The sequence below is a fragment of the Marinobacter alexandrii genome, assembly GCA_039984955.1.
Classification (GTDB): Bacteria; Bacteroidota; Bacteroidia; order Cytophagales; family Cyclobacteriaceae; genus Ekhidna.
Genome location: JBDWTN010000005.1, coordinates 807,402 through 865,072, shown reverse-complemented (window position 1 = coordinate 865,072; position 57,671 = coordinate 807,402). Strand labels below are relative to the sequence as shown.

Genomic DNA, 57,671 nt, shown 5'->3' with positions numbered 1-57,671 from the left:
AATGTAAATACTATCGACTTCTGATTCTAACAGTAAGCCCTCTGGGTTAAAGACTTCATAAGAGCTCCTTTTTATACCAATAAGAACACCTTTTCCAGAAATGAATTTTCTTTTGATGGATTCGTATTTAGGCTCTAATACCATTTGCCCTTTTTCATTTACAAGTCCTTTAAATTGTTTCCCATTTTGGCTTTTAGTAAACTCATATAAGTTTTGGCTGATACCATCAAAAGGAATTAGTAGGATGATTAGTAACATTAGGTTTTTTATCTTCATAGAGGTCTTTTTTTTAACATAACAATAATGTAACGCGCACTGTGCGCATTATTTCCCTTATGTATTTTTGGTGAGCTACTTTTATTTAACTATCTCATAATCAATAATAAAAACGACATTAGTCATTTAATAAACGTTTGTTGTCGTATATAGCACCCACTTTAGTAACAAAAAAGGATTCATCAAAAATACCTCTTCTGACTGTTTATTTTAAACAAACTAAAAGAAGTGCTTGAAGCTTTAACAAGCATACTACTCCAAAATCACCGCGGGTAATCTAACTCCCTGTACAGATCATTGAAAGCTTACAGTTCTTCCCTTGGATATATCAGACTCAGGCTAATTTTCAGAAATTAGAATCTCTCTTAGCAATGGATCAACGTTGCTTTCATTGAGCCCTATCCTCATATCAGGGTGATACAAAAGCTTAATTATATCTTCATCAATATCGGCGTAATCAGTCACTTTCGTAGAGAAAGATTGTTGGAAAATGCTATTTGAATACTTCTCAGAATCTCGAGCTAAGCCAGTTGCTTGAGTGAGTTCCTCTCTTAAAAGGTGAAGTTGCTCTTGTTGATTTGCACGGAAAATATCCACATACATATGACCATTTGTAAGTTGGTTAGCACCATTCCAGAAAATACTGAAGAGTCCCCAGTTGGAGCTTACTAAATTTGCACTCGATGGGTAGATATTTGCATATTCATCACCTGATCCAAAAAAGACAAAAAAATTGGATTGCGACTGATTTGAAACAATTTCCATTTGAAAACCACTTGTGGATAAACTGTTAAACTGACCAACAATTTTTTCTACCTCCGATGTTAGAGTTGAATTACTTTGACCACCAATGAATATCTTCATATTGGTCTCCCATCTTCTAGTAATTTGACTACTCGAACCAAACTCAAAACCCAATGCTATATTTTTGAAATAGTCAATCACTTCCAAGTCATAGTCACTGAGCTTACTGAGCTTGATGATTATTTCAGCTGTTGCTGAAAGGTCACCTGTAGTAACGAGTGCTTCAGCAGATATTTCAGAAATGATTTCAAAATCGAAAATACTTGCATCTGCTACTGTGATCTGTCCTGTTGTGGTATTGATAGCGAGCGCTCCATCATGACTTTGAGAGATGAGGTCGAAAACCAAATTTGGTTGATTTGTTGTGGTACCTAAAGTGCCTAGGATTTGTTGATCTCTGGGAACATCAGATAGAGTCGTGGTAAAATCACTGACGGAAAGAGTAGCTTCTATTTCAGTAGTGTCATCAGAACAAGCTGATAGGAAAACAATAAAAGCTAGAAGGATGGGTAAAAAACGATGGGTTCTTGTTCTATTGAAATAGATGTTCAGTTCTGAATACATATTTATTTTTATTGGGATACGATGCTGAGTATTTTTTCAAATTTAAATTTAGCTATCAATCTTTATTCTTTAAAGGTTACTGCAGGTAAATCAGCTGCTTGTACAGATCATTGACAAACATTCAATTCTACCTCGATTAATTGTTTTCTGAAACGCAAGGGGCTTAGATCATTTTTATGAGTGATACGAATCATTGTTCTAGAAGGACTCATTCATGACTTTCATTGTAAACAAATCAGGAAATGAAAAAATCAACTTTTTTATTAGCTGCAGGCGCACTTTTATTATTCTCCACATCATGTGGAGTGAGTGCGGCCTATTTGGTCAATCAGAATCAGAACTCTACGCAGGTTCATCTTTCGAGTAACAACTATGAGGTAATAGATAAGGTAGCTGGAAGTTCTGATGTCACATATGTACTTATATTCGGTGGGATGAAAAAAAGCGACTGTATGAAAATGCCTACGCAGATATGGTCAATAAGGCGGAGCTTACAGGCTCCAGAGCATTGGTCAATATTATGACCGAGGAGCATATCGGCGGAGTTCCTCCATTTTACTATAAAAGAACGATAAATGTAAGTGCACACGTGATTGAGTTTACGGAGTAATACTTAACTCTATGGTCTGTGAGTCACAGACCATAGAGTTAGTTCTTTTTTGTCGTTTTTAGAGATACCAATCTCTCTTTAGTATCTGTGTAAGATCACTTTTCTAAAATCACCGCTGGCAAATCCAGACTCTTGTATAGGTCATTAAAAGCCTTTAATTCTACATCAATCAGTTGCTTTCTGCTACTCGCATACGATTGCCACTCCGTTTGCAGGTCTTTAAATCTCGCCTTAGAGCTTTCAGTCACGCGTGGATCAGCTACATCTATGAAAGACTTCAGAGACATCAATTGTGTGTTGAGTTTATTTTCAAAGTTGATCACATCCTGAAAGGTCTTTTGTTTGGGTTGGATTAGGTTGTTTTCCCATGTTTCTATCTTCTGGACCAGTGCCTTGGCTGTATCCAATAAATCTTCCGCCTCTTCATTGCCTTTCAATCGTTTTTGATATCCATTGAGTTGTGCTTTAGCTGATCGCATCGTATTCACACTTTCATGCATATCCCTGATCATTTCTTCAATGGAAAGTAGCATTTGCTGCTGCTCATTCCAAACGGATTTTGAATATTTCATTTCTGGGATAGAAAGGATATTTACTGACCGAGTTGTTGAATCTTCCTCAACAACGATAAGTCGAATCTCATAGGTGCCCGGAGCTACACGAGACCCAGAATAATCACCAAATGCAAATACACCATCGACGGCTGGAAGCGTCTCACGCTTGAAATCCCAGGTAAAGCGATTAAGACCTTTTTTCACTGGAAGTAGGGCAGGAGAGGGCGGGCCTCCAGGCCATGTTTTAAAACCTTCATCTTTTTTGCTTGAATAGGTTCTGATCACTTTGTTATTCTCCAATATTTCTATGTTCAACTCGACGCTATCTGGTAGTTCTTTGGAAAAGAAGTAATCAAAAGTCACCCCGGAAGGAGGGTTCTTACCTGCTTCTACTGGAGCGGATCCTCCAAGAATTCGGTATTGATCTTTCGGCTTAAACATGCCTCCCAGGATTTTACCTTTTCCTGCTGATTGCTGGATGGGACTTAAGTCATCCAAAATCCAAAATGAACGGCCTGCTGTCGCAGCAACTAGGTCATTTTGCCTAATGGTTAGGTCATTGATAGGTACCAATGGAAGATTCAGTTGAAACTTACCCCAACTTGCTCCATCATTCTGAGAAATATACAGACCAGTCTCTGTCCCAGCATAGAGTAAGCCTTTGACTTTTGGGTCTTCTCTCACAACTCTCACAAACCCGTTAGGATCGTCGAATCCATTGGTAATCTTTGTCCATGTTGTTCCGTAATTATTGGTTTTGTACGCCAGAGGAGTTAGGTCATTGAACTTGTATCGCATCACAGCGATGTACGCAGTGGCTGGATCATGGGGAGAGACTTCAATGGAATTGACAATGCCTTCCTGAAGGCCGCTTGGAGTGACATTACTCCATGATTGGCCACCATCTTTGGTTAAATGAACAAGCCCGTCATCAGAACCAGCCCATAGTACGCCTTCTTCATGTGGTGATTCTACGAGATACATGAGCGTGTTGTAGTTTTCTCCACCGGCAGCTTCATTGGTAAATGGGCGACCGCCAGGCCCTTGCTGGGTCGTGTCATTTCTGGTCAGATCAGGGCTGATTGTTTTCCACGATTGACCTCCATCTATTGTTTTGAACACTACGTTTCCTGCATGATAGATAGTATTAGGATCATGTGGAGAAGCAATGATCGGTGCGTTCCAGTTGAAACGATGGCTGAAATCTTTCGGAATACCGCTAAGTCGCTGTTCAGGATATTGGGAAATAGGTTTTCCTTCGTTTGTTTCTTTCACCCAGCGTTCGATAATCCCTTGGTAGCAGCCACCAAAAACGACCTCTGGGTTTTCTGGATCAAAAGCGAGATAAGCACTCTCACATCCTGCCACTGAGTACCAGTCTTTCCATCCAATGCCCCATCCATTGGTTCGACTAGGAATTGCGATAGCGGAATTGTCCTGTTGTCCGCCATACACATGGTAGGGAACCTGATTGTCGGTAATCACTCGATAGAATTGTGCTGTAGCTTGATTTTGCTGTGTTGACCATGATTTTCCTCCATTGAGAGAAACATTGCTACCTCCGTCATTGGAATTGATCATGTAATCATTGTTAATAGGATTGATCCATAAGTGATGATTATCACCATGAGGAGTCGACATGTTTTGAAAAATTCGCCCTCCATCGATGGATTTCATAGCAGGGGCATTCAGTACATATACCTTGTTCTCATCTTGAGGATCTGCAAAAACTTCCATGTAGTACCACGATCGTGTGATGAGTACACGATCGCTATTGACCTGACTCCATTTTTTCCCAGCATCATCCGATCGATAAAGTCCCGATTTTTTGCCTTCTGCTTCTATGATAGCAAAAACACGATTGGGATTTGCTCTGGAAACAGAAATGCCTGCTTTACCCATTTCTTCGGGCAGTCCTTCTTCCATTTTTTCCCATGTTTCACCACCATCGACGGATTTATGTAGTCCTGAATTAGGTCCTCCTGAGGAAACTGTCCAAGGGAAACGCTGATGTTGCCACATGGCAGCATACAAAATTCTGGGATTGGTCATATCCATAGATAGGGAAGAGGCTCCTGTGTTTTCTGCTACAAATAATATATTCCTCCATGTCGTTCCTCCATCTGTGGATTTATAGATACCTCGCTCTTTGGATGGGCCATACAATGCTCCTTGTACAGAAACATACACCACATCGGGATTGCTCGGGTGAATGATCACATCAGATATGTGCATTGATTTATTCAGGCCAATATGCTTCCATGTTTTTCCAGCATCAGTACTTTTATATGCACCATCTCCACTAGAGGTCATCACGCCACGAACGGCGTGTTCTCCCATTCCTACATAGATAACATTAGGATCTGATTCTGATACAGCTATGGCACCTACGGTTCCTGTTTTTAGTTGACCATCAGAGATGTTTTTCCAGGTAATTCCCGCATCAGATGTTTTCCAGATACCACCACCTGTAGTTCCCATGTAGTAAGTCATGGGATCGGATAAGATACCTGTAGAGGCTACACTTCTTCCACCCCTTGTTGGACCAATATTTCGCCATTTCAGTCCTTCGTAAAGCGAAGCATCTAGTGTTGGAAGATCCTCAGATTTTTTCTTCTTTTTCTGTGCTTCTACTGATAGGACAGAACAGAAGGTCAGCAAAATGATCAATAATCTTGTCATGGTATTAAGGGTTAGGTTTTATGTTGATCTAAGGTGTAGGAGAAATGAATGACATCCATTTCATAGGTTGGTTTAGTTGAGCGGTAAAAGTCAATCGCATGATGATCTTCTTTTTCTGCCGGTACATAAGCTTCTTCAAATCCATGTTTCTGACAGTATTCATTAACTGCTAGAATGAGTTTTTTACCAATTCCTTGCCGTTGAAGTTGTGCTTCCACTGCCAGATCATAAATATAGGCTAGAGGCTTAGTAGAATAGTATTGCTCTTGAATGTAAACGGTGAGTCCACCTACCACTTTTCCATCAACTTGGGCACAGAACACCACAAAATCATCCTTTTTGAGGAGTTTTTCTAAATGAGCTGAATCTGGAATGGAGAAGTCTTCTCTTTCAAATACCTGTACAAAGAGCAGAATTAGATCTTTAAAAGATGTAAGATCATCTTTCTTCAACTCCGTGATTGTCAATGTATGTAATGGAGAACTCATGTTTTTAATTTGAAATTACTAGTACCTTAGAAAAAGTATACATCAACCTTGCATGTAGGCGGGCTGGGTTGAAAGTTTGGCGTGGGTGCGTTGGTATAGAGGGGAGGCAGCTTTCAAACTTTCTTGACTTTTTTGTTACTTTTTTCGTCAAGGAAAAAAGTAAGGAGAAAAAGACCAAGAATTGCTTGATGAATAAGGAGATGTGTTTTTGTATTGATACATAAAATCGTTCATTCTACTTGCTTGAAAGGAACCTGCCGAATTCATTTCACCATTTTTCCAATATTGGAAGTTCCCGGTACAAGACCGGGAATGATTGGGTATATTTCTAAGCAATTTGATAAAGTAGAACAAGTCAAAACCCTGGTAAAATCATAACAGCATTTTGCATCATTCGGGATGGGCCTAACCAAAACATTCGGTACTGAGTGTTATCAATGAGATAGACAATCTTACCTTGGCCCATATTAGCTACTCCAGCAAATGATTGACCTGCCAGATGATCCAAATTTTCCTTTGAAGCATATCCTGCAACTAGCATTTTGTTTGGATCTTTTTCGTAGTGGCCCACTGTTTGAAATTTACTAGATGGAATTAAACCATCATTCCCAAACTTCAATGTATAAAGACTTTCTTTGAGTCCAAAGGCTAACGGGTGGGTGATGTCGATTTTCGAATTCATGGCAGAGCCGGGAATTCTCCGTTTTCCAAAGTAATCTTCTCGATCAGCATACTTGAGGTAGTTCACGGCATCACTACTGTCTTTAGGAGATTTCTTCATTTCGACTTCAGTGATCTTAGAATTCTCTTTGGTGAAAAACCCCGCAGCACTTTCGGTAGCGACTAGTGTGCCGCCGTTTTGTATCCAAGCCTTAATTTGTTTTTGCTGGTCTTCTCCAAAAAGGGCTTTTAAAGTACTACCTCCACCAGGAAGAATTAGTACATCATAATCTTTAAGGTCTGCTCCACCAAATCGGAATCCTTGCTTTGGAAGGCTTGTTTGCTCTAAAGCTGTCGTTCTGATTCGTTCGATAGGAAGCTCTGTGATCCAATCAAACAAAAAGTAAATCTGACCTCCGGTATACGAACTGAATGGCGGATCGACCATCATAGCAATTCGAGGTTGTTTGATCGGTCGGTTTCCTGAATTAGCCAAATCCATCCCGGTTTGCATTCTACCTGAATTGAATCCAACGATTTTCACTCCAGCTTCCTTGGATATGGCCTGCATATCATTCGCTATGGAGGAGGCTTTTTCTCTATTTCTACCCTTTAGGACGATCAACGAGCCGGATGAAAAATTCATATTACCATCACTGAAAGGCTCCTCAGCAGCTCGCACATTATACTTTTTAGCCCACAGTTTGGCTAGTGCTTTAGGAGCATCTCTTTGCGTCCAGTCAATAACATAAGCATAGCCAGCATTCGGATTTACAACTTCACCTTTAGATGATAGCGGCTCCTCTATTTCTGTTATGCCTACTGAGTAAGATCCATTGGTAGACCATGCCTCCAGGTTGTAGGCAATAGGAGCGGACCAGGAGGCCATATCATACATAACCGAATCTTCAATGGACATATTTCGCTCCATAATACTGTTGATGAATAGTGCTCTGGATTGATCGGTAGGAACAATGAACGCTCCTTTGGCCAGTGATTTTTTTGTTACTGAACCCGTGCGATAGTTCTTTGCACTACTTATTTGGAAGTTGCTGTTAGCTTGATAGACTTTCACGCCATTTCTCATGAGTACATTAACCACCTCATTGGCATACATGTCTTTGTCTGAAAAGAAATAGGCTTTGGTGTTGGTCTTGCTATTGGATGGCTGCCATGCATCATAGCTGTATTTCAGGAGTTCTTTACGATTATCAGCTGATGCCTTAATGGTAGCTATAGAAGTAGTATAATGATCAAATACTCTCTGACGTAATGTTAAATGGTACCCGTCATTAGTTTCTACAATACGTCCACCTGCAGAGTGTCCACCTTGTTCGGTCAACATGCCAATGGCACCCATTACGCTTGGCCAGCTTGAACCATACCCAGGATAAAAGAAGTCAAAGGCATCTCTTGTGAAATAGTTGATTTGGTGTTTATCAAATTCAGCCACATTCGCGTCACCGAAAACCTTTGACCATGACTCATAAGAACTGGGAAGTAACTTGTTTCTTGGGGTGGTACCAGGCATGGTGAAATAATTAGAGTTGTATCCTTGCTCGTGATAGTCTACATGTACCTGCGGCATCCATTTTTGATATTCTCCAGTATGTCCTCTGGATTCGGGGTGTAATCCCCAGATCCAATCTCTGTTCAGATCAAACCAGTAGTGATTGGTTCTTCCTCCCGGCCATCCTTCGAAATGCTCTAAGTCTTTAGGTTCAAAACCTGGTCTTTTGATTCGTTTCATAGATTTATACCAATAGACATATCGGTCTCTGCCATCCGGATTGATGCAGATATACATGATGATTACTGAATTCTTCAATACTTCCTTCGTTTCATCATCAGTTGCAGCTGCCATTCTGTAGGCTACTTGCATTGCAGCTTCTGAAGAGGAAGCTTCATTTCCATGAATATTGTAGGAAAAAGAAGTGAATACTGGTTGGTTTTCGATAATCGATTGAGATTCTGAAGAGGAAGCATTCAATAACTTCATATGCGTCTCCTGCAGTTGATCAATATTTTGGATATTTTCTTCTGAGGAAATCACCAAATTAATCAAAGGTCTACCTTCATAAGTTTTTCCATATTCATTGTACAATACTCTTGATGATTGTTCTGCTAGTTCTTTGTAATAGGAAACGATATGTGCGTACCCAGTGAAATTCTCGCCTAGTTGATACCCTAAAAAGTCCTTAGGAGAGACAATTGATGAATTGGTAGATGAATTCGAGCCGAATTTGAACCTTTCGGAATCAACTACTTGAGGTTGAGCAATAACAACTGAGAGCACTCCTGAAAGTAGGAGTAAGGTGAGAGTCTTCTTCATGTTTTTAGGTTTAAAGGATGATGAAGATACAAATACCACCTGACTTACTTTTCAAGGTTGTCGGTGAGAAGCACTAAAATATGATGGACGGTTGACCGTTTATTTATCTAATACTACTCATCTCGTATCACTTCGGTCGGGTTGAGTTTGACCACTCGAAGCGATTGAATGCCGACTAGTATCAGAATGATAGCTGCTGTAAGAATTAGATTCAATGGAAACATTTCATAAGGTATTGTAATGCGATAAGCAAATCCAGAGAGCCAGTAATCTATCATCCATAAGCTAAGTGGCCATGCGATTATATTGGCAATCACAGCTATCCAAATAAACTCTTTTGAAAGCGTATGTACAATTTGGGAACCACTTGCACCAAAGATCTTCCTTAGTCCAATTTCCCGATACCTTCTTATAGTATTAAAAGTTGACAGCCCTAATATGCCAATCATGGCTATTATGATAGCAATGATCATTGCAAAAACAGATAAGTTACTAATGACCTGTTCTTCTTGATATAGTTGAGAATATTCCTCATCCAGAATCTTATATTTCATATTAAAGAAGGGTTCGAACTGATCATATTTTTCTTCAATGAAAGCTATGGATTCTGCTGTTCGTTTCTGATTGTAACGAATGTATATAGTGCCAGCATTCTGGGGACGTACTTGATAGATAATAGTTGGTATTAAAGATTCGTGCATGGATTCACTATTGAAGTCTTTAATGATTCCAACTACTTTATTTGTTTCGCCATAAATTTTAATGGTTTGTCCAATTGGATTACTGAGATTCATTCTCTTTAGCGCACTTTTTGTAAGAATGATCTGCTGAGTAGTATCTGATTGGTTGAATAATGCTCCTTCAAGTAAGTCTAATTCAAAAACTTCTAATAGTCCATTATCAACACCGATGGGTTTAAACTGAATTTTTTCAGATTGATCTTTCCCACTCCAGGATACTTCATCTGTTGAATAGGTAGCATTAATCATATTAGCGTTGCTTGAGCCCACATGACTAACCAAAGGATTTTGTTTTAACTCATCAGTGAATGCTTGATAGTCCTTGATGTGTCTGTAAGTTGGCTCCATTACTAATATGCCTTTTCGATCATAACCAGTGCTTATGTTTTGCATATAATTCAGCTGCATATAAAACACACTGGTGAGTAGGATGATGACCCCAGAAATGCTGATTTGGGTGATGGTTAACCATCTTCTTACATTCTTTTTGCCACCTCCCTTAAATGGTAAATTCTTTAAGACCCTGACAGGATTAAATCTTGATAGAACCAGTGCAGGATAGATCCCTGAAAGTACGGTTGTCAAAATAATGATAGATAAAATCTTGACTACAAAGCTGCCATTGATATTAAAATGAATTTCTTCATTTATCAGTTGATTTAGATATGGGAGAATCACATAAGCAAGAATCAATGCTAATGCAGAGGCAATGATTACTTTGAGAAGAGTTTCGATAAAAAATTGAAAATGTAATGATGATTTACTTGCTCCATTTACTTTTCTTACGCCAATTTCTTTGCCTCGCAACGAAGATTGAGCGGTAGTTAAGTTGATGAAATTCACCATGGACATGGTGAGGATAAAAATGGCAAATAGGCCTATGATTCGTACATATGAAACCAAACCTCCGGCAGCTTTTCCATTCTTGAAATTGTTGTACAAATGGACCTTGTTGAAAGGGTGAAGAAAGACGCTCAGGTTCTCATATTTTTCCAAAACAGATAAGGAATTGATTTGATTTTCAACAGAGAGCTTATCCTTGTTCTTGAGTGTTAGGTAAGTGATGAAGGAATATTGCTTCATGTTTTCTTCCTTTTGACCCCAAAGTGCATAAGCCAGTTTCAATGGTGCAATGAATTCAAATTGAAGAGAGGAAGTCGCAGGGACATCCTTAAATACCGCGGAAATGGTGACCTTGAAATGGTTGTCTACCAGATATTCTTTCCCCACTGGGTTTTCATCTCCATATAATTTTTTAGCTACAGATTCAGACAAAGCAATGCTCTTTGGATATGTAAGTGGGTTAGATGAACCACTTAGTATTTGAAAATCAAATACCTTGAAAAACGAGGAATCTGCAAAAATTCCTTTGCTGTAGATACAGGATTTATTCTGATCTATTTTGAAACACTGTTCTGAAGGCCATCTCCAATTAGAGATTACTCTGGTTACTTGATCAATATTGGGAATGCTTTGTTGTGCTTGTTGAGTAACCTCGAGAATAGCACCAGTTGAGGTCTGAGTTTCGCCACTGCTATAACGGTTTGTGAAGACTTTATATAGCTGATCATTTTTCTCATGAAATCGATCAAAGCTTCGGTGATAATCGATCCAAAATATTGCTAGAAATGCGACGATTAAACCAAAAGAGAGACCTAGGATATTAATCGAATGATGAAGTGGTTTTCTAATTAATTGTCTGGAAAAAGTTCGTAGTACGTTTTTCAGCATAGCGATGTGATTTGATGTGGTCGTATTTTTTTTCATTGCAAAAGGTCTTAAGAAATTGATTGTATTCATCCAATAGAGATAGCCAGATTTGAAGCGACTGTGCTTTTCTCTATCCACTTGATACTGTTCAAAAAGATCACCTCGTATGGGCTCCAGCCATTCTTCTTTGCAGAACCATTCTAAAAACCGATCAGCTGATTTAGGAGGATTGGAAGTGGGCTTATGACTATGTTTTTCTGTCATACATTTTTCCAGGCCAGCTCTGGGATTTGATTCCAAAGAGTATTTCTAAGTGATCGATTATACTCAACTGCTTGTTTTCCTGAAGCTGTAATCTCATATAGTTTTTTTCTTCGACCACCTCTCTCATGAGTGGCGTCTGCGAGGTGTGATTTTAAGAATCCTTTATCTTCTAGCCTACTGAGGGCAGAGTGTATAGCCCCAATGGCAGGAGATCTTTTGGTTTGATTGGCTATTTCTTGCTTTACAGCTAGGCCATAGGCACTGGGATATAGAACTCCTATGATTAATAGAACGAGTTCTTCAAATTCTCCTAAATGAGTTCCTTTCATGTGAATAGTTGGTTTTTAGCTGTCACATGGAATTCGCATTAATTATGCTCACCTATTTATTAGGAGATTTCAGCATTAATGCTCATTTCATTTTATCAATTTTCGTAAATGTAGAATAAATGCATTTACTACAAATACGAAAATTGATAAAATAAAGTTTTACTACTCGTCTTTTAGTGCTTGGGAAGGATTGGCAACAGCTGCCTTGTATGATTTGGCACTAACAACAACCCATGTCAATATGAGTATGATGATGATAGGTAAGATTAGCAAATACCATGTGATCTCAATGCGATTGGCATAGCCTTGAAGCCAATCATTCAACCAATAAAATGCAGCACCTATTCCTATGATACTTCCTAGGAGAACAAGCTTGGTGAAGTCTTTGATAATCATGTTAATAAGAGAGGTAACCGAAGCTCCCAACACTTTTCGCACAGCAATTTCTTTGAAACGCCTTTGGAGAACGAAAGTAGTAAGGGCGAATAACCCGAGCAATGCTATGAAAATAGCTATTCCTGAGAAAGTGGTAAAGGTCATTCCAAACCTTTTTTCCCCTTCAAATTGCTGCTGAAAGGTATCATCTAAAAATTTTGCTTCAAATGGATAACCCCCGGCCAGGTTTGACCATTGGTTCTCTACATCATCAAAAACCTTCATAAGATTTTGATTGGAAAATTGAACAAGGATATAGTTCTGATGATAAATACCAATTTCGTAGCTATCGAATCCATATCTAATGATTAGGGAGCCAACATCTCTTTTTAGTGAAGTAAAATTGAAATCTTTGACTAGCCCTATTACAGTATAAATTTTGTTATCACGTTCAAGTTTTCTGCCTATCGGATTTTCCCATCCAAGCTCTTTCGCTAGCGCTTGATTAACGATGACTGTGGCGGTATCAGGAATAAAATCTTCTTTAAAAAATCGCCCATCTATCAATTCCATATTGAAGATTTTCTCTGTACCAGGAGCCATAAAAGCATTATATGGGCTAAATGCCTGTCCAGCTTCATTGGGTACTGAATACCCATAGTCAGGAAATCCATAGAACGGAACATTACTGGTTTTACTTACCTGCTTGATATACGGTTTTTTCTCTAGCTCACTTTTTAAAACGTCATATTTATCCCCAAGCTCTGTACCGTTGCGGATGACTAATGTGTTATTTATATCAATACCTATATCCTGTGATTGTAGGTGTTCTACCTGAAAATAGATGACTAGCGTTATGGCAATCAAAAAGACGGAAGTCGCGAATTGAAATATGACGAGTATATTCCTCAAGGTTGATTTACCAGCTTTGGTAATTCCACCTTTTAGTGCCTGAATAGGATTAAATCTGGACATAACATAGGCTGGATACCCACCTGCAAGTGGACCGACTACAATTAATAAAGCAGCTAACACAAGAAGATTACTAGGAGTAAAAAGATCAGCATTGACAAAAGATCTCTGGGTGAGTTCATTAAAAAGATTAATAGACGAAACAGCTAGTATGCATGCGAAAATTAATGATAAGAATGTGATCAGCATAGATTCCGTGAGAAACTGAAGTATGATATTTTTCTTTTGAGAGCCGAGCGATTTTCTTATTCCTACTTCTTTGGATCTTAGAGCTGATCGGGCAGTAGATAAGTTGATGTAGTTAATGCATGCGATTATCAAAATGAATACGGCAATGAGGCTGAATATGAGAATGCTTTCTTCGTTCCCTTGAGAGCCTAAACTGAAATTAGATTTTTTAAGATGAATATCTAATACAGGAATAAGCGTAAATGCAAAGTTGCGATTGGGATATTCCTTTACGAGTGCTTCGAATGATTCATGCCCTGTATATTCTATGAAGTCTGGTCCTACTTTTTCTTCATATAGTTCAGCTAATAGGATTGAGACCTCTTGAGTAGTAGCACCTTTTTTAAGTTTGGTATAGGTGTATGTATTATTTCCACTCCAGTGGTATGTCTGATCTGGATCTATTGGATTAGCTACAATGTACTTATAGGGTATGTGAGTGTTTCTCGGAGGGTCAGCTACGATACCTACTACTTTGAATTGGTCTCCATCAATACTGATGACTTTGTCCATTGCAGAAATATCCTTGAAGTATTTATCTGCAAGTGTTTCTGTAAGAATCAAATGATCTGGTTGAGATAGTGCATATTCCAAACTCCCTTGCTTTAAGTCAATATCAAAGACTTTTAGAAAATTCTCGTCTACCCAAAGGCCTCCATCTTGTAGGATACCCTGATCATTCACTTCCAGGAAAGACTCTGATAAACCATTAATCTTTGTTGCAGCTTCTATTTGAGGTATTTCTGCCTGAATCGTTTGTGCGAGCAAGGAGGGAGTCCATCTTCCGTGATCTCCATTCGCTACTCTATACATCCTATCTGTCTCAGGAAAGAAGTTGTCATAGCTTTTTTCATGAAAGATATACATGGATATGAGGAGAGCGGACGCAATAGCAACTGCTAGCCCTGAGATATTAATAAACGTGTAGCTCTTTTGTCTCAAGAGTGTTCTAATAGCTACTTTTAAATAATTTTTGACCATTGCGAGTGTTGTTAATTGTTCAAAATCTTCAAGTCCTTTTAAATACCTCCATCGAAAGAAGCGAATGGTATTCCAGCCAAATTTGAATCTGGAATTATTACGTTCAAATAGCTCAAATAGATCTCCTTCAATTTGCTCCAAGTAGTGATCCTTGCAGTAAAATTTAAGAAATCTTAACGCCCATTTAGGTGGAATTTTTTTGTTCATTATTGATATCCAAGCATCGTCTTTGGAATTTGATTGTAAAGCTCATTTCGAGATTGATGTACAAATTCAATGGCATTGGAACCTTCAGCGGTTACTCTGAAAAGTCTTTTTCTTCTTCCACCACGTTCGGCACTTGCCCCTCCCATATACGAAGACACAAATCCTTTTTTTTCTAAGCGATCCAGTACTGTATGTATGGCGCTGATGTTCGTTTTCCGGTGAACTTGTTTTTCTATTTCGTCCATTACTTTTATTCCGTAAGCTTCCTCATTGAGAATGGCTACAATCATTAACACCAACTCTTCGAGTTCACCTAATTGATATGATTTCATCTTCATTATTGCGCTGATCGATGCTTGTTTATTTCATAATTGTAAATCAAATACGAATATAAGTCAGTTAGGTTTCTTTCATGATTGTAAACTAAATACAATCAAAAATGATAAAGGTTGCATAACCGAAACAATTTAAATTGGAATTTTGCTTTGTTAAACTCTACATTGTTTGGATTGGATTTGCAAGAGATCCGATGAAATGTAGTAGTATGAAGAGAGCCTACTTATCAGAAATAGGAAATAGCATTAACACTTTTTCTTAAATTCTTTTTTAACAATTCCATATTTTCGGAGAGGTAGAAAATGTAACTGGTTGCCTTGTCTTTCTTGTGAATACAAATAATGTGACAATACTTGTACTTGTTTGAAAAATCTGAATCTATTAGGACGGTGGCTGCTCCTGCCCAACTGGCATTGAATAAATCTTTCTGTATGTTGTTATATTCCTTAATAGGGAAATCTATTCCATTGCTTAGATTGAGGATGGTCATCATCAGAAACCATTTTATTTGACTGTTTTCCATTTCTAACCTCTCTAGATAGCCTGCCTCTTCTTCTTCGCTTGCATATTCTTTTAGCGTAATTGGCCTGATAGCAAACCGTACTTCACCATAGGCGCCTTCTATTGCATATTCATATTCCATTGCTTCATTTGGGATAATTTCAGATTCAACAAATCCGTTTGGCATAGTAAAATACATATCGACTTGTCTGAGAAGCTTCTTAAAGTCATCAATTTATTGGGCAAACGGTAGAAATGGAGAAAGTAAAAGGAGTAATGAAAGTAGTAGTTTCATTCTATATTTAGTATAACGTATTAGTGAAGATACTCAAATAACTAGAGCCTGTGGCAATGAAGGTTATTTTTTGAAAAAATGAAATTAAATCCCTCATCACGAGGGATTTGTTGATTTAGAATTGCTCGATAAAGTAATTGATGATATCTGTTGTAGTAATGATACCGACTAGTTTTTCATTCTTTACTACAGGAAGTGCATGAAACTCACGCTTGCTAAAAACCTCAGCAGCATCTTTAATGGTATCATCGGGACTTACTGTTTCAGGGCTATGCTTCATTACTTGATTAATGGATAGCATATCAAAAATTGCTTCATCTGATCCAGTTTGCTCTTCGCCAAATGTGTTTCCGAAGCTGATCCTCAAAATGTCTGTTTGACTCAGTATGCCAATTAATTTGTCCCCTGATACCACTGGGATATGCCGAATGTGGTACTTGTTAAACAGGTCATTAGCCTGTTTTAGTGAATTGGTAATATTTACGGTTTGAACGTCTTTGGTCATGACATTCTCTACTTTCTCTCTTTTTTTCATATATGTATTATTTTAAATCGGTTTAATCAGTACTTGCAGCTGAGCGATGAAACCTGCTAGCTATCTCGGGATCAGGATTTAATGAAATATTAGCTTGATCTTTTCCTTCGTAATTCAGATGATTCAAGACGTATCGAATAGTCTCTAGCCTTGCTTTCTTTTTATTGTTAGCCTCAATGATGATCCATGGGCTATATGACATATGAGTTCTTGAGAACATTTCTTTTTTATACTTGGTATAATCGTCCCAATGCTCTTGGGCTTTTTCATCTATGGGGCTGAGCTTCCACTGCTTCAATGGATCATCTTTGCGAGAATCAAATCGCTTCTTTTGTTCACTCTTGGAGATGGAGAGCCAGAATTTGATAATCTCAACGCCATCCTCGTATAGCATATGTTCAAACTCGGGAACCTGAAGTAGAAAAGTCCTGTATTCATCCTCCGTGCAAAACCCCATTACAGGTTCCACGACAGCTCTATTATACCAGCTCCTGTCATAAAAAGTGATTTCTCCAGGGTTAGGAAGGGTATTTACATATCTCTGAAAGTACCATTGTCCTTTTTCCACTTCAGTAGGCTTACTCAAAGCCACCACACGCATAGCCCTTGGATTGAGATGTTCTATAAACCTTCTGATATTCCCACCTTTTCCCGCTGCATCACGACCTTCAAAAATGATGGCCACCCTTCGATTGTTCATGTACACATCTCTTTGCAGTTTCACCAACTCTATTTGAAGTTGCTTAAGCTCGTGTTCATAGTTGAGCGAAAACATGAGTTTTTCTATGTCATGATTTTTTTCCTTTAGAATTCTTTTGATTCCATTTGCAGAATTTATCCTTTGAAGGTCTTCAGCAGTCAAGTCAAGTTTTTCCTCTAGTCCATTATTTTTCTCATCCATAGTATAAATCATCGATTTAATTGAATGACAAGTTATAGAGGGGCATTAGCGCAATAAAGGATAAATGTCATCCCTACTTTTGATTAATATCAATTGGAGTAAGGAAGGGTAAATGGAAGATTACATTTTTGCCCTAGGCCCCATTTCTACCACCTCTAGGTTTTTAATTTCTCCATTCTCCAAGTCAAATCGAAGGAGAGTTTTTATTTTATGAAAACCGTGCTTACCTGCCGCACCTGGATTCATAAAAAGCAAGTTGTTTTGCTTATCCGACATTACTTTTAGAATATGGGAGTGGCCACATATGAGAAGTTTTGGTTGATAGTGTCTTACATATTCTAAAACCTTCTGGTTATACTTAGGTGGTTTTCCTGCAATATGAGTGATTAAGATACGGACACCCTCTCTTTCGAAGATTTCACCTTCCTTACATTCCACCCGCAGTTTTCCTCCATCAATGTTTCCCCAAACAGCGATAGTGGGCTTAAAAGCTTTTAACTCATTCAGCACCTCAATTGTGCCAATATCTCCGGCATGCCAGACTTCATCTACTCCTTCGAAGTACTTGAAAACTTTGGGATCCAAATAGCCATGCGTGTCAGATAGAAGACCGATCTTCATTTGATTATCTTTGTGATGAAACTAAATCAGGGTGCAAACCCGTTTGATAGGCATGCGATCGCTAAAATATTTATTTGTTTCTGTAATCCTTTTAGGTCTTTCATCTTTTGATGTGACTGAGAAGGAAGAAGTAAAATGGTTGACCTTTGAGGAGGCTATTGCCTTGCACGAAGAAAATCCAAAGAAATTGTTGATAGACCTGTATACGGATTGGTGTGGATGGTGTAAGGTGATGGATAAGCAAACTTACAGTCAAAACGAAATAGCTTCTTTTATCAATGAAAACTTCTATCCAGTAAAGTTTAACGCTGAACAAAAGGAATCTGTAGAATTTAGAGGCCACACCTTCAATTACGTTGCTCAAGGCAGAAGAGGAGTTCATGAATTAGCGGCAGCATTAACTAGAAATCAGCTTAGTTACCCCACGACAGTTTTCATGGATGAAGAATTAAGAATTATCCAACCAATAGCTGGATTCCTTAAACCTGCCCAAATGGAGCCAATACTTCTTTTCATCGGAAACGATCATTTTAAGACGACCGAATGGGAAGATTTTAAGAAAAACAATAAAACTTCTTTGTAAGCCTGCAACCTTTCTGTTTTTTCATAATCTTTTACTTAGAAGACATTAATATTAAATGTGTCACCTAACTCTAAATAATTAAGACATGAAAAAATCATTTATAATAACCCTAATAGGAGTTCTGGTAGCGGGCGTGGCTCTGGCTCAATCGGAAGAAACGAGAAGTTTATCATCTTTCTCATCGGTTTCAGCAAATGAAGCTATCGATGTTTACCTAAAAGCGGGTGATAAGGAAGAAGCAAGAATTGTTTCAGAAAATGTAGATATAGAAGATGTGCTAACTGAAGTTAGTGGTGGTCGTCTGAAGATTCATTTGGATGGCAACAACTGGAGAAATGTGGATGTAGATGTCTATGTTACTTACAAATCAATCGATGCAATAAGTGCCTCTTCTGCAGCTTCTATCACATCTGAAGGAACGATTCAAGCCGACGGAGATTTTGACGTAAGAGTGAGTAGTGCTGGAGATATTGTTGCTTCTATTGAAGGAGCTGATGAGGTTTCTATTAATGCATCAAGTGCAGGAGATGCTCGTTTAAAAGTTGAAGCCAATGAAATTGATGCAGAAGTTTCGAGTGCTGGAGATATAGAGGTTTCAGGTATTGCTGAAAAGCAAGACATTGAAGCAAGTAGCTCTGGTGATTACCATGGATTTGATGTAGAGAGTGATGATGTGGAAGCGAGGGCGAGCAGCGGTGGATCCATCAAAGTAAATGTTAAGACCAAGCTTGATGCACGTGCTAGCAGTGGAGGGGCTGTTAGGTATAAGGGATCACCTACTTATTTGGATGCAAATTCAAGTAGTGGAGGATCCGTAAGGAAATCTTAAATAATCTCAAAATCTGATACAAGCCTGCATACATTTGTGCAGGCTTTTTTGTTATCAGAGAATGAGAAAAATATCGGCACTTATTTTACTGTCTTTTATTCTTTTTGGATGCGAATCTTCTGAGGAAAGAAGAGATCGTTTTTTTAACCTTGGAAATAAAGCCCTTCAGGAAGGAGCCTTTGATCAAGCGATAGAATATTACAATCAATCAATCAAAGAGGATGCTAACTATGCTGAGGCTCTAAACAATAGAGGTGTCGCCAGAATTGAATCAGATCATACATATGAAGCTATCCTAGATTACAATAAGGCAATACAACTCGATTCGGATTATTTAGATGCACTTTTTAATCGAGCATATGCTTATGAAGAAATAGGTCAATATGAAAATGCGCTAAGGGATGTAGAGTCAATTCAAGGCATTGTAACAGATTCAGCTTTTGTTGATTTTTACAAAGGGTTAGTCCTTACCAAATTGCGTCGATATGAAACTGCATTGAAGAGTTTCGAAGTAGCAAATAGCTTGAATCCAATGAACCCGGAGACCATTATTAATATGGCCACCATCTATTATTTCCAAGAATCATATGATACTGCTGTAACCTTAACAAATGATGCCTTAGCATTAAATGCCGAAGATGCGAATGCATTCAACCTTTTAAGTCTTATTGAACTTGAAAGAAAAAATTATCAAGGGGCACTCGCAGAGATTGATAGAGCATTAGATATTGTACCCAACGAGCCCTATTTCCTGAACAACAAAGGATATATCTACCTTCAAATGGATAGTTTAGATTTAGCGATTGACCACATAAATCGAAGTATTGTCCTGAATCCGAGAAATGGATGGGCTTATAGAAATAAAGGTATCTATATGCTAAAAACTGGTGATCCAATCCTGGCTTTAGACTTGCTTAATCGAGCCATTAGATCAACGGAATTTGTTGATGAATTGTACTATTATCTTGGCCTAGCACATTTGGAGCTTGGTGACTTAGAATCAGCTTGTAAGGCATGGCAAAAAGGAAGAGAGTTCAATGAAAAGCCAAGTGTTCGAATGCTCAATCAAAATTGTGATTGATCTTTCTTGAAAATAAGTTGCATCAACGAAACCAAGTGACTGAAAATAATGGCAGGCACTACGAATGTGGGTAATAATATGTAAGGGAAATAGAATACCCCAAGATTTGCAACCTGACCACCCGTTGGTGTAAAGAAGTACGGCATGAAACTCACTGCTATATTCACAACGTAAAACAATAATCCTAGAGCGATCAAATTCCAAATAATTGCTCCAATTCTACTTTTACTTCGAGCTCCTACCATAAACACTGCTGCAAAAGGAGCAGATATTCCAGAAATGATATCCATGTTACTTCCTTCAAAAGTCATATCAATAGGAATGGCTCTGGAAACAGCTAACCACCATAATACCATTTCTACAGGCACTCTAACTATATGAATATAGTGTAAGGTGGTAACAGGCATATTCATTAACAACGCCCGACTTCTGGGCCAAACTAAAAAGAATAAAATAGCGACTAAAGTGAAGCCTACAAACATAGGAAGTCGGGGAAATCCAGATAAGCTTGTGAAGTAACCATTAAATGTCTGTACACAAACAAAGAATATCCATCCGACTAAGAAAGTAATTGCTAAAGAGGAAGTAAGGTTTTTCTTTCCTGGGGTAGCTACACTAATAGCATAATACAAGAAGCTAAGCACGGCAATAACAATTGCTATGAAAGTTCCAGCTACATAACCAGGGATGTCTTCCATTAGTGGTGATTAGGGTGTACTTAGCAATATAAAATAAAAATGGAATGAATCAGTCATGCTTAATTTGCAATGAAATGAATTTCGATGAACTAACCAGATTCTTGGAGAAGCGTGTACAGCTACCCTTGCCAGGGAACTCTGCACATGAGCTGATGAAACCAAGATTACCCAATGGGGCACCCATTAAAATGAATCATGCATCCAACCCAAGGAAGGGAGGTGTTCTGATTCTTTTATACAGAGATGGAGAAAATACCTATTTTCCATTGATTCAACGACCGCATTATGAAGGTATACATAGTGGTCAGATGGCATTGCCAGGAGGTAGATTTGAAGAGTGGGATGGCAATCAATATGAAACTGCTCTGAGGGAGACCAGAGAAGAGATAGGCGTACAAGAAGGAAAAGTAGAAATAATTGGAAGCCTATCTGAGTTCTTTGTGGCGGCTAGCAATTACATGGTATTGCCTGTCATAGGAAAAATAGATCATAAACCTGGTTTTATCCCAGAACCAAGAGAGGTGGCTGACATTGTAACTCCCGCTGTGCAAGACTTAATAAACCCGACAAACTTGAAAGAAAAAGAAATCATTGTTCAAAGTGGTTTCAAAATGCAATGTCCATACTTTGAATTGCAAGGCAGGACAGTTTGGGGTGCTACAGCTATGATGTTAAGTGAATTGGTAGAAATACTTAAAGAATTCGGAGATTCATAATAAGAGGGTAACCAAAAGGTAATTCTCTTAATGTCAAACAGTCTGACTTCAATCTTACATTTGAAACATGGAAGCTTATGAAAGAGAATACCATGATTACTCGTCTAATTTTGATGATAGACTTGAAACAGAAGACACTTTCGCAGAGGAAGAAGAGGAAGAATTGACCTTCAAAAATGAGGAAGTTGAATTTTATCGTAATCTGGAGGAATACTAATCCTAAATAATCCTTATTTCCTACTGATCTATTTACTAATTTTGCATCGGCAAACGGGTGCGACTAGCTCCTGCTGAATCCCCCAGGACCTGACGGTAGCAAGGGTAGGTGGTCGTAGCAGTGCGACGCTTCGTTTGCCATTTTTTTGCTTAAATTCATCATTTTCTTCCTAACAAATGAAATGTCCGCTTTCAATAAATTTTTTGACAATGCGGAGTAAAAGATTACACATATCACCGGCAGTCACAATCTCCAAGACTTTACATCTGACAACTAAAAACTTACAATACACATGAAATTCTTCATTGATACAGCAAACCTTGACGAAATAAGAGAGGCTCAAGACTTGGGCGTGCTTGATGGTGTAACCACCAATCCTTCATTGATGGCCAAAGAGGGTATTACCGGAGAAGCAAACATTCTGAAGCATTACAAGGATATTTGCGATATAGTAGATGACAATGTTAGTGCTGAAGTAATTGCTACCGAATTTGATAAAATGGTTGCAGAAGGGAAGGAGCTTGCGAAGATCGATGATAAGATCGTCGTTAAGATTCCAATGATTAAGGATGGAGTTAAAGCGATCTCTGCACTTACGGCAGCAGGCATAAGAACAAACTGTACATTGATTTTTAATGCGGGCCAAGCCATTCTTGCTGCAAAGGCAGGCGCAAGCTATATCTCTCCATTCATAGGAAGATTAGATGACATTTGCACGGATGGGTTGGCATTAATAGAGCAGATTGTAGGAATTTTTGATAACTATGGTTTCGAGACTGAAGTGTTAGCTGCTTCCATCAGACATAACATGCATTTGATTCAATGTGCAGAAATAGGAGCAGATGTTGCTACTTGTCCGCTTAGCGTCATAACTGGATTACTAAAACATCCGTTAACCGATTCAGGGCTGGAAAAATTTCTGGCCGATTATCAGAAATCGAACAAATAAGTTAACCTGTAGTTAATGATGGAAGTACTAGATTTAGTTAATTTAGAAGAAATGTACATCATTAAGGTAAAGGGTAAAGCTAAGATTCCTGACTACATACAGATTCGTGATAAAGATTTCGTTTTGGTAGCATATTTCCGAACAGATCGCCCACTTAAGCGTATGGATAAGTTTGGACTTGCAGGAAAAGACCAAGAACTAAAAGACTTGATCAGCACACTTCCTTATGGTAAACTTCAAAAGCTAGAATTATAAATTAAATCATGCCTTTTTCTGAAGAACCGATTGTCAACGTTTCTAACGCTTCTATTTTCCAAGAAGACCATACAGTTCTTAGTGAAATTGACTTTCTTGTGGACAAAGGTGAGTTCGTTTACATCATCGGTAGAACAGGTAGTGGCAAGTCTTCTCTCTTAAAAACATTGTACGCTGATTTGCCTTTAAGATTGGGGCATGTTGAAGTTGTTGGATTCCCGATCAGTAGCATTAAGCCAAAGGATGTTCCTTATCTAAGAAGGAAAATTGGAATCATTTTTCAGGATTTCGAGCTGTTTTATGATCGTTCTGTGGCAGATAACCTAACCTTCGTAATGAAAGCAACCGGTTGGAAAGATCCTGCTAAAATGAAAAATAGAATTGCTGAAGTTCTAATGCGTGTAGGGCTTGGAGCAATTTCAGCAAAAATGCCGCATCAACTTTCGGGTGGAGAGCAACAACGCGTGGTAATAGCAAGAGCGATGGTCAATGAGCCTCAGATATTGTTTGCGGATGAACCTACTGGTAATCTAGATCCAGATGTAAGTGATGGGATATTAAAACTTTTTGAAGAAATCAATAATAGCGGAACAGCAGTTTTAATGGCCACTCACAATCACAAATTCATTGAAAAATTTCCTCATAGAGTTCTTAAATGTGAGAAAGGTAGAATTCTAGATTCCTCCAAAGAAAAATTTGAATTAAGCGGCTGGTATTAGCGTCCGTTCTTCTGCAAGATTTACCCAATAATTTAGCTGTACCTTTGCAATTCATGGAGATGGTTTTGACAAATTAGCCATTTCGTCAAATAAACTTTATGTCATTTAATTCATTGGGTTTATCCGAACCCCTGCTTAAAGCAATAAGTAAAAAAGGATATACTGAACCATCTCCTATTCAGTCAAAAGTCATCCCGGTAGTTTTAGAAGGAAAAGATGTACTTGCTTCGGCACAAACAGGCACGGGTAAGACTGCTGGATTCACACTTCCGATCCTTGAGTTGCTTTCTAGTGGACCAGAATATAGAAAAAAACCAGTCAGAGCACTGGTTTTGACACCTACAAGAGAACTTGCTGCTCAGGTTTACGATAATGTTCGTGCTTATTCTGCTTTTATGGATATGAGATCTGCCGTGATTTTCGGTGGAGTTAAGGCCAACCCTCAGATTGCTGCACTTCGAAATGGTGTTGATATTCTTATAGCTACACCTGGGCGATTACTTGACTTGCATAATCAACGAGCACTGTCTCTTCATAAGATAGAAGTATTAGTTCTGGATGAGGCAGACAGAATGTTAGATATGGGTTTTTTGAGAGATATCAATCGAATTCTCGAACTATTACCGCCTAAAAGACAGAACTTGCTTTTCTCTGCCACTTTCTCGAAGGAGATCAAGCGACTGGCTAATGGCTTCATGAATCATCCACAATATGTGGAAGCTACACCAGAAAATACAACAGTCGAGAAAATTAATCAACAAGTATATAGAGTAGATAAGAAGCGTAAAACAGACCTCATTCTCGACCTGATAGCAGGAGGGAAATGGCAGCAAGTGCTTGTCTTTACTCGTACAAAACACGGAGCAAACCGATTGACTGAGAAGATGGTGAAAGCAGATATCAGCGCAGCTGCTATTCATGGCAATAAAAGCCAAGGTGCTAGAACCAAAGCACTGGATGGATTTAAGAAAGGAAATGTAAGAGTTTTAGTTGCCACGGATATTGCGGCACGAGGTTTGGATATACCATTACTACCTCATGTAGTCAATTTTGAATTACCTAATATCCCCGAAGACTATGTGCATCGAATTGGAAGGACAGGCCGGGCAGGAGCTAGCGGTATCGCGCTATCTCTGGTAAGTTTGGATGAAATTGAATACCTAAGGGATATTGAAAAATTGATTAAAACAAAACTTCCTGTCGACGAAATAGAAGGATTCGAACCAACAGAAAAACAAAGCGATTTGCCACCATCCTCAAAAAAGAAGAACTTTAAACCCTCACGACCAAAATCTAACAAGAGGAACAACTTCCGCGGAAAATCAAAACCCAGACGAAACTGATGACGAATAATCTGCTCATATATGGTGCCTACGGTTATACCGGACGTTTGATTGTGGAAGAGTGTCTGGAGCAGGGCATAAAACCGATTATAGCAGGAAGAAGCGCAGATAAAGCAATGGCTTACGCTAACAAGCATGGTTTGGAGTACGATGTTTTTGAGATTTCAGAAAGAGCGAAACTGGAGAAATGGCTGAAAAGAGGAGACATAGTGGTTCATTGTGGAGGGCCATTTATTCATACAGCAAAAGAAATGGTGCAAGGATGCCTTGCTACCAATACGCACTACCTAGATATAACAGGAGAATTTCAAGTATTTGATTTGATTAAGGAATATGGAGAAAAAGCCAAAGAGAAAGGGCTCATGCTTCTACCCGGTGTTGGTTTTGATGTTGTGCCTTCAGATTGCCTTGCCAAACACTTACACAGTAAGTTACCTTCAGCTACAGATTTAAAATTGGCATTTGTCAGCAAAGGAGGTAAGCTCTCAAGAGGTACGGCTAAAACAATGATTGAGAACCTTGGAGAACCACAAACTCGGAGAAGAGATGGCGACTATGAAGGAGTTCCCATGGGCAAATCCGCCAGAGTCATAGATTATGGTGAGTTTAAGCAAATCTCTATGGGTATCTCTTGGGGAGATATTTCAACGGCACATCATAGTACACGTATTCCGAATATAGAAGTGTTTTCTGGAACCACAGAACAGCAGCTTGCCAAGGTGAAAAAGGCACTACGACTATCCTTTATGTTGAGATCAAAAACCATCAAAAACTTCCTGATGAAGCAGATGGATAAACGACCTGACGGGCCGAAAGAAAACCGTAGAAAAGAATCCAATATGTATTTATGGGGAGAAGTTACGGATGGCACTCAAAGCATAGAGGCGAGACTAAAGACCCCCAATGGCTATACATTGACAGCTTTGACTTCAGTCTTAATTGCGCAAAAGATATTTGCGGGAGAGATTAAGCCCGGATTCCAAACACCTTCATCCGCTTTTGGTGAAGACTTAATTCTTGAAATAGAAGGCTGTTCCTACTTATAGAAAGATTCGTTTTTTTAGTCGAGTAACCACCCTTTCTTCATCGAAAGAAATGGATCTTTCATTTCTAAAGGCGTAATTTCATCTCATGAGATTCACTCTTATCACCCTTGCCGTATTGATTTTCCAGACAGTTTCCGGTCAAACAGTTAACGTTTCAGGAATATGGATTGGTAGCTCTACCTTTCTTAAAGAACAGACGCAATTAAAATATGAACTGACTCAAAAAGGAGTGTTGGTTTCTGGATTCGTTTATGCCAATAACATGAAGAAAGACTCCCTCAAGGTCAGGGTGAAGGGAAAGATGAAAAATGGCAAAATCATTTTGGAAGGAGAGGAAATAATATATAAATCGGGCCTGGCATGTATGGCGAAAAATGAACTAACCTATGTCCTTAACAATGGTCAGGAGACGCTTACAGGAAGGTGGAAGGGAGATGTTAAATTAAATACTTGTCCACCTCTAACAGCAGGCAATGTCACACTCTTCCGAGAAGCTAAGTTGGTGCCATCATCCATAATAGCGCAAAACCCAACTGATCCGATAAAGAAAGTCTCTGATAAAGATGCAGTAGGTAAGGCATTGATGAATGAACTCGGTAAACGAAAGTATTATGCGTTGATTATAGGCGTTAATGAATACCAAGACAAAGAAATTCAAGATTTAGACAATCCAATAAACGATGCAGAGCAACTTGCGGGTGTTTTGACTTATCACTATTCATTTGATCAGGAGAATATCACAGTCCTTGAAAACCCTAAGAGAGAAGATATTATTATAGCTCTTGATCATCTCACGAAACTTGTAACCGAAAAAGACAACCTCCTAATTTTCTATGCCGGACATGGCATTTGGAATGCACAACTTAATCAAGGGTACTGGCTTCCTAGTGATGCGTCTATGGATTCCAAATCTTACTGGCTATCTAATAGTACTCTTAGAGATTACTTAGGTGGAATTAGATCCAAACATACACTACTGATTTCAGATGCTTGTTTTAGCGGAGGGATATTGAAAGAAAGAGCAGTATTTGAAAACAGCAGAGCAATTCTTGAAGTGTATAAGCTACCAAGCCGAAAAGCAATGACTAGCGGAACGTTAAAGACGGTTCCGGATGAAAGTGTCTTTATTGAATACTTACTAAAGAACCTAATCAATAATCAATCGCCTTTGATTTCAGCAGATCAACTATTTAGATCGTTCAAAACCGCCGTAATTAATAATAGCCCAAATGGGCAAGTACCTCAGTATGGACCTATTACGCAAGCTGGAGATGAGGGAGGAGATTTTATTTTTTTGAAAAGACAATAGCCAAAACAAACTAAATCAATATCGGTGCGCATGGTTTAGATCATGAAAGCATCTAAACCTTACACCGCAGCAAAATTCATTCTCGTGCAAAAATATTTTATTTATATAATAGCGTTTAGTACAATTATTAATGGTTGTGATTTTAGTGATATAGAGCTTGACAAAGTGCAAGGGCCAACCATTGACAACACATTTGCTGTCAATATTGGCAATATCAAGTACACTGTTGATGAACTGGTGGAGAGTCTAGAAGATGAAACACTTGAAGTTGTAGAAGGAGACGATCTCTTCCTGTCATTTGTTTACCGGGATACTTCTCTTTTTGATGATATAGATGAGTTTGTAAAAATTAGTGATGTATTTAATGAGGATAGTTTTGCTCCATTTGATACTGATATTCCACCCTCTGGTTCCGCAAGCATAGTCGCCATTCCAACGGAGAGTTTTGAATTTGAATTCAATCCAGACAAAGGAGAGCAGATAGATTCTACTTTTTTTAAAGGAGGAACACTTCAATATGTACTCACTTCAGATTTTGATGTTCAGATCGATTATGTATTTACCCTCAATGATATTAGGGAGCTAAATGACGATCCTATTGTATTTGTAAGAACTTTAGCAGCGGGAGCTTCATCGGATTCCCAATCACTTCCTCTGGATGGACTGAAGAATGTTTCAAGAAGGGTAGACTCAGTTAATATTTTTAATGTTACCCTTGACTTAGTCTTTCACATTCCTGCAGGAAAGTCAATCGGTGCTTCAGATGAAATCAAAATAGAACTTGAATTCCTAGAATCGGAATTTTCAGCAATTTTTGGAAACTTTGGAACTGATCCAGTCGAAGTTCAAAGAGACAGTATAGAAATCTCCGCCTTCGATGAATTTAACGAGGGAGGGCTCGTCTTTAATGATCCTTCAATAACGATTGATTTCGTGAATGCGTTTGGGGTAGAACTTGGAGTTTCATTGGATGGAATTAAATCAGTGGATTCAAATGAATCTGAAATTATTCTATCAGGAGAAGTCATTGATAACCTCCAGTTTGTTGAAGCCCCTGATGAAACTCAATTGGGTCAAACGATAGCCTCAACACTCACCATTGATAAATTGAATAGCAACGTAGATGAATTGCTGAATTCTACTCCGCAAAAGATAATTTTTGATGTTACGGCTACACCAAATCCTCCCGGCTCAGATAATTTGAATAACTACCTTTTTGATAGTAGCTATCTTGAGATAAGAACATCCATCGAGATTCCTCTCGATTTCAGAATGAATGGCTTTTCTAAAGATTTTGATCTTTCTATTGCAGGGTCTGATCTTGAAGATGCTGATTCTCTAACAATCAACATTCAGGTGCTCAATGAGATACCATTTGATGGGGTTCTGGACTTATCCTTTAAAGATTCAGAAGGAAATGAACTCTACAGACTCGCAGAAATTGGATTGATTGAATCACCGGAGACTTTTTCAGGAGATCGAATAGCAGAACCAATGATGAGTACTTCAGCAATCAAATTGGATAGCGAAGGCATAGAAGCATTTCTGCTGACATCAGACATTGTGGCAACCATGAATATTTTCACAATTGGCAATGAAAGTGGAGATTTTGTGAAAATTTTCTCAGACTACAAATTAGAAATCTTTTTGACTGCTGAAGGTAAAGTAAGCGTTGATTTATGAAAAGAATAATTATCCTACTATCCTTTATGACCCTTCTGGCAAACGTATCGAATGGTCAATCAGATCTTACGTTTTATCACATGGGGGCATTGACACCTCAATCGAGCATGAACAATGCATCATTCTTTCCTGATGCAGAGTTTTTTATATCCTTTCCAGGAATTTCAGGCTTGAATATTAAAATGGATAGTGAGATTAGCTACAACCAATTCATGGTACCGGTAGAAGGAACTGATTCTGTTAAGGTAGACATATATCGGGCATTGGATAACTTAAAGGAAGGGGATAATGTACGATTTAAGGGCGATGTTTCTCTCTTCCAATTTGGAATAAGAAGCGGAAATAAAACTTTTAGTTTGTTTGCTAATATGCGATACAGTGGTGGATTTAATTATCCAGTGAATTTTCTCAACTACTTCGCTTACGGAAATGGAAATTTTATTGGGGAAGAAGTAGACGAAAGACAAATTAAGGGAGGAGGAATTGCATATCATGAAATTGGACTTGGGTATACACAAGACTTGGTTATTCTAGAAGATAAGACACTCCGAATCGGCGGGAGATTGAAATACTTGACAGGCCTAGCTCACCTAAGTTCTTCTAAAGATGCCTCCGTAAGTATGTTTACAGACCCAGCAACATACGACCTTACTATCCAATTCAACGATGCAATGATCCGTACTGCTGGTTTAAACGAGCTTCAAGGGGATGATCCTGTAGGATACATACTAGGTTTTGGATCAAATGACAATCGAGGATTCGCGATAGACCTTGGAGCGGATTTAACAATCAATGATAAGCTTCATGGGTACTTAGCTATCAACGATCTAGGTTTCATTAACTGGAAGCAAGATGTTGAAAATTATGCGTTGGAAAACAGCGAGATCGTGTTGGGCGGTTTTGATGATGTAAATGACGTAAACGTTACGCAGGCATTGGAGGATAGCATAGATGTATGGACTGAGCATGTGGCTGGTCAAGTTGAGTTTAGAACAGGCATTGGTACACAAACACTATTAGGAGCTAGTTACCAAGTGACGCAAAAGGGGAATGTATCTGGCACGCTAAGCTATAATCGCTCTTCATACAGATCTTCAGAAATAGGTTTTGGGGTAGGTTATACGCACGTTTTAGGAAAAGCCCTGACCCTTTCTACAACTGTTTCGAAAGACCAATTCAGACCTGTAAAAGTAGGAGGAGGGTTTGCTGTAAGAGTAGGGGCACTCCAATTGTATGGAGTATTTGATGACGTGCTTAACTCAGCAAGACAAGTAGGAGATATCAATAGTGTGGAAGCCAGAGTTGGATTAAACCTGTTGATAGGAAGAAACGATAAGGGTAAAAGAAAACCAAAACCAGCAAAGCAAAAGGAAAACCTTAGTCCATTCCCTCCAGAATATGATTTGGATCATCTGTTGGATGAAGATGAAGGCACTGGCTCAGGATTTTAATAGGGGTTACTAAAACTCCAATGTGAGTTGACTTGGACTTTTAGGTTCCTCATCTTTTCTGAAGTTGGCAATACCTACACCGATCAGTCGAACTCCTTGTTCATCCAGAAGTACTTCCGTAAAAAGCGCATTAGCTGTTTCAATAAATTCAGACTCATTGTTAATGGCGTGCTCAGAAGTTTTACTTCGGGTGATCTGTCTAAAATCTCCATATTTAAGTTTGATGGTGATAGTATGTCCATCTGTTGCCTTGCTTTGTTGGTATCTATCATAGGAGATTGAAGCGATTCTTTCTACCTCTTTCTTAATATCTGCAAACTCATAGAGATTGTCATCAAAAGTTCGTTCAGCACTTATAGACTTAGTCTCTCTTAAAGGTTGCACCTTTCGATCATCAATTCCTCTGGATATATTGTAATAATATTTTCCCGACTTTCCATACCTAAGTATAAGGTCATCGAGGGATTTTTTACGAAGATCCTTACCTGTAAAAATTCCTGCTTTCACCATTTTTTCAGCAGTTACTTTTCCAATCCCATAAAATCGATGAACGGGTAGCTTAAACACAAATGCTTCAGCATCTTCTGGAAGGATGATATACAATCCATCAGGTTTGTCCATGTCTGAAGCTGTTTTTGCTAAAAATTTATTGTAAGAAACACCTGCTGATGCGATAAGCCCTGTTCGTTCCTTGATTTTTGACTTGATCTCTTTCGCAATCAATGTTGCTGAGTTTAAGCCTATCTTGTTTTCAGTAACATCCAGATATGCTTCATCAAGAGACAGAGGCTCTACCAAGTCGGTGTATTCGAAAAAAACTTCTCTGATCTGAGCAGAAAGCTCTTTGTATCTCGGAAATCTATGAGGCACAAAGATAAGGTCAGGGCATAGCTTAGCAGCTTTTGCTGAGGGCATGGCAGATTTCACTCCGTACTTTCGTGCTTCGTAGCTTGCTGCCGCAACAACTCCACGGTGGGAGTTGCCTCCTACGGCCACTGGTTTTCCTCTAAGTTTAGGGTTGTCTAGTTGTTCAGCTGAAGCATAGAAAGCATCCATGTCGATATGTATGATCTTGCGATAGTTCACTTTTTCTATGTACAAAGAAATAGCATCGAATGACAACCTTATGTCACTATGAGATCAGATCTTTGATTTATAGCCGATCGATCATGGACATAGTGTTTAAAAAGATATGAGCAATGATGAGAGGCCATAGATTTCGTCCTGTTAGCACATACACAATACCAAAAACAAGACCTATTAAACCTGTTGTTAATGATCGTGGTGATAGATCGTATGAATGACGAAAACCAAAAATTGCTGCCTGTGCCAATACGGCTATTCCCGTTGAAAATGGAACTTTTGCAAACAATGATTCAAATCTATTGAGAGAGAAACCTCTGTCTTGAAGTTCTTCAAGAAAGGATTCTATCCAGACAAATAAGATGATAGAAAAGAACATTGAAATATTTCCTTCCATATCATTGAAAATAGAGCTAGAATTTGAAGATTCGCTACTATCAAAAAGGTCATTAATAAATGATCCGAACAGCGTGACAGAAACTATTGTGCCTACCAAAGTAGCTGCGATAGTTAGCAGCATTCTTCTATAACTCCCAGGTTTTGTGAGGCCAAGACTTTTCCAGGATTGCTTTCTGTAATACAGAAGAAGTGTTGCCAGACCTACTGTGGAAATAGACTTGAATATGGAAAAGCCCCAAAAACCAAGGTTTTCAATATGAATTGTCCTTACGAAGAAGATCAAAGAAAGGAAAAGAGTAAGATCGATAAGAGCACTAAATGGGCTAACTTGATTATATGGGTTTTTCAAGATTAAATTTTCTAGGGGAGTTAAATTTTAAGTTATTACGGCTATTGATGCGGTTTAATTGAGAAGAGTTACATTTTTTGATTTTATTTTCAGGATTGAATGTAACCTTTCCTCGGTGTGCAGGTATTTTAAGAAAATAAACTCGACTAAGATGAAAAAAGTAACACTTCTCCTCCTGATTACGGGAATGGCATTTTGTGGAATTGCACAGAATAAAGATAAGAAATCGAAAAAAGAAGGCTTAAAAAAGATTGAAGGGTTATCCCAGCTGTCACAGCTTTCTGAACTATCCGAACTCTCAGAATTGGCTGACCTTTCGGCGCTAGCCGGCCTTGCAGAACTCTCTGAACTTTCATCGTTATCTGAGTTGTCTAGTATCTCTACAGAAGCAGTAGTGATTGATCTTGCTGACTTAGATGTAGACTTGAGCGAAGGAATCCTTGATATGTTGGACGAATTAGAAAATTTAAATGAGCTTTCTGCTATATCTGATATTGATATACATATTGAGCATATAGATCTTAAAAACCTTGGTGAAGTAATTCGAGAGGCATTCAAGGATATTGAAAAAGAAGAGTAAGTCTAAGTGATGAAGCCTGGTTATTCCAAGCTTGATTTCAGTTTAATTCTGCTTGCGGATAAAGTGATTCTGTACGAGCTGATCGAAATAGACTTTTGATTCAATAAGGTCAAATTTCAATTCCATTGGAAGTTCTGAAAATAGGGAAGGACCTCCACCTAAAATAATAGGAAAAGTGGTAATGATCATTTCATCAATGAGATCTTCTTTTAGGAAACTTTGAATGGTACTGCCGCCATCAATGTATAGTCTAAGGTGTCCTTTTTTGTGAATATGGTCAAGAACTTCTGATAGTGTGCCACTAACAAGGAAAGCTTTACCTTGGTGGCTTTCAGGTATTTCTTTCAGCGAATTACTTAAAACAAAAACGGGCTTTTCATAGGGCCACTCAACATCAAATCCGAGTACTGTCTCAAATGTATTTCGTCCCATTAAAAGCGCATCGATATTATTGGTAAAAGCATAATAGCCCATGTCTTTACCTTCAGGAATCGGAATGGCATCTAACCAGGCGATTCCATCGTTTCGATCGGCTATACGTCCATCCAGGCTTGTTGCAATATATACGCTATTCTTCTTTTCCATTGATTCACTCTTTTTAGGTTACGACTTTTACCTACCAATCCATTGTCTTTCAGGATATACATAAGATACCTTGCTATTGGTAAACTGAACTTCTCAAATTTCAATAAAAGTATTTGATCGCACTAGCCTTTGCAAGTAAGATTAGTTGAGCTATTTAGCGATATTCTAGGTTAATAATTGTTCGAAAAACCCACCAATTTCCTTTTCCCGATCTACGAAATGAATTTCCAATATCCATTCTCTCCTTTTACCACGAATTTCCTCTTTCATACTCATACTATTCTCAGGGTGGACGTATAGGTCATAGGTATTTGGATCAAGTTTTTCGTGAGGAAATTCGCCAATAATGTGACCTGCAATTTCACCTCCAAATTCCCAACCACAATTGTTTGCGAGCCCTAAGACGTAATTAAAAAGTTCAGCACCAGTACAATTCTCTTTCGTTTCGAACCATTTTTTAGCAGTATACCAGCACGTTTCAATATCAGACTTAAGCTTGAGTTTCAAGGGATCACTTCCTATGACGTAAGTTCTTCCCAAGTCGGCTTCCCAATTATCTAAAATTGGCCCGAAATCGAAGAAAAGAATGTCGTCACCCTGAATGATAAGATTAGGTGGATCTTCCTGATATGGAAGCAAGGTATTTTTTCCACTTCTTACGATGCGTTTGTGCCAATGCTTTCTTGTCCCTAATAAATCATGAGACAATGTGTAAACCTCGTCGTTTAGCTGTTCTTCCGTTTTTCCTGGCTTTATAAGCCCCTGTTTTTCAATTTCGTTAAATAGGCTAAGGGCGATTTCCTCTGCTTTTTTTAGATTTTCTTTACTCATGTCAGGTTTTTGATTTATTCAAAAGTTGATCAATTAAGGGTTCGAAAAAATGTCCTAAGACAACTTCGTTCTAACGTTTCTCTTGATTCTGCTCAATGAGGTAGTTGTTACCCCAATATAAGAGGCGATATATTTTTGAGGAACCCTGTTCAGATAGTCTGTATCTTCAATCAATTTTAAGTAACGTTCTTCAGCAGAATACTTTTGAAGGTTGGTTAACCGATTTATTAGGTTTTGGACTACATCTTGCCAAAAGAACTTAAAAAGAGTATCTATAATTGAGTTTGTCCTACATAGTGTGTCAATATCTCTTTTGGGAATAATTATAACATCAGCCTCTTCTATACACTCTATAAAATATTCAGAAGTGCTTTCACTTATGTAGCTGTATAGCTCAATGGAAGAATTGTTTTTAAATGAAAACCAGACAGAGGTATCTAGCCCGTCTTTGAGATAGTAGAGTCTAAACGATCCAGAAATCACCAGGTAGAAATTTTTGCATATAGCTCCTTCTCTTAGAAGAAACGAACCTTTCTTGATGGCTTTTTCACTGGCAAAGGTCTTTATGGCATTCAGATCTTTGTGCTGTACTTCACCATATTGACCAAAAAAATTCCTAAGTGTTTGATCCATTCAAAGCGATGTTCCTTTTATGATCATATTATTGATTTTTAAGGTGTTGGACTTTCTCTTTTAGTTCTGAATTTTCGGTTTCAAGTTGGTTCATTCTCTTGTTCATATCAATCATATAGAGTGTTAATTCCTCAATCTTTTGAAGCAGTTTGGCGTTCATCTGTCCCAAGTTGATACCATTCTCGTTGACTTCTGCTTCACTTGGGATTTCAGGAAGATAGCCTTTCTCGACAATGTGTTCTTCGACTTCTTCAAGAGTTAGAAGTTCATAATCTTTTTCAAAAACAAAATCTGACCAGCCACTGGCTTCTACCTTGATTTCTCTTGCTCCAATTGAACCTTCAACTCTGAGTTTGTGATCACCGCTAAAGTCTGTAGTTCCTATGCCAACTTTACCAGACTCTGTTATTCTGAAAACTTCTACTCCCTTTGGTGCAACATAAAATGCTGGGTTAGTTCCGTAACCATCTGATACCATTCCAAAGTCTAATGTTCTATTTGGATAGTCATAATTCCTTCCAGTTCTGATTGTCCATCTATGAAGTTCCGCTCCATCTGAAATTCCAGCTTCACTTAAAAATGTAGCAAACACACCGCTCATTGCGGAAACTCTGATATCAATGGGGCTTCTTGGGTTATGAGTTCCTATGCCGATACTGCCATCATCTTGAATCTTGAACCTCCACTTAGATTGAGCATGATCATATAAACCAAACTCGTTTTCGAATTGTATTTGTGTTTCTTTATATCCGTTAGAGGATACCGGACCAAAATTTACTGTTGATCCATTACTACTACTATTCACCAATTTCAAAAATGTGTTTCCTGATTTTTCAATATGCAGGATTTCAGACGGTGTAGTTGTTCCTATGCCTACTTTGCTGCCCGTATCTGTTAAAGCTTGTGCTATTGTTAGATTTATAACAACTAGTGTCCCAAGAAGTGCTAGTACTGTTCTTTTCATTATTTTTAATTTTTGATGTGAATTGCACATAACGTCTATGTTTGAGACGCGTGCTCTCACTTAATGGAAAGCACTAAAATAATGAAGTCTGCCGGTGCATTCAAAACTACCCAAATGAATTCATTCAGGCGGAGTATCAAATCGGCACCTGCGCCATACAGACCAAAAATCCCCCGCTCCTAACTTTATAGAAAGCACATCACTTTCTTGGTGGCGGATAATCGGCATGTTCAACTGGCTCTGTTAGATAACTAAGTAAGGCCATATGCCATCATCCTTTGTTAGCAATGTAATTCCTTTCCCTTCCAGATTCTGAATTTCTCTAGTCGAGTTGAAATGGGACAATCTTTAGCACTGCTATATTCCTTTGCTAAGTAGCAGCCTTAGCTTTCTCCTAAGCCTCAGCGCTACAACAGTTGGTATGAAGGCTAAGATCAAACCAACAATCAATCCCTGAATGGTGAACTTTAATGTTTGCGGCGTATCGATATCATGGCGGTGATTCCAAAACTCAACAATTTTACCATCCTTGATTCTGAATACATTGATAATGCTTATAGGATGTTTTGTTTCTAAAGCGATTCTTCCAAACAATGTATTTCCTTTAAAAGAACCTGTCCATCGGGTGGCAACCAAATCACCTTCTGCAATTTGGTAATCAATTTTAGATTCAAATTCCCCATTTTCCCAAAAAAAATCGGCTATATTCTTTTGCTCTATAGCGAGTTCTGTAACATTTTTTCTGTCCCCAATATCATGGACAACATATTGGTTAGCGACATATTTTGAGTAGTTGTCGGTATTGTCGGTAAACCATAAATCTTGATAGAAATTCCTTGCTATTTCTTTATTGATTTCAGTTTGCTTTTTCTGACTTATACCTTCTTTTTGAGCGAACGAACTCAAGACTGTCAGTCCAATTATTACAAATGAATATGCGCGTTTCATCTTTTTGCTGCTTTAGTTCGAAGCAACTTAGAACATTTGATTGCGCGATGATTAATGCAAAAAGCCGTTTCAATAGTTTCGAAAGACGAAAGTATTAGTTCTGTGTAGAAGGTAACTCACCAAAGTGTTTTTTGTAAGCAGTTGTAAAGTTGGATGGATGTGAGTATCCCAATTCATAGCTTATTTCAGTAGGCGTTTTCCCCTCGGTCATTATTTTTTCTCTAGCAAATTCCATCCTTATTTTGTTTCGATACTGAATCGGAGCACTACCAAATAGTTGCTTAAAGGAGGTTTTAAATTTGGTCATTCCCATGTTCGCAATAGAAGCAAGTTCATTGAGCGAAGGCGTAGTTGTGGCGATTGGATTTCTCAAATGAGCGGATGCGATGAATAGATTTTTCAAGTCCTCCGAGTGTAATCTTTCGTGATGTGCTGCCGAGGAATGCATTCGTATTTTTTCAAAAAAGAGATGCATGAAATAGAGTACATGAGCATGACACTGGATTTTATTTCGAATGGTAGATAGGGCTGAGTACAATGCGTTTTCGAGCTTGTAGTCTAAATCTTCATACACTAGATTTTTAGTTGTGTCTATGTATTCTTTCCAGTTTTCAAAATAAGTATCAAGAAAGGAACGATGGAAATGAATGGAAGCTAATTCCATTTCTACATTTGGAGGAAGTTGAGTTTCTATTTCCAATCCTGGCCCATAGAGCAGTAGTCCCATGGGCAAGTGTTTTTGAAAATCAATGGATTTATCCAATACCTTTTTCTCTTGTTTTGTCTTCGAAAGATTAATGTGAATAAGAAACCAATCCGTGTCGATAGGATTGATGGATTTCATAAAGATTGGAATTTTGAAATAAGACTTTTTGAAATGATAAAATTCCATTTGTCCTGGAAAATTCAAAAACTCCATGCTCTGACCACCACCTATTGCAGAATCCAGAAAATACTCTCCATTACGTTCTTTTAGTTTGAAATAGTGCTCAAACTGGTCTTTTAAATTTTGAGTAATATTTAGTTGGACATTCAAATGGTTGATTTTATCTAATTACGACTTAATAACTCGAGGCATGTACAAGTAAGAGAGTATTCGTACCTAAAGATATAAACGAAAGTACTGTTACTCTTCTTGCCTTTGCAATTCATTCTTGCGCACACTTTATTTCGCTAATATGGGGAGGATAGTTTGTTCCGGCTGCTTTTTTATGTCATCCAGATATTTTGCTGTATTTCACTATATTGACCAAAAAAATTCCTAGTGCTTGATCCATTCAAAGCTAAGTTTCTTTGTAGCGTGTAATACGTGATTCTTGCTAACTCAGCTAAAGTGCGTATGTCCACACTTGCTGATAGTACTAAACTAGCTGATCTGCGCCATACCCACAAAAAGTCTCAGAAAACCGCTGCGTTTAGAAAGTGAAAGCCCAGAACCACAGAATTTTCAGAAAAAACAGCCGCTTTTAGAAGGCGCAGATTAGCGGTCGGATTTGCATGGAAGTAGACTAGAAGCAGGTTGGCATATGCAACTTTAGCGATTGTTAGTCGCATGTTTTTATTTCTAGAACTTCATCATAAAATGATCTGAGTAAGCAAATTCTATTGAATTCAGATTGGTACATAGTTCGAGTTGCTTCTGTAACGTTATCAAATGCGGAAGCTATTCCACCAAGTTCAACGAGTAACAACCATACTTCATCACAATGTTCAGAGTACTTTGAGATCTTAGGTTCTTTGTTAGCGATGGCTGTCTTTATATTTTGTTCAGATAGATGCGGAACCTGGCCTGCAGCAACAGGGCTGTAGTAATGTCTACTGAGTTTGTTACTTACATAAATATATATCCTGCTAAGATTAATATTGTAATTTAAGTTGTCATGTTTGATGATAATCCATTCATCAGTAGAGGTTACGTTAGACAATTTCGAAATAATGATTTTAGCAATTTCAATAGATAGAGGTTGAATTTCACTGTCTAGAATCTCGTTACGATCAAATGATACATGTAGTTCAAAATGGAAGTCTATTGTCTGTTCAACTCTTCTGATCGCAAGCTCTAGTACTTTTTCACGAATTGATTGATTTCTGGCCAGTCTTGACCCTTTGCTTTGTTCGCGATTATCAGAATAGAGTTCTGATATTTCAATACCAACGTGTTTGTTATTTATGGTTGCAAGAATGTCAGGTTGTGGAGGCTTAGGCTGTGAAATATTGGATGCGCGTAAATTAAGGAGTTCATTTAGTCGTTGGAAAAGCATCCATTCCTTTTCTTTTTGAGGTCTTCTAAGAGGTTGCATTCTTCAATCTAAATTGTTCGAATCTTTTTTTCGATTTGAGGTTCAATGATTGAAAAAACCACCAGAGCAATTGGAATCCAAATTTGATCCTCAATATCTACTCTTCCAGTTCGAAAGTACTGTATGACAAAGACAACAGTTGAAGAAGCTAAGACAATTGTTAGCATAACCCTAGTTAGCATGATAGGTTTCCTCTTGCTCTCCTTAATCCAAATAAAAAGTTCACTAAGGAGAATGATAATTGTTGCTGGTATTATGGTTATCAAGATGATCATTATAGCCATATATTGTCCAGCCCACAGTTCACCTGTATATGCCGATGATAAGCCAGATAAGAAAAGAGTAATTGCTAGCAAGGAGATCGTTATACTTAAAAGACGAATCATGTTTAGGGAGTAATTGCGGCCAACATTAATGTTGTTTATCCACCTTTCCAAATTAAACACAGTGTGCGTTTACCTCCAAATAAGCAGATTAAACGCACACTCTTTTAATTGATCGATTAGATCAATAACTATTTACAATCAGTCAGATTACTTTCTCCAGGTATAGCTCTTGTGAACGATCTTCCAGGAACCTTCATACTTTAAAAGCAAGAAATAATCTGTGAAAATTCTCTTGTCTGGAAAAATGATTTCTGCTTTTGCCATGGCTGCATCCTTTTCATAATCAATCGAGATAATCCTTCCTACACGATTCACCTTTTGACCTTCTCTTACAGCTGAGATATATTTTTCACCAGAGCGTATTCGCAAGGTTTTATCTGAAGTCACTGTATATAAATTGAAATCTGCATGGAAGGCTTTCCTAAGACGATCAGGTTCGCCATTGGCAGTGCCCTCGATATAGTGCATTAATGTTTCTGTGATTTGCTCTTTTTCTGATTTACCACTTTGAGCGTTGGCATTCCATCCAATCAATAGGATAGAGGATATGAGTATTGTTTTAATCGTTTTCATGTTGAGTTTTGTTTTATAATTAGTCATTTGAGTAATTGATTATTATCAGCTTGAGACCTTCTTGAACCACAAGGATGGAACCTCCTCCAATGATAGCGTGAACCCTTCGATTCTGGATTCATTTTCTTCAAACTGAATGCCTCCAAAGAACCATTGATCACTTTCAAAAAGTCCTTCTTTTATAGGGTTAAAAGTGATCGTCCCTGCTCTCAAGTTTTTGGCTGTCAGTCTTCCACCCTCTACGGTGAATTCATAAACGGTACTCAATGGTTTGCAATAGTATGTTCCGGTGAAGGCCTTCAGGTCCTCTGAGTTATAGGCAAATGGAGCGACTCGCATTCCGTATACTGAAGCACTTTCACCGATAGTTAGGGACATGGTTTTATCGACTCCAGTACCACTAAAACGAACAGTTATTTTCTCATCACCAAAACTGATCATTTGAAATTCATCTTTGCTCAGTGGCAACAAAGTACTTTCATTGTTTTCTCCTCTCACATATCTAAGCGTATCATCCTTGAGTGCAATGGATCTAGAGTACCCGCTTTTTTCATTCCAATAGGTTCCAGTGTGGCGCTCAAGCTGGGAAGATGAAAGCTTCTTTGTTTTCAAATTGGCATAGTCAATGTTTCCTGGTGTTACAAATTCATCTTCTAAGTATAAGTAAGCAGTCTGCATACCTAGATAGCCACTGTAGGGCATGCCAGAGCTGAGAACAATCGTCGTAAACTCACTATCAATAAACTTAAAAATAGAACTGGCATATCCGCCCAAAGTGCCGGTTTGATAGTAGTTTGGAATGCCTCTTTCCAAATGGTAGAGCTGTTGGGCAAACGTGAGTCTGCCAAAAAGAGGATCCATTGTTTCTCCGCTGTTCATGTTGCAATCGGCATAAAGCCTCTCGATCATTTTCTTACTTCCTATTTTTGGATTTCGGAGATTCAACTCCCATTTAGCAAGATCTGAAACGGATGAATACACATTGGTTGGACCTACTATTCCGTAATTCAATGCACTTCGCTTAAATCCGCTCTCCGTGGGCTCATAAGAAGCGGCCACATTGGGGATGTATTGCTCAAAGTCGTCCAGCACTACCGTGTTCGTCATGTCAAGTGGTTGGAATAGTTCCTCATTTAAGAACTCACTGAATGATTTTCCTGATGCGCTGGCTATAATCTCTGCTAGCAGCAGTTGATTGGTATTTGAATAGATGTAGTCTTCGCCTGGTTTAAATGCAGGCCTCATCTGTTTAATCATATCCATCGCATGAGCTTGGGTGAAGACATCATCCCTATGCCAGCCAGCTATGTTTTTCATTGTCCAAAAATCTGGAAAGCCACTTGTTTGAGATAGCAAGTGACTAATGGTGATTTTATCATCATATCTAGGCAAGTCGCTTACATACTTTCGAATGTCATCATCCAAAGAAATGATGCCTCTTTCTTCCAGTAGGAACGTGGCGTAAGCAACGAAATGCTTTGATAAGCCTCCTAGCTGAAATTTGGTGTCAATCGTTGCGGGGATTTTATGATCCAAATTGACGCTACCATAAGCTTTTTGGTAAATGATTTCTCCTTTGTGGAGCACGACGGCCGCAACTGCAGGATGATTGCTATCAAAGCCTGCGTAAAGTTCATCTATGTCTTCAGTAGTCTGTGCTATACTGACTTGAATGAGACATATAAATAGAAATATGAATAGTTTTTTCATTGAGATTATCTTTAGTTTTTGAATTTTATGATTGCTTTTTAAGCCTGTCAACAACAGCTTGAGCGACTAATGCGGAGGAGGATGGATCTTGTCCAGTGATGAGTTTTCCGTCTACTTCTAGATAGCCGTCCCATCCTTCTGAAGAGTAGTTGAAAATGCCTCCATTTTTTTGTATTTGCTTTTCAATAGAAAATGGAAATTCTTGGAAGTAAGCACCTTCTTTGTTTTCGAAGAGATCAGGGAATCCGTTTACTTTTTTTCCTGCAACTAGAAAAGTACCATCATCATTCTTGATGTTTGCAATGCCTGCCGTGCCATGACACACAGCTGATACAATTCCATCTTCTCTTTTGTAGATATCAGTAGCTATTTTTTGAATAGAATCGTCAAATGGAACACCAAACATGGCGCTTCCACCTCCGGCATAGAAAATGGCGGCATAGTCATTTGGGTCTACCTCGGTGGGTTTCCTGGTGTACTCAAGCATGTCCATGAATGCTCCATCGTAGAGGTATTTTTTGAGTAAAGTGTCTGAATAGATGTATCCGATTGGGATAGCACCACCTTGAGGACTTATGAAGTCTATCGTGTAGCCTTCTTTCTTAAAGACGTCATAGGCGAAAACGATCTCAGCAAAATGATTGGCTGTGTTGATATCGGAATCCCCATAATAATGAGCATTGGAAACAACAAAAAGAATCTTCCCTCCAGATTGCTCTACAGGTTTTAGAGAGCATGAACATAGCAATGCCAATACTAGAATAAACGGATACGTTTTCATATCTTTTTACAGACAAGAATAGTATTCACCGATGTACTATTTACTCGGTTTTATAAGTCAGGAATACGGATTTATAAATTAGGACCAAGTTTAGAGTCATTCTGAATTCATTTCAGAATGACAGAAAAGTCTAATTAGGATAGCTCTTCTTTGAACTTTGCTGGAGTGGTGCCGGCAATTTTCTTAAAAGCAGTGTAAAAAGTGGATTTCGAATTGAATCCACATTCATAACCAATGGATTCAAGTTTAAGATGAGAGCTATGTTGGATCAGTTTTTTAGCTTCTTCTATTCGGTATTCGTTGAGAAAGATAGTAAAGTTCTTTTCCAGGTTATCATTGATGAACTGCGATAGATAGTGTGGAAGCACATTCAGCTTTTGAGCGACATCAGACATTTTAAGATTTGCATCTTTGAAGAGTCTTTCACTTTTCATTAGTTTATTCAGTTGTTGGTGAAGCTTGCTAGCTTCATCATCATCAATCTTCTTGTTCCCATACTTAACATGTTTGTTTAGAAATCCAGGATCTTTTTTTCGAGTAAAAATTAAAAGTAGGATTAAAATGTAGAAGATGAATGAGAAGGATAAAGCTCCAACAATGTAGGAGGTATAACTTACTGTGTTGTAAGCAATCCAAATGAGGAGGTTCCCTAAATAGATGCTAACAATCCAAACTTCCATCGCAGAAATCTTCGTTGATCTTCGGAAAAGATTAGCTAGAGATCTTTTGATCACAAATGCTGATGCAAGGAGGTATACAAGCCATATGAAATAGATGGTATTAAAAAAATCTCGCCACAAATGTGGGTAGGAATCCCAGGGAAAGAGGATATCTACTGTTAGAATAATAATCAGTAGGGGGAAATAATGAAACTTCCAGTTTAAGTGTTTATCAGGATGAACTACAGATTTTAAATAAAAGTAGATGGATGGCCCTATGAAGAGACAGGCTGACATTCCAAATTGTAGGTAAACACCGGAAAGGTGGTAGTCATTAAAGTAAAGAAAAACAGATTTCCCAATTCGAATACTAAGAGCTAGTAGTAATATCCCCAAAAAGTAGTTAGACCGATGTTTTGGTTTAGCAAAAAACAGGAAGTAGAGGCCTATAACTAGGCCGTTAAAGGCGCCAAGTGCACTAAAGAAGAATAATAATTCTCGGCTAAATTCCATTTGTCAAAAGACGGATATTTGAAGAATTAGTTTAATCCTTCTTGATCCAATAGATACATCATTGCACTCATGCTAGCTGCTCCAAGCTCTAGTTCTCGTTGATCTACAGCTTCAAATACATCAGCTGGTGTATGGTGATAGATGAAGTAGCGTTGTGAACTTGGTCTGAGCCCAATCAGCAGGGTTCCTTGAGATCCAAGTGGACCAATGTCAGCTCCACCTCCATTTTGTTCAAAGTCCCAGACACGATAGGGGAGGAAATAGTCTCTCCATTTTTTGATTTGTGCTTTTTGTTCGTCGGTCCCAGATGTAGAAAATCCGATTGGTAAAAAACCACCCGAATCAGACTCAAGGGCCGCAATGTGATTTTCACCTTTCTCTTTGGCTACTCTGGCATATTCTCTTCCACCTCTGAGTCCATTTTCTTCATTCATCCACATAACGGCTCTTAGCGTACGTTTTGGCTTAAAATTTAAGGCTTTGAATAACCTGACGGCTTCAACTGCTTGCATGCATCCACTGCCATCGTCATGAGCTCCTTCACCTACATCCCAAGAGTCTAAATGCCCGCCAACTGCAATGATTTCATCAGGAAATTCTGAACCTCGTAGTTCACCGATGACATTATATGAAAGCACATCTGGGAGTTGCTGACAATGTGTTTCGATATAAACATTTAGTTTTTGCTCTTTTAGAATCTGACTTAGTCGGTCTGCATCATTGGTGCTAATCGCTACGGCCGGAATCTGATTGATCAACGCTTTGTATCTCAACGAACCCGTATGGGGAATATCGTCTTGACGGTTTGTTACTGAACGAATGATGATGGCTTTTGCTCCATACTTAGCAGCTTCTGAAGCACCTGACGATCGCTGAATAACAGCTCCACCGTAGGCGCCAAACGTATTGATGATGGTCGGATCCATTTCTCCGTTATAGAATACAATCTTACCTTCGATTTTTTTACCTAGCTCATTCACCTCATCAATTCCGCTCACTTCAATCACGTCAGCAAGTACACCGTCTGGTCCTGTCCCTACGGAATTACCAAGCGCTAGAGCATTCATCTCAAATGTTCCATGTTTATCTGAGTTAATTCCACGAACCACTTCTTTCTTCCCCCTTACCCAATGAGGTACCATTACAGGTTGTAGGTAAACCGTATCAAAATCGTAAGACTCCATGAGTTGTTTGGTGTATTCTACCGCAGCAGCAGCTTCTGGTGATCCAGAGAGCCTATTGCCAATCTCCTTACAAAGCACTCGCAGGTCTTCATATACACGACCATTGGTTAGCGCTTCATCATAAATTTGCTTGATTTTCTCCGTATGATCTTGAGCGATAAGTAAACATGGAACTAAGAAAAGGAAGTTAAGAATTCGCTTCATGCTAAAAAGGTTTTAGCGTGAATTTAGCGTAAATGTTTTTCAGTTTTGTTGCTGTGCTTTTACTAAGTTTTCCTCATAAAGATTGAGCGATGCATCTTGCTGTTCTTGTGCAAGTTTTACAGCTCTCTTAAAAGACGTTATGGCTTCTTCTCTGGTCGAACAGTCAAGCTGTCCTTCACCTAAGCTATCCCATACGTTTGGAGAGTTAGGATATCTTTTAATATTATCATGGAAGAATTCGATCGCCAAATCGCAATTGTCTTCAAGAAATCCGTAAGCTATTTGATTGATGGCGGACTCTGTTGGATTATAGTTAAGATAATAGGCCTGTTTAAGGCTGTCTACTATTTCAAGTTTCCCTGCTTCGCCATATAGATACATCAGATGTGAAATGGATCTCTCAGAAGGTAAGACCTGATAACCTGATAGGTTGGAAAGAGAGTTGAAATATTCATTGAAAGCTCTAATACCACCTTCCTCGTGGAATCCGGATAGCGAACTCCTATCTGGATAACCTTTCATTCTGAAAGTGTCGGGGAGTTGGTGAGCCGCTAAGTAAAGCTGATGTATTAGCTCAGTGTCCTTAATTGGATTTACGTTGGCTAGAAAAATGATCGTGGTGCCATCTTCGAAAAGCGTGATTGATGATCGATGACCAAAGAGAGCACCTCCATGAGTGACCATTTTCACTGTTGTGTTTCGCTCAATCAATTCATCCCAATTTTTCATCCATCCATAACAGTATCCTTCCTTGTTTGTAGTTAGCATTTTCTTAGTGAATGCTTTATCAAGCAATGTGTTGTTTCGAATGGCTTCACTCCATATAAATAAATCTTCAACCGTAGAGTGCATACCTCCTGTACTGTACTTGTTCGATTGATCTCTAAATGAGACTTTTCCGAATTCTCCTCCGTATTTTTTGAAGAGCATCATGAAGGTTTCGTCTTCGACGAAAGCATATCCCTTGGCAGTTTCTTTCAGAATAAACTCATTGGAAGCGAACCCTGTGTTTTTCATTCCTAGTGGATCTGTGATTTTATTTTCAAGTAAAGAATCATATGAAATCCCTGAAATTTCCTCCAATACTGCACCTAACAGCATGTAGCCTAAACTGCTGTAGTGATAAGTTTCCCCGGGCGCATGGATCAGTGATACTTTGCTGACCAGAAGCACAAGATCTTGAGGGCTGTACGCAGTTTTGGCGAACTCGTGCTGATTAACACCTGTTTTGAATAGCCCATCATAGTGAGGAAGCCCTGAAGTATGGGAGAGGAGTTGGTGAATGGTAAACTGATTGGAAAAGGTTAACGGAAGATAAGGGAGGTGTTTTGAAAGTGTATCCGCTAGTGACATATCCCCACTCTCTACCATCTGCATTATCAGCATGGATGTGAATTGCTTGGTAATCGAACCAATGGGGAACTTGGTATCTATTTGATTTGGTACCTCATTTTCTCTATCGCTAAAGCCATAAGCTTGCTTAAATTGGACTTGCCCATTTTTTGCAATTAACACTGTGCCGGTAAATGGACTGTTGATTTTTCTTCTACCATTTTGGGCATATTCTTCCATCAATTGATCAGGTGTTTGAATTGATTGGGAACAAGAATAGGAAAACAGTAGGAGGAATAGGAGAGAGTGGATTTTATAAGTCATTTTACATTTTGATGTTTGGAACAAAAGTATTTTCCAAGCACCATGATGCTTATGACATTATTGCGTCACTCTTATGTCACTTGACTTAAGCTAGAAAAAATTAGGAGTATTCTTTAAAAAGTCAGTACGTTTAGTGTTGAGAACATTAGTGGAGTAGACAACAAAAATAATGTTCCATATCATACATATAGCAAGGGTGATAAAGGCCCAATAATGTCCTTCCCCTGCAGTTCCGGTAATGAGGTTAGAAGAAAATACAGCTAGAAAGAAGATGAAGAGAGCAGCTAGTGTCCATATAATTTGAAAGCTGACAATCTTGCCAGCAAGAGAGTTTAACTCATTAAGTTTTTTACTTGATTTCCAAATGAGTAATGGAATTATAATGCTGGCCAATGGGACAATCATTAGAAGCATAATGGAAAGGTTCATTCGTCTGATTGTCCGTGTTTCACCTTCTATTGTTTCACTGATCTGATTAGTGAAATCATTGAAATCAAGTCCAAGAACTTCACAAAGTATGGCTAATGTAGAATCCCGCGGTATTACTCCTTTTTCAATACGCTGAATAGTTCGCAACGAAATATTAGATTGATTAGCGAGGGCTTCCTGGGATAAGCCTTTTGCTTTACGTGCTTCCTTTACTCGTTTATCAAGATCATTCATTGTCAATAGTCAGAACTAATTCTACTGTGTTGCAATTATATGGAATTAAGTAAGGTTGGTATCACCCTATGCCCCCCTTCATACCAATGCAACTCAGGGGCTCTTCCAAGAGCTTTCTTTACCACTTCATTTTGTTGGGGAATCATTTCATCTTTAAAATAAATATCCTCCTTGCTGGTATAATAGTGAATGCCTTCATGTCCTTTTAGATATTTCCAATCTTCGGGGTTTGTGTCCGGAGGGAAGGTGCCTGCCCAGATGATCATCTGATCGAAAGGTTGTTGGGCATGGGCAGCATAGCGACCCATTGTGGCAGTTCCTTGAGAAAAGCCAAAGTAGTTGAGTTTCTTTTTGCTCAGATCGTACCGAGAGAGCACAGTGTCAATGTAGGAATACTGGTTATCAATTTCGCTTAAGCGATCTTCCTTGGTCATCCATGAAGCACCAACGCGTCCATAAACCCCTCCAAGGTAGTATTTGGAAAGGCCTTGAGGAGCAATGATGAAATTCTTTTCTGGATCAAGGTCTTCAAATTTTTTGATGAAAAACTCAGCAAGCTGACCATATCCGTGAAAAATAAGCCACACTCTTTCAGTCTTTTCCGTCAATTCGTTGAGCGAGTAATAAGAAGCTTTGATTGAAATATCTATGTGGTGTTGGTTTGCCATTTTAAATTGTCATTCTGAGCGTAGCGAAGAATCTCTAAAAAAGGTAAAGATTTCTCCTTTCAGTCGAAATGACAAGTAAAATTAATGTCGCGTTTAACCTATTTCGAAAAAGTAGAATTCTGGTTAGGATATGATACGGCCTCCTTGGAGGGGAGTAACTACCCAGCAGCCCCCTGCATCATTAGTCCGCACAAGTAAGCTCCATAAGTCCCTAATACATACCCGAGTACGGCCATAAGCACACCTACAGGAGCTAATGAAGGATGAAACTCTGTGGCAATAACAGGAGCTGATGCCGCACCGCCAACGTTTGCTGTACTACCCACGGCAATAAAGAAATAAGGAGCCTTGATTAATTTGGCAACAATTGCCAGAAGTAACACATGAAATAAGATCCAGGTGATACCTAGAAAGAAATAACCCGGATTTGAAAATATGGCCAATATATCCATATTCATACCTATGGTAGCCACCAGAATATAAATGAAAGCACGACCCATTCTGGAGGCACCCACACCCTCAAGCTCTCGGACTTTAGTAAAAGATAAAATTACACCTAGAGTGGTGGCTATGACGACTATCCAGAAGAACCCAGAGGTTAAGCTGTATTGTTCTAAACTTGGAAATTGCTTGAGATAGGGCACAATGAGATCACTCCCAAAATGAGCAAACCCTGTACAAGCAAACCCGATCATTAAGACTTTCATTAGATCGGTGAGATTGGGAGTTTTAGTTACGCTTGCCTGAAAATCCTCCATCTTCTTTTTCAATGATTCAATAGCAGACGAATCAGCTTTAAGTTTTCGGTCAATCAACTTTGTTACCGCAACGCCTGCGATCAATATTCCTAGCCATGCATTTCCCACGATGATATCAACGGTAACCATCGTGGAGAATAATTCATCACTTACATTAAAGACCTCCTTCATAGTTGCTTGATTAGCCCCACCACCAATCCAGGAACCTGCTATTGTAGTCATACCTCTCCACACTTCATTGGGAGCAACACCTCCAACCAAATCAGGAGCTACATAAGAAAAAATAATGATGGTCAATGGCCCACCAATCATAATTCCTACTGTCCCTGTCAGAAACATGATCACTGCTTTAGAGCCAAGTTTTGCAATTTCTTTTAGATCTACACTGATAGTCAATAGAACTAAGCTAGCTGGTAAAAGATAGCGAGAAGCTACAAAATACAATTCTGACTTTGAGGGGTCTATTAAGCCAACTGCTTTCATTAGCGATGGCAAGAAGTAACATACTAGGAGTGCCGGAATGTAGGAGTAAAACTTCTTCCAGAATGGATGATTGCTCGCTGAGGTCTGAAACACAAGCCCAAGCATAAGCATTAAAATGCCGAAGATTACGGCATCATTTGTGATGAGAGGTTGATCCATGGTTAAGTTGTATTTAATTCAAGAATAATCATTTCCATTGAGCATAGCTATGATTATTTTATTTTTGAGAAATACAATTTAGATAAAAGGGATAGAAAGCATTAGAGGTGAACTTTTATACTACTTAAAAGACAAAAGAAATAAGCGAATGAGATATGTATGGTTGATCTGCACCGTTTTAATCGTGCAAACGAGTGTAGCACAAAAAACATATGTGGGAGTGAAGGCAGGAGGGCATGCATCATCTGTTTTCATTGAACATACCATTTTCAATTTGAATACAAGAACCACGTTCTTGTCTGGAGCAAGTGGTGGAGTATTTGTGAAATATCTACCTAAGGTAGGAAACTCATTTTTGAATTCAGGCATTCAATTGGGCGTTAATTATGTTCAGAAAGGATGGAAGCAAACATTTTTATCCAATGAGCCAACCTATTCTGCTCGAATGAATTACTTAGAAATCCCTTTGGAAGGATTTGGCTACTTTGGAGGGAAAAACAAATTTTTTGTATCGGCAGGGTTCTACATGGAGTTTTTAATGAGTGTAAGTCTGGATGCTGAACCAAACGGTGATAACATACCTGCATCCGATTTTTATACGTACGATGAAAGCAGAGATAACGAAATAGGGTATGGAGCCAGGCTTGGTGGTGGTGTCTTCAGAGACTTATCGATTGGCACCTTCCAGCTGGAAGGCTTTTTTAGTTATACTTTCAGTAACTTTATTGATGCAGGAGACTTGACAACAGAGACACCTGATATATCAAACCATTGGGTTGTAGGAGCTACGGTTGGGTACATGATTAACCTTGGTAAGAAGGATTAAATGAAAAAATTAAATTCACTTAAATACATGAATGTATTGATTCTCCCCATATTGGCGTGGGTAAGTTTCAATACACATGGTTGGCTAACTTACCTTCCCCTGGTAGAATCATTTGTTCTCATTCCAGTCCTTGAACTTGCATACAAACCCGATTCTACCAACTTAACTAAGGAAAAAGAATCTAGAAGAAAAGAAGATTCTATCTATGATTGGCAACTCTATATCATGGTTCCTATTCAGTTTGCATTGCTTATAGTGTTCTTGTTCTCAATGTCTGAGCCTGGGCTTACATTGGTAGATCAAATAGGAAGAATTACCGCAATGGGATTAATGTGCGGGGTAATTGGAATCAATGTAGCACATGAATTAGGTCATAGAAATACTTGGTACGAACAGTTAATGTCAAAGGGACTACTACTTACATCGCTCTATATGCATTTCTTTATTGAACACAATAGAGGGCATCACAAAAATGTGAGTACCAAAGAAGATCCATCATCGGCACGGTATGGGGAGATATTATATACTTTTTGGATTAGATCTGTAATTTTTGCTTACCTATCAGCATGGAAGCTTGAAGCACAACGATTGGCTAAAAAGGGAAAATCAACTTTTTCGTTTCAAAATGAAATGTTGCAATTCCAGATTATTCAAATAGTATTTACAGTCGGTGTTGGACTTCTATTTGGATGGGTGGTAATGGGATATTTTATCTTATCTGCTGTGATGGGATTCCTTCTTCTTGAAACGGTGAATTATATAGAGCACTACGGTTTAGAAAGAAACAAGAAAGGGGAGGTGTATGAGCGAGTAATGCCCCACCATTCATGGAATTCAGATCATAGGCTGGGTAGGATAATTCTATTCGAGCTTTCGAGGCATTCGGACCATCATTACATCGCGAGTAGAAAATACCAAATCTTAAGGCACATTGACGAAAGTCCACAAATGCCAACTGGTTACCCTGGTATGATGATATTAGCTATTATTCCTCCATTATGGTTTTCCATAATGAATCCAAAAATTGACAAGATGAAGCAGGTTGATCTAGCTGAAGCTGCTTAGAGGTTAAGCCAATAGCTAAGCTTTACGACCAACGCTCGATTTCGTGTTCTAAAATCATCAGTGAAATAATTGTCAGTATAAACAATGAATAGATCCGATACAGGCTTAAATCTCCATTGAAACCGGGAATTGTGACCAAGGTTTTCATCTTGTGTATTGTACTGTACGAACGTTGTGAAAAACACTTTGTTTGTAAGTGTTAGATCTACTCTTGGTCCGAGTAAAAGGAGGTCAGCATCACTGTAAGGATCTGGTAGTTCTATTCGATTGAACTCGGCATTTAATCCTATTTGTACAATCGGTTGAAATCTGTACAAAACATTTGCTCGAAGGTTTGTTCTTTCACCGTTGTAATAACTTCCATAATTAGCCCCCAAGCCGTAAACAAACGTCTTACGATTATCCGAATCATAGGATATTCGTACGTTTGTCCATGAAATATTGGTACCTTCAGCCAATTCTAATCCGTCTGTTCCTGATGGATCAAAAGCTCCGGTTAGTAAAACCGACTGTCTCCTGAAGCCTATTTGTGTTTGCGAAGTATTGAGGAACTGAACTTCATAGTCCCCAGAAATGGAGTTATCCAATTGATTCCAGTCTCTATCATACAAAATATCTCCACCTAATGAAGGTCCGTGCCGTTGCACAACTCCATCGGTAAAATAGTTAAGGTCCAAACGCCCACCTCCAGTAAAAACTCCGTTACGAGGAACAAAACCAACTTCGGCATTATATCCATCCCCTACGGCTCTAATGAAGCCTCGTGCATTAATTTTGGTTGTTTGATACCGAAGAAATGCACCATAGGTTTGGGCATCACTTTTTTTGTCAGGATCTAAAGATCTATGATAATAAAAATTACCTTCCCATCGATTATCTACCGTAGCAAGATTGTAATCGAGACCATATACATAATTGTATTCTGAAAGAGTGAGCAATGTGTCTCTGGATTCTACCTCTCTGCCGAATTCATCTACAACTTGATTGCTCTCAATTCTAAATGAATCAATTGCCGCCTCTCCAAGATTAGTTCTACCCACAAACACAGCACTGATTCTGGATCTCTTGAAGATTTGCCTTTCTATTACCGCTACAGAATAATTTTGTGCTGGGCTTATCTCTTCAGAAGTTTCATCTTCATTCGTTACCATATCCAGAACGCCAATTCGCCATTTGGTGCCGATTTTACCGCTAACTCTAGCACCTCCTATAATAGGCACATTTCGTTGTGTACTGCCTGAGCCCTGTATGCCTATTCTTCTGGAAAAGAATGGTCGAGTAGTTCTAAATCCATTTTGAGCAAAAAGATCCTGATTCTCTAGGAAAAATTGTCTCCTCTCTGGAAATGAAATCTCAAAGCGCTGAAGGTTGGTAACTTGCTGATCCACCTCTACTTGAGAAAAATCAGGATTAAATGTAAGGTCTAAATTTATTGAATTGCTCAATCCTATTTTAGCATCAAAGCCTGCATCTCCTTTAGTTTGTGACTCGTTTTCTTCAAAATCTTTACTTGAGCTGCCGCTTATGTATGGAATGACCGCTACATTCGTTCCAGCTTCCGGAGGGGGAGTATCCCATTGAAGTGAACCTGAATAGGTCATGTCACTTGCGCGAAATTGTTGAGGGACACGTATGTAGGTAGATCTTTCGTTGCGTTTTTGATTGTTTCTGATGAACTGAATATTCCAATTTGAGACGCTATTATAGCGTATGCTTTTGAAAGGAATGGCCATCTCCACATACCACACATTTTTACCCTTGCTTACTCCACTGTACCACTTGTTATCCCAATCATCCTGCACATCACCTCCCAACACAACCAATCCTTCTCTTTGAACATTGTCAGGCGTTACTTGAAACGTAAACCCATTGGATTTATCATTGTATGGATCAATATAGAAGCTGATATTATCATTTCTAGGCCATGGAAAGTCTCTTTGAAGTGTGTTTGTTATAGGGTCTCCAGGTAGGTTGTCATAGCAGATTACGCCTACATAAATAAAGTGATCATCGTAGGCAATCATAAACTGAGTGGTATCCTGAGCTGGCTGATCATCTGTAGGATACGATTGGTAAAACCCACCACTTTTTTCAGCAAGACTCCAAACCTCTTCGTCTAAGACCCCATCTATTTTTAGTGGAGATTCTGATCTAATAATGTCATGACTCACTTGACCCTGCTCATTTTGAGCGAAGGAAGAGAACCAAAAAACATTAAGAATTAAAAGAAAATTAATCCTCGTTACTCTCATCTAATGGGATTAGATGTTGATCCGCAATTGATCGAAGATAACCTCGATTCGAATTGATACTTGGATCTTTATATATATATGCTGAAAGTTCTGCAATTACACCAGGCTTGTATCCCAAATTCAAAGCCAGTTTTTCACAAAACTTAATCTCGTTCGAATGAATCTTACCGTCAGCTTTCATCATTCGGATAATATTAAAAAGATAATTGAATTTTTCGTCAGGCGGTAAATCCTTAAGCTTCGGAATCGGTCTTGGATTATTTATTATTTCAGCGGTTTTTTCTTCTGAAATGCCAAGCCCATTGGCTACAAATAAAATCAATCGGTATTCCTCTTCAGCCACAACGTTATCTGCCTTAGATAAGTGAGCCAATATGCTAATTTGTTCTTCTTGCGATAACATGGCGGAAATTTAGTTTAAAAAGATCAATGGTAAGACCTACTTACATCAACGGCGAAAAAAAGTTAACAAAAATGAGACAGGATTTGTTTTTTAAATCCAAATACAATTAGCTTAGCGATCACAATGATGAAAGCACAAACATATTGGTGGTGGAGCAACAAAAATAATTGTTGACAAGTCACTGCTGTGTTTAAAAATATAAAACCCTGACAGTTATCGTCAGGGTTTTTTTTGGTTTATACCTATGAGCAAATTGAAATTAAATACACGAGAAAGGAAGATACTGGCTGATACGATCACACCAGTGAGCATCTACTTGAAGCTGAGGGATCGCTTTGCAAACTCTTTTCTATTGGAAAGTTCGGACTATCACGGATCAGAAAATAGCTTTTCATACATCTGTTGTTCTCCACTAGCCTACATAAAGGCGAATGGTCGAAATATTGAAAAGAAACTCCCCTATGATAAGTTGGAGACATTTGAAACAGATAGCCTGAAAGATGAGATTAAATTATTTACTGAGAGTTTTGAATTGGAGCATTCTAATAGTGGATACATAAAATCTGGCTTGTTTGGATATTTCAATTATGATGCTAAGGCAGATTTTGGAGGCCTAAAGATTAAGCGGCGAGATGAAAGTATTCCAACTGTACAGTATCATTTGTTTCAATTTGTCATAGCTCTAGATCATTTCAAAAATGAATGCTACATCATTGAAACATATACAGATCATCCTCATGATGAATTATTTGATGAAGTAAGCGCATTAATTCAACAGCGAAATATTCCAGGATATCCCTTCAAGACGATGGGGATTAAACAGTCCAATAAAAGCGATGAGGAGTACTTAGAGATGGTGAAAAAGGGAATACATCATTGCCACATTGGAGATGTGTTTCAGGTTGTTTTGTCAAGAAGCTTCAAGGTACCCTATCAAGGAGATGATTTTCAGGTTTACAGGACTCTACGCTCAGTCAATCCATCCCCTTACCTTTTCTATTTTGATTACGGATCTTTCAGAATTTTTGGTTCTTCTCCTGAAGCCCAAATTGTTTTGAAAGATGGTATTGCTGAAATTCATCCTATTGCAGGAACATTTAGAAGAACAGGAAATGATAAAGCCGACACTGAGTTAGCTGAAAAGCTCTTGAAAGATCCGAAAGAAGATTCTGAGCATGTAATGCTAGTTGATCTGGCTAGAAACGATTTAAGTTATAGCTGTGAAGATGTAAAGGTGGAGACTTACAAGGAGGTACAGTATTACTCTCATGTTATACACTTGGTTTCAAAGGTTACGGGCAAGATGAAAGACAATGCTTCATTTATTGATATTGTCGCTGAAACCTTTCCAGCTGGTACACTTTCAGGAGCTCCTAAGATTAGGGCAATGGAGATTATTCAGGAAAATGAAAGTGACCCTAGAGGATTCTATGGTGGAGCTGTGGGATTCATGGATTTCGATGGAAATTTTAATCACGCCATTATGATTCGAAGTTTTCTAAGTAAAAACAATGTATTGAAGTTTCAAGCAGGTGCGGGTGTTGTAGCTCAGTCAAAACCTGAAAGCGAGCTTCAGGAAGTATTTAATAAGGTAGGTGCATTAGAACATGCCATTAAAGAGGCAGAAAAACTATGAAGAAGGTTTTAGTCATAGATAACTACGATTCGTTTACCTACAACCTAGTTCACATTCTTAGAGAGTTAGGTTTGGAAGATTCCATGCGAATTGTGAGAAATGATCAATTTGAATTGGATGAAGTAGAGGAGTTTGATTGCATCTTACTTTCTCCAGGTCCTGGGGTTCCTAAACATACAGGCCTAATGCCAGAGGTAATTAAAAGATACGCTCCCTCAAAGAATATTTTAGGCGTATGTCTGGGACACCAGGCAATAGGAGAAGCCTTTGGTGCTGAACTTTTAAACCTATCTAAAGTGTATCATGGTATGGTTACTCCGATTGAGTTGAAAGTGAAAGATGAAATTTTTGAGGGACTACCAAATTCATTCAATGTGTGCCGATATCATTCCTGGGTAATTGAAAAGAATGCTGTTCCTGATGACTTGATTATTACAAGCGTCGCGGAAAACGGAAATATTATGTCCATTAAGCACAGAAACTTTAATGTTCGAGGTGTGCAATTTCATCCAGAGTCTATCATGACAGAGTATGGAAAAAAAATAATAGAAAACTGGATAATGCTATGAAGGATATTCTAAACAGACTGATCAATAACCAGATTCTATCTCGAGATGAAGCAAAAGAGGTGTTGACAGGTCTTGCAACAGGTCAATATAACAACAGCCAGATTGCTTCATTCTTGACTGTTTATCTCATGAGAGCAATTAGAGTTGAAGAACTTGAGGGCTTTAGAGATGCAATGCTGGAATTATGCAATCCAGTTGGGTTGGAAGGTTATAATGCTATTGATGTGTGCGGAACAGGAGGGGACGGTAAAAACACTTTTAATATTTCGACCATCTCTTCTTTTATTGTGGCTGGAGCTGGAGTAAATGTGGCAAAGCATGGAAACTATGGAGTTTCATCCATTAGTGGATCATCCAATGTTCTTGAATATTTGGGTGTAAAGTTTTCAGGTGATGCAGGTCAAATGAAGCGATCAATGGATAAGTCCGGCATATGTTTCATGCATGCACCTCTTTTTCATCCAGCCATGAAAAATGTAGGCCCCATTCGAAAAGAATTAGGTGTTAAAACATTTTTCAATATGCTTGGGCCAATGGTTAATCCAGCTTTCCCGCCTAACCAATTAGTAGGTGTCTTTAGTTTGGAGCTAGCACGGTTGTACGGGTATTTGTATCAGAACACCACTAAGAATTTTTCAATAGTTCATTCATTAGATGGGTATGATGAAGTGTCGTTAACTGGCAATTTCAAACTAATATCCAATGAAACAGAAGCGTTGATCTCTCCTGAAGACTTAGGGTTTTCGATTTTAAATCAAGAGCAATTACATGGAGGTGAAACCATTGAAGAAGCGGCAGAAATATTTAGTAAAATATTAGGTAATGAAGGGTCGGAAGCACAGAATCATGCGGTATTGTCGAATGCCGGACTTGCCATATCAACAGTAAAACAAACTCCTTTCATATCAGGTATACAAGAAGCTAAAGAGGCTTTATCATCTGGAAAGGCACTTCAATCATTTAAAAACTTTTTAAGCATCAATAACTAAATGGATATACTATCAGAT

At 38.5% G+C, this 57,671-nt stretch carries 56 protein-coding genes (2 of these 56 cut by a window edge); 22 read left to right on the top strand and 34 right to left on the bottom strand.

The genetic code is table 11. The features are described from left to right. Window positions 1-276, bottom strand: partial view of a WG repeat-containing protein gene (locus ABJQ32_04310; protein MEP5288847.1) — the 5' end (the start) only. Its footprint begins 465 nt before the window's first position; the window shows 276 of its 741 coding nt (coding positions 1-276); its start codon is at window positions 274-276; its stop codon lies beyond the left edge, outside the window. A gap of 339 nt (window positions 277-615) precedes the next feature. Further along, entirely contained in the window at window positions 616-1,644 is a 1,029-nt protein-coding gene (locus ABJQ32_04305) for a DUF2927 domain-containing protein (protein MEP5288846.1), read from the bottom strand. A 242-nt stretch (window positions 1,645-1,886) separates the two neighbouring features. Here ABJQ32_04305 and ABJQ32_04300 point away from each other — a divergent pair, with 242 nt between their 5' ends. Beyond that, on the top strand, window positions 1,887-2,168 hold the full coding sequence (locus ABJQ32_04300) for a DUF6567 family protein (protein ID MEP5288845.1): 282 nt from the start codon (window positions 1,887-1,889) through the stop codon (window positions 2,166-2,168). Between the two features lie 181 nt (window positions 2,169-2,349). Here the strand turns inward: ABJQ32_04300 and ABJQ32_04295 are convergent, their stop codons facing one another. The 11 genes from ABJQ32_04295 to ABJQ32_04245 all read right to left on the bottom strand — a co-directional run bounded on the left by ABJQ32_04295 (window position 2,350) and on the right by ABJQ32_04245 (window position 17,965). Beyond that, on the bottom strand, window positions 2,350-5,490 hold the full coding sequence (locus ABJQ32_04295) for a hypothetical protein (protein MEP5288844.1): 3,141 nt from the start codon (window positions 5,488-5,490) through the stop codon (window positions 2,350-2,352). A gap of 11 nt (window positions 5,491-5,501) precedes the next feature. Then, the gene (locus ABJQ32_04290) at window positions 5,502-5,978 is read right to left on the bottom strand and encodes a GNAT family N-acetyltransferase (GenBank protein ID MEP5288843.1); all 477 of its coding nucleotides are present in this window, start codon (window positions 5,976-5,978) and stop codon (window positions 5,502-5,504) included. A gap of 355 nt (window positions 5,979-6,333) precedes the next feature. Next, a complete protein-coding gene (locus ABJQ32_04285; GenBank protein ID MEP5288842.1) occupies window positions 6,334-8,970 on the bottom strand; it encodes a M14 family zinc carboxypeptidase in 2,637 nt (878 codons plus the stop codon). 113 nt (window positions 8,971-9,083) lie between these two features. Further along, complete coding sequence (locus ABJQ32_04280; GenBank protein MEP5288841.1) at window positions 9,084-11,684, bottom strand: ABC transporter permease; 2,601 nt, start codon at window positions 11,682-11,684, stop codon at window positions 9,084-9,086. Further along, window positions 11,681-12,013 carry a PadR family transcriptional regulator gene (locus ABJQ32_04275; GenBank protein ID MEP5288840.1) on the bottom strand — a complete coding sequence of 111 codons (333 nt, stop codon included), beginning with the start codon at window positions 12,011-12,013 and terminating at the stop codon, window positions 11,681-11,683. The genes ABJQ32_04280 and ABJQ32_04275 overlap by 4 nt, the downstream gene beginning before the upstream one ends. A gap of 162 nt (window positions 12,014-12,175) precedes the next feature. Beyond that, window positions 12,176-14,776, bottom strand: coding sequence for an ABC transporter permease (locus tag ABJQ32_04270; GenBank protein MEP5288839.1), 2,601 nt, complete (start codon window positions 14,774-14,776; stop codon window positions 12,176-12,178). Next, window positions 14,776-15,108, bottom strand: a complete 333-nt coding sequence (locus tag ABJQ32_04265; GenBank protein ID MEP5288838.1) for a PadR family transcriptional regulator — start codon at window positions 15,106-15,108, stop codon at window positions 14,776-14,778. The genes ABJQ32_04270 and ABJQ32_04265 overlap by 1 nt, the downstream gene beginning before the upstream one ends. A gap of 230 nt (window positions 15,109-15,338) precedes the next feature. Beyond that, window positions 15,339-15,800 (bottom strand): hypothetical protein, encoded by a 462-nt coding sequence (locus ABJQ32_04260; protein ID MEP5288837.1) that lies wholly within the window; start codon window positions 15,798-15,800, stop codon window positions 15,339-15,341. Between the two features lie 223 nt (window positions 15,801-16,023). Continuing rightward, a complete protein-coding gene (locus ABJQ32_04255) occupies window positions 16,024-16,443 on the bottom strand; it encodes a CBS domain-containing protein (protein ID MEP5288836.1) in 420 nt (139 codons plus the stop codon). A gap of 22 nt (window positions 16,444-16,465) precedes the next feature. Further along, window positions 16,466-17,344, bottom strand: a complete 879-nt coding sequence (gene ppk2, locus ABJQ32_04250) for a polyphosphate kinase 2 (protein ID MEP5288835.1) — start codon at window positions 17,342-17,344, stop codon at window positions 16,466-16,468. Window positions 17,345-17,464: 120 nt separating this feature from the next. Next, window positions 17,465-17,965, bottom strand: coding sequence for a metallophosphoesterase family protein (locus tag ABJQ32_04245; protein MEP5288834.1), 501 nt, complete (start codon window positions 17,963-17,965; stop codon window positions 17,465-17,467). Window positions 17,966-18,017: 52 nt separating this feature from the next. Here ABJQ32_04245 and ABJQ32_04240 point away from each other — a divergent pair, with 52 nt between their 5' ends. From ABJQ32_04240 to ABJQ32_04230, 3 genes are all read left to right on the top strand, one after another. Then, the gene (locus ABJQ32_04240; protein ID MEP5288833.1) at window positions 18,018-18,548 is read left to right on the top strand and encodes a DUF255 domain-containing protein; all 531 of its coding nucleotides are present in this window, start codon (window positions 18,018-18,020) and stop codon (window positions 18,546-18,548) included. Between the two features lie 85 nt (window positions 18,549-18,633). Continuing rightward, window positions 18,634-19,377: a head GIN domain-containing protein gene (locus ABJQ32_04235; protein MEP5288832.1), complete on the top strand. Its 744-nt coding sequence runs from the start codon at window positions 18,634-18,636 to the stop codon at window positions 19,375-19,377. A gap of 61 nt (window positions 19,378-19,438) precedes the next feature. Then, complete coding sequence (locus ABJQ32_04230) at window positions 19,439-20,458, top strand: tetratricopeptide repeat protein (protein ID MEP5288831.1); 1,020 nt, start codon at window positions 19,439-19,441, stop codon at window positions 20,456-20,458. Here ABJQ32_04230 and ABJQ32_04225 read toward each other — a convergent pair. Further along, a complete protein-coding gene (locus ABJQ32_04225; GenBank protein MEP5288830.1) occupies window positions 20,443-21,156 on the bottom strand; it encodes a hypothetical protein in 714 nt (237 codons plus the stop codon). The genes ABJQ32_04230 and ABJQ32_04225 overlap by 16 nt on opposite strands. A gap of 74 nt (window positions 21,157-21,230) precedes the next feature. Between ABJQ32_04225 and ABJQ32_04220 the strand changes: the two genes are divergently transcribed. The 10 genes from ABJQ32_04220 (at window position 21,231) to ABJQ32_04175 (ending at window position 30,844) form a co-directional block, all read left to right on the top strand. Then, window positions 21,231-21,872 (top strand): CoA pyrophosphatase, encoded by a 642-nt coding sequence (locus ABJQ32_04220; protein MEP5288829.1) that lies wholly within the window; start codon window positions 21,231-21,233, stop codon window positions 21,870-21,872. Between the two features lie 67 nt (window positions 21,873-21,939). Then, a complete protein-coding gene (locus ABJQ32_04215) occupies window positions 21,940-22,089 on the top strand; it encodes a hypothetical protein (protein ID MEP5288828.1) in 150 nt (49 codons plus the stop codon). A 292-nt stretch (window positions 22,090-22,381) separates the two neighbouring features. Next, complete coding sequence (gene fsa, locus ABJQ32_04210) at window positions 22,382-23,038, top strand: fructose-6-phosphate aldolase (GenBank protein MEP5288827.1); 657 nt, start codon at window positions 22,382-22,384, stop codon at window positions 23,036-23,038. A 15-nt stretch (window positions 23,039-23,053) separates the two neighbouring features. Then, complete coding sequence (locus ABJQ32_04205; protein ID MEP5288826.1) at window positions 23,054-23,293, top strand: hypothetical protein; 240 nt, start codon at window positions 23,054-23,056, stop codon at window positions 23,291-23,293. 8 nt (window positions 23,294-23,301) lie between these two features. Beyond that, window positions 23,302-24,012: an ATP-binding cassette domain-containing protein gene (locus tag ABJQ32_04200; GenBank protein MEP5288825.1), complete on the top strand. Its 711-nt coding sequence runs from the start codon at window positions 23,302-23,304 to the stop codon at window positions 24,010-24,012. Between the two features lie 98 nt (window positions 24,013-24,110). Next, window positions 24,111-25,355 (top strand): DEAD/DEAH box helicase, encoded by a 1,245-nt coding sequence (locus ABJQ32_04195; protein MEP5288824.1) that lies wholly within the window; start codon window positions 24,111-24,113, stop codon window positions 25,353-25,355. Then, a complete protein-coding gene (locus ABJQ32_04190; protein MEP5288823.1) occupies window positions 25,355-26,401 on the top strand; it encodes a saccharopine dehydrogenase NADP-binding domain-containing protein in 1,047 nt (348 codons plus the stop codon). Before ABJQ32_04195 ends, ABJQ32_04190 begins: the two co-directional genes overlap by 1 nt. 85 nt (window positions 26,402-26,486) lie before the next feature. Then, on the top strand, window positions 26,487-27,710 hold the full coding sequence (locus tag ABJQ32_04185) for a caspase family protein (protein MEP5288822.1): 1,224 nt from the start codon (window positions 26,487-26,489) through the stop codon (window positions 27,708-27,710). A 42-nt stretch (window positions 27,711-27,752) separates the two neighbouring features. Then, the gene (locus ABJQ32_04180) at window positions 27,753-29,393 is read left to right on the top strand and encodes a hypothetical protein (GenBank protein MEP5288821.1); all 1,641 of its coding nucleotides are present in this window, start codon (window positions 27,753-27,755) and stop codon (window positions 29,391-29,393) included. Further along, window positions 29,390-30,844 (top strand): DUF5723 family protein, encoded by a 1,455-nt coding sequence (locus tag ABJQ32_04175; GenBank protein ID MEP5288820.1) that lies wholly within the window; start codon window positions 29,390-29,392, stop codon window positions 30,842-30,844. The genes ABJQ32_04180 and ABJQ32_04175 overlap by 4 nt, the downstream gene beginning before the upstream one ends. Window positions 30,845-30,853: 9 nt before the next feature. On the opposite strand, the gene dinB is transcribed toward ABJQ32_04175, so the two are convergent. Further along, the gene (gene dinB, locus ABJQ32_04170; protein MEP5288819.1) at window positions 30,854-31,930 is read right to left on the bottom strand and encodes a DNA polymerase IV; all 1,077 of its coding nucleotides are present in this window, start codon (window positions 31,928-31,930) and stop codon (window positions 30,854-30,856) included. A gap of 67 nt (window positions 31,931-31,997) precedes the next feature. Beyond that, window positions 31,998-32,675 carry a CPBP family intramembrane glutamic endopeptidase gene (locus tag ABJQ32_04165; protein MEP5288818.1) on the bottom strand — a complete coding sequence of 226 codons (678 nt, stop codon included), beginning with the start codon at window positions 32,673-32,675 and terminating at the stop codon, window positions 31,998-32,000. Window positions 32,676-32,826: 151 nt separating this feature from the next. On the opposite strand from ABJQ32_04165, the gene ABJQ32_04160 reads away from it, so the two are divergent. Then, window positions 32,827-33,255, top strand: coding sequence for a hypothetical protein (locus ABJQ32_04160; protein MEP5288817.1), 429 nt, complete (start codon window positions 32,827-32,829; stop codon window positions 33,253-33,255). Window positions 33,256-33,297: 42 nt separating this feature from the next. Here ABJQ32_04160 and ABJQ32_04155 read toward each other — a convergent pair whose 3' ends face one another. The 7 genes from ABJQ32_04155 to ABJQ32_04125 form a co-directional block, all read right to left on the bottom strand. Further along, on the bottom strand, window positions 33,298-33,840 hold the full coding sequence (locus tag ABJQ32_04155; GenBank protein MEP5288816.1) for a dihydrofolate reductase family protein: 543 nt from the start codon (window positions 33,838-33,840) through the stop codon (window positions 33,298-33,300). Between the two features lie 165 nt (window positions 33,841-34,005). Beyond that, window positions 34,006-34,671: a M24 family metallopeptidase gene (locus ABJQ32_04150; GenBank protein MEP5288815.1), complete on the bottom strand. Its 666-nt coding sequence runs from the start codon at window positions 34,669-34,671 to the stop codon at window positions 34,006-34,008. Between the two features lie 54 nt (window positions 34,672-34,725). Then, window positions 34,726-35,304, bottom strand: a complete 579-nt coding sequence (locus tag ABJQ32_04145; GenBank protein ID MEP5288814.1) for a Crp/Fnr family transcriptional regulator — start codon at window positions 35,302-35,304, stop codon at window positions 34,726-34,728. A 28-nt stretch (window positions 35,305-35,332) separates the two neighbouring features. After that, complete coding sequence (locus ABJQ32_04140; GenBank protein MEP5288813.1) at window positions 35,333-36,268, bottom strand: hypothetical protein; 936 nt, start codon at window positions 36,266-36,268, stop codon at window positions 35,333-35,335. Between the two features lie 357 nt (window positions 36,269-36,625). Then, window positions 36,626-37,216, bottom strand: a complete 591-nt coding sequence (locus tag ABJQ32_04135) for an ester cyclase (protein ID MEP5288812.1) — start codon at window positions 37,214-37,216, stop codon at window positions 36,626-36,628. Between the two features lie 94 nt (window positions 37,217-37,310). Continuing rightward, a complete protein-coding gene (locus tag ABJQ32_04130; GenBank protein ID MEP5288811.1) occupies window positions 37,311-38,252 on the bottom strand; it encodes an AraC family transcriptional regulator in 942 nt (313 codons plus the stop codon). 508 nt (window positions 38,253-38,760) lie between these two features. Then, entirely contained in the window at window positions 38,761-39,516 is a 756-nt protein-coding gene (locus ABJQ32_04125) for a hypothetical protein (protein ID MEP5288810.1), read from the bottom strand. Between the two features lie 123 nt (window positions 39,517-39,639). Here ABJQ32_04125 and ABJQ32_04120 point away from each other — a divergent pair, with 123 nt between their 5' ends. Then, window positions 39,640-39,915 (top strand): hypothetical protein, encoded by a 276-nt coding sequence (locus tag ABJQ32_04120; protein ID MEP5288809.1) that lies wholly within the window; start codon window positions 39,640-39,642, stop codon window positions 39,913-39,915. A 134-nt stretch (window positions 39,916-40,049) separates the two neighbouring features. On the opposite strand, the gene ABJQ32_04115 is transcribed toward ABJQ32_04120, so the two are convergent. The 9 genes from ABJQ32_04115 to ABJQ32_04075 all read right to left on the bottom strand — a co-directional run bounded on the left by ABJQ32_04115 (window position 40,050) and on the right by ABJQ32_04075 (window position 49,913). After that, the gene (locus tag ABJQ32_04115; protein ID MEP5288808.1) at window positions 40,050-40,475 is read right to left on the bottom strand and encodes a nuclear transport factor 2 family protein; all 426 of its coding nucleotides are present in this window, start codon (window positions 40,473-40,475) and stop codon (window positions 40,050-40,052) included. A 45-nt stretch (window positions 40,476-40,520) separates the two neighbouring features. After that, on the bottom strand, window positions 40,521-42,185 hold the full coding sequence (locus ABJQ32_04110) for a serine hydrolase domain-containing protein (GenBank protein ID MEP5288807.1): 1,665 nt from the start codon (window positions 42,183-42,185) through the stop codon (window positions 40,521-40,523). 25 nt (window positions 42,186-42,210) lie between these two features. Then, entirely contained in the window at window positions 42,211-42,966 is a 756-nt protein-coding gene (locus tag ABJQ32_04105; GenBank protein MEP5288806.1) for a type 1 glutamine amidotransferase domain-containing protein, read from the bottom strand. A 134-nt stretch (window positions 42,967-43,100) separates the two neighbouring features. After that, window positions 43,101-44,138 (bottom strand): helix-turn-helix domain-containing protein, encoded by a 1,038-nt coding sequence (locus ABJQ32_04100; protein MEP5288805.1) that lies wholly within the window; start codon window positions 44,136-44,138, stop codon window positions 43,101-43,103. Window positions 44,139-44,164: 26 nt separating this feature from the next. Next, window positions 44,165-45,526, bottom strand: a complete 1,362-nt coding sequence (locus ABJQ32_04095; GenBank protein MEP5288804.1) for a M20/M25/M40 family metallo-hydrolase — start codon at window positions 45,524-45,526, stop codon at window positions 44,165-44,167. A gap of 39 nt (window positions 45,527-45,565) precedes the next feature. Next, the gene (locus tag ABJQ32_04090) at window positions 45,566-47,182 is read right to left on the bottom strand and encodes a serine hydrolase domain-containing protein (protein MEP5288803.1); all 1,617 of its coding nucleotides are present in this window, start codon (window positions 47,180-47,182) and stop codon (window positions 45,566-45,568) included. A gap of 90 nt (window positions 47,183-47,272) precedes the next feature. Further along, entirely contained in the window at window positions 47,273-47,845 is a 573-nt protein-coding gene (locus ABJQ32_04085) for a helix-turn-helix domain-containing protein (protein ID MEP5288802.1), read from the bottom strand. Between the two features lie 35 nt (window positions 47,846-47,880). Further along, complete coding sequence (locus tag ABJQ32_04080; GenBank protein ID MEP5288801.1) at window positions 47,881-48,513, bottom strand: hypothetical protein; 633 nt, start codon at window positions 48,511-48,513, stop codon at window positions 47,881-47,883. A gap of 158 nt (window positions 48,514-48,671) precedes the next feature. Further along, entirely contained in the window at window positions 48,672-49,913 is a 1,242-nt protein-coding gene (locus ABJQ32_04075) for a DUF819 family protein (GenBank protein ID MEP5288800.1), read from the bottom strand. Between the two features lie 148 nt (window positions 49,914-50,061). On the opposite strand from ABJQ32_04075, the gene ABJQ32_04070 reads away from it, so the two are divergent. Both ABJQ32_04070 and ABJQ32_04065 read left to right on the top strand, forming a co-directional pair. Beyond that, window positions 50,062-50,739, top strand: a complete 678-nt coding sequence (locus ABJQ32_04070) for an outer membrane beta-barrel protein (GenBank protein ID MEP5288799.1) — start codon at window positions 50,062-50,064, stop codon at window positions 50,737-50,739. After that, a complete protein-coding gene (locus ABJQ32_04065; protein ID MEP5288798.1) occupies window positions 50,740-51,804 on the top strand; it encodes an alkane 1-monooxygenase in 1,065 nt (354 codons plus the stop codon). On the opposite strand, the gene ABJQ32_04060 is transcribed toward ABJQ32_04065, so the two are convergent. Beyond that, on the bottom strand, window positions 51,801-54,056 hold the full coding sequence (locus tag ABJQ32_04060) for a DUF5916 domain-containing protein (GenBank protein ID MEP5288797.1): 2,256 nt from the start codon (window positions 54,054-54,056) through the stop codon (window positions 51,801-51,803). The two genes, ABJQ32_04065 and ABJQ32_04060, sit on opposite strands and share 4 nt — an antisense overlap. Continuing rightward, window positions 54,037-54,459 (bottom strand): hypothetical protein, encoded by a 423-nt coding sequence (locus tag ABJQ32_04055; protein ID MEP5288796.1) that lies wholly within the window; start codon window positions 54,457-54,459, stop codon window positions 54,037-54,039. Before ABJQ32_04055 ends, ABJQ32_04060 begins: the two co-directional genes overlap by 20 nt. Before the next feature lie 244 nt (window positions 54,460-54,703). On the opposite strand from ABJQ32_04055, the gene ABJQ32_04050 reads away from it, so the two are divergent. The 4 genes in view from ABJQ32_04050 to trpC are tightly spaced (each overlapping or abutting the next) and all read left to right on the top strand, a layout consistent with a single transcriptional unit that may run on beyond the window. Next, on the top strand, window positions 54,704-56,095 hold the full coding sequence (locus ABJQ32_04050; protein MEP5288795.1) for an anthranilate synthase component I family protein: 1,392 nt from the start codon (window positions 54,704-54,706) through the stop codon (window positions 56,093-56,095). Continuing rightward, on the top strand, window positions 56,092-56,664 hold the full coding sequence (locus ABJQ32_04045; protein ID MEP5288794.1) for an aminodeoxychorismate/anthranilate synthase component II: 573 nt from the start codon (window positions 56,092-56,094) through the stop codon (window positions 56,662-56,664). The genes ABJQ32_04050 and ABJQ32_04045 overlap by 4 nt, the downstream gene beginning before the upstream one ends. Next, window positions 56,661-57,653: an anthranilate phosphoribosyltransferase gene (trpD, locus tag ABJQ32_04040; GenBank protein MEP5288793.1), complete on the top strand. Its 993-nt coding sequence runs from the start codon at window positions 56,661-56,663 to the stop codon at window positions 57,651-57,653. The genes ABJQ32_04045 and trpD overlap by 4 nt, the downstream gene beginning before the upstream one ends. Then, on the top strand, window positions 57,654-57,671 hold the beginning of the coding sequence (trpC, locus tag ABJQ32_04035) for an indole-3-glycerol phosphate synthase TrpC (protein ID MEP5288792.1). Its footprint extends 768 nt past the window's final position; 18 of the gene's 786 nt are visible here — the first part of the coding sequence; it begins with the start codon at window positions 57,654-57,656; the stop codon falls past the right edge of the window.

Excerpts from the sequence above, each read along its gene's own strand:
- ABJQ32_04090 (MEP5288803.1), bottom strand. The coding sequence starts at position 47,182 with ATGACTTATAAAATCCACTCTCTCCTATTCCTCCTACTGTTTTCCTAT.
- ABJQ32_04175 (MEP5288820.1), top strand. The coding sequence starts at position 29,390 with ATGAAAAGAATAATTATCCTACTATCCTTTATGACCCTTCTGGCAAAC.
- ABJQ32_04235 (MEP5288832.1), top strand. The coding sequence starts at position 18,634 with ATGAAAAAATCATTTATAATAACCCTAATAGGAGTTCTGGTAGCGGGC.
- ABJQ32_04215 (MEP5288828.1), top strand. The coding sequence starts at position 21,940 with ATGGAAGCTTATGAAAGAGAATACCATGATTACTCGTCTAATTTTGAT.
- ABJQ32_04075 (MEP5288800.1), bottom strand. The coding sequence starts at position 49,913 with ATGGATCAACCTCTCATCACAAATGATGCCGTAATCTTCGGCATTTTA.
- ppk2 (MEP5288835.1), bottom strand. The coding sequence starts at position 17,344 with ATGGATGAGAAAAATAATGGACTAGAGGAAAAACTTGACTTGACTGCT.
- ABJQ32_04285 (MEP5288842.1), bottom strand. The coding sequence starts at position 8,970 with ATGAAGAAGACTCTCACCTTACTCCTACTTTCAGGAGTGCTCTCAGTT.
- ABJQ32_04220 (MEP5288829.1), top strand. The coding sequence starts at position 21,231 with ATGAATTTCGATGAACTAACCAGATTCTTGGAGAAGCGTGTACAGCTA.
- ABJQ32_04060 (MEP5288797.1), bottom strand. The coding sequence starts at position 54,056 with ATGAGAGTAACGAGGATTAATTTTCTTTTAATTCTTAATGTTTTTTGG.
- ABJQ32_04135 (MEP5288812.1), bottom strand. The coding sequence starts at position 37,216 with ATGAAACGCGCATATTCATTTGTAATAATTGGACTGACAGTCTTGAGT.
- ABJQ32_04295 (MEP5288844.1), bottom strand. The coding sequence starts at position 5,490 with ATGACAAGATTATTGATCATTTTGCTGACCTTCTGTTCTGTCCTATCA.
- ABJQ32_04100 (MEP5288805.1), bottom strand. The coding sequence starts at position 44,138 with ATGGAATTTAGCCGAGAATTATTATTCTTCTTTAGTGCACTTGGCGCC.
- ABJQ32_04140 (MEP5288813.1), bottom strand. The coding sequence starts at position 36,268 with ATGAAAAGAACAGTACTAGCACTTCTTGGGACACTAGTTGTTATAAAT.
- ABJQ32_04160 (MEP5288817.1), top strand. The coding sequence starts at position 32,827 with ATGAAAAAAGTAACACTTCTCCTCCTGATTACGGGAATGGCATTTTGT.
- ABJQ32_04155 (MEP5288816.1), bottom strand. The coding sequence starts at position 33,840 with ATGGAAAAGAAGAATAGCGTATATATTGCAACAAGCCTGGATGGACGT.
- ABJQ32_04120 (MEP5288809.1), top strand. The coding sequence starts at position 39,640 with ATGACAAAGACAACAGTTGAAGAAGCTAAGACAATTGTTAGCATAACC.
- ABJQ32_04270 (MEP5288839.1), bottom strand. The coding sequence starts at position 14,776 with ATGAACAAAAAAATTCCACCTAAATGGGCGTTAAGATTTCTTAAATTT.
- ABJQ32_04205 (MEP5288826.1), top strand. The coding sequence starts at position 23,054 with ATGATGGAAGTACTAGATTTAGTTAATTTAGAAGAAATGTACATCATT.
- ABJQ32_04065 (MEP5288798.1), top strand. The coding sequence starts at position 50,740 with ATGAAAAAATTAAATTCACTTAAATACATGAATGTATTGATTCTCCCC.
- ABJQ32_04305 (MEP5288846.1), bottom strand. The coding sequence starts at position 1,644 with ATGTATTCAGAACTGAACATCTATTTCAATAGAACAAGAACCCATCGT.
- ABJQ32_04200 (MEP5288825.1), top strand. The coding sequence starts at position 23,302 with ATGCCTTTTTCTGAAGAACCGATTGTCAACGTTTCTAACGCTTCTATT.
- ABJQ32_04290 (MEP5288843.1), bottom strand. The coding sequence starts at position 5,978 with ATGAGTTCTCCATTACATACATTGACAATCACGGAGTTGAAGAAAGAT.
- fsa (MEP5288827.1), top strand. The coding sequence starts at position 22,382 with ATGAAATTCTTCATTGATACAGCAAACCTTGACGAAATAAGAGAGGCT.
- ABJQ32_04125 (MEP5288810.1), bottom strand. The coding sequence starts at position 39,516 with ATGCAACCTCTTAGAAGACCTCAAAAAGAAAAGGAATGGATGCTTTTC.
- ABJQ32_04080 (MEP5288801.1), bottom strand. The coding sequence starts at position 48,513 with ATGGCAAACCAACACCACATAGATATTTCAATCAAAGCTTCTTATTAC.
- ABJQ32_04245 (MEP5288834.1), bottom strand. The coding sequence starts at position 17,965 with ATGAAGATCGGTCTTCTATCTGACACGCATGGCTATTTGGATCCCAAA.
- ABJQ32_04070 (MEP5288799.1), top strand. The coding sequence starts at position 50,062 with ATGAGATATGTATGGTTGATCTGCACCGTTTTAATCGTGCAAACGAGT.
- ABJQ32_04105 (MEP5288806.1), bottom strand. The coding sequence starts at position 42,966 with ATGAAAACGTATCCGTTTATTCTAGTATTGGCATTGCTATGTTCATGC.
- ABJQ32_04255 (MEP5288836.1), bottom strand. The coding sequence starts at position 16,443 with ATGAAAAAAAGAGAGAAAGTAGAGAATGTCATGACCAAAGACGTTCAA.
- ABJQ32_04115 (MEP5288808.1), bottom strand. The coding sequence starts at position 40,475 with ATGAAAACGATTAAAACAATACTCATATCCTCTATCCTATTGATTGGA.
- trpD (MEP5288793.1), top strand. The coding sequence starts at position 56,661 with ATGAAGGATATTCTAAACAGACTGATCAATAACCAGATTCTATCTCGA.
- ABJQ32_04085 (MEP5288802.1), bottom strand. The coding sequence starts at position 47,845 with ATGAATGATCTTGATAAACGAGTAAAGGAAGCACGTAAAGCAAAAGGC.
- ABJQ32_04275 (MEP5288840.1), bottom strand. The coding sequence starts at position 12,013 with ATGAAAGGAACTCATTTAGGAGAATTTGAAGAACTCGTTCTATTAATC.
- ABJQ32_04180 (MEP5288821.1), top strand. The coding sequence starts at position 27,753 with ATGAAAGCATCTAAACCTTACACCGCAGCAAAATTCATTCTCGTGCAA.
- ABJQ32_04050 (MEP5288795.1), top strand. The coding sequence starts at position 54,704 with ATGAGCAAATTGAAATTAAATACACGAGAAAGGAAGATACTGGCTGAT.
- ABJQ32_04240 (MEP5288833.1), top strand. The coding sequence starts at position 18,018 with ATGCGATCGCTAAAATATTTATTTGTTTCTGTAATCCTTTTAGGTCTT.
- ABJQ32_04055 (MEP5288796.1), bottom strand. The coding sequence starts at position 54,459 with ATGTTATCGCAAGAAGAACAAATTAGCATATTGGCTCACTTATCTAAG.
- ABJQ32_04145 (MEP5288814.1), bottom strand. The coding sequence starts at position 35,304 with ATGGATCAAACACTTAGGAATTTTTTTGGTCAATATGGTGAAGTACAG.
- ABJQ32_04195 (MEP5288824.1), top strand. The coding sequence starts at position 24,111 with ATGTCATTTAATTCATTGGGTTTATCCGAACCCCTGCTTAAAGCAATA.
- ABJQ32_04190 (MEP5288823.1), top strand. The coding sequence starts at position 25,355 with ATGACGAATAATCTGCTCATATATGGTGCCTACGGTTATACCGGACGT.
- ABJQ32_04185 (MEP5288822.1), top strand. The coding sequence starts at position 26,487 with ATGAGATTCACTCTTATCACCCTTGCCGTATTGATTTTCCAGACAGTT.
- ABJQ32_04300 (MEP5288845.1), top strand. The coding sequence starts at position 1,887 with ATGAAAAAATCAACTTTTTTATTAGCTGCAGGCGCACTTTTATTATTC.
- ABJQ32_04265 (MEP5288838.1), bottom strand. The coding sequence starts at position 15,108 with ATGAAATCATATCAATTAGGTGAACTCGAAGAGTTGGTGTTAATGATT.
- ABJQ32_04230 (MEP5288831.1), top strand. The coding sequence starts at position 19,439 with ATGAGAAAAATATCGGCACTTATTTTACTGTCTTTTATTCTTTTTGGA.
- ABJQ32_04045 (MEP5288794.1), top strand. The coding sequence starts at position 56,092 with ATGAAGAAGGTTTTAGTCATAGATAACTACGATTCGTTTACCTACAAC.
- ABJQ32_04280 (MEP5288841.1), bottom strand. The coding sequence starts at position 11,684 with ATGACAGAAAAACATAGTCATAAGCCCACTTCCAATCCTCCTAAATCA.
- ABJQ32_04110 (MEP5288807.1), bottom strand. The coding sequence starts at position 42,185 with ATGAAAAAACTATTCATATTTCTATTTATATGTCTCATTCAAGTCAGT.
- ABJQ32_04095 (MEP5288804.1), bottom strand. The coding sequence starts at position 45,526 with ATGAAGCGAATTCTTAACTTCCTTTTCTTAGTTCCATGTTTACTTATC.
- ABJQ32_04150 (MEP5288815.1), bottom strand. The coding sequence starts at position 34,671 with ATGAGTAAAGAAAATCTAAAAAAAGCAGAGGAAATCGCCCTTAGCCTA.
- ABJQ32_04225 (MEP5288830.1), bottom strand. The coding sequence starts at position 21,156 with ATGGAAGACATCCCTGGTTATGTAGCTGGAACTTTCATAGCAATTGTT.
- ABJQ32_04260 (MEP5288837.1), bottom strand. The coding sequence starts at position 15,800 with ATGCCAAACGGATTTGTTGAATCTGAAATTATCCCAAATGAAGCAATG.